The 57671-nt window shown below is 64.6% G+C and carries 50 protein-coding genes (1 of these 50 only partly in view); 28 read left to right on the top strand and 22 right to left on the bottom strand.

The window, feature by feature from the left end; all coding sequences use genetic code 11:
- Positions 1–625 carry the end of an ABC transporter ATP-binding protein gene (locus GRI47_RS09915; protein WP_160661075.1) on the top strand. The gene continues 1145 nt to the left of window position 1, outside the view, so only the last 625 of its 1770 coding nucleotides appear in the window; its start codon lies beyond the left edge, outside the window; it ends in the stop codon at positions 623–625.
- A gap of 18 nt (positions 626–643) precedes the next feature.
- On the opposite strand, the gene GRI47_RS09910 is transcribed toward GRI47_RS09915, so the two are convergent.
- The 3 genes from GRI47_RS09910 to GRI47_RS09900 form a co-directional block, all read right to left on the bottom strand.
- Positions 644–1879, bottom strand: a complete 1236-nt coding sequence (locus GRI47_RS09910) for a glycosyltransferase (protein ID WP_160661074.1) — start codon at positions 1877–1879, stop codon at positions 644–646.
- A 90-nt stretch (positions 1880–1969) separates the two neighbouring features.
- Entirely contained in the window at positions 1970–2488 is a 519-nt protein-coding gene (locus GRI47_RS09905; protein ID WP_337190674.1) for a polysaccharide biosynthesis/export family protein, read from the bottom strand.
- Positions 2489–2612: 124 nt separating this feature from the next.
- Entirely contained in the window at positions 2613–3599 is a 987-nt protein-coding gene (locus tag GRI47_RS09900; protein WP_160661072.1) for a glycosyltransferase family 2 protein, read from the bottom strand.
- 10 nt (positions 3600–3609) lie between these two features.
- Between GRI47_RS09900 and GRI47_RS09895 the strand changes: the two genes are divergently transcribed.
- Positions 3610–4371, top strand: coding sequence for a metallophosphoesterase family protein (locus GRI47_RS09895; protein ID WP_160661071.1), 762 nt, complete (start codon positions 3610–3612; stop codon positions 4369–4371).
- Positions 4372–4389: 18 nt separating this feature from the next.
- On the opposite strand, the gene GRI47_RS09890 is transcribed toward GRI47_RS09895, so the two are convergent.
- Positions 4390–5607 (bottom strand): cell wall hydrolase, encoded by a 1218-nt coding sequence (locus tag GRI47_RS09890; RefSeq protein WP_160661070.1) that lies wholly within the window; start codon positions 5605–5607, stop codon positions 4390–4392.
- A 65-nt stretch (positions 5608–5672) separates the two neighbouring features.
- On the opposite strand from GRI47_RS09890, the gene GRI47_RS09885 reads away from it, so the two are divergent.
- Together GRI47_RS09885 and GRI47_RS09880 are read left to right on the top strand one after the other, a co-directional pair.
- A complete protein-coding gene (locus GRI47_RS09885; protein ID WP_160661069.1) occupies positions 5673–5936 on the top strand; it encodes a spike base protein, RCAP_Rcc01079 family in 264 nt (87 codons plus the stop codon).
- Positions 5936–7474: an SGNH/GDSL hydrolase family protein gene (locus tag GRI47_RS09880; protein ID WP_160661068.1), complete on the top strand. Its 1539-nt coding sequence runs from the start codon at positions 5936–5938 to the stop codon at positions 7472–7474. The genes GRI47_RS09885 and GRI47_RS09880 overlap by 1 nt, the downstream gene beginning before the upstream one ends.
- Before the next feature lie 28 nt (positions 7475–7502).
- Here the strand turns inward: GRI47_RS09880 and GRI47_RS09875 are convergent, their stop codons facing one another.
- The 3 genes from GRI47_RS09875 to GRI47_RS09865 all read right to left on the bottom strand — a co-directional run bounded on the left by GRI47_RS09875 (position 7503) and on the right by GRI47_RS09865 (position 10578).
- Positions 7503–8381: a family 16 glycosylhydrolase gene (locus GRI47_RS09875; protein ID WP_160661067.1), complete on the bottom strand. Its 879-nt coding sequence runs from the start codon at positions 8379–8381 to the stop codon at positions 7503–7505.
- 98 nt (positions 8382–8479) lie between these two features.
- Complete coding sequence (locus tag GRI47_RS09870; RefSeq protein WP_160661066.1) at positions 8480–9472, bottom strand: glycosyltransferase family 2 protein; 993 nt, start codon at positions 9470–9472, stop codon at positions 8480–8482.
- Positions 9469–10578, bottom strand: coding sequence for a glycosyltransferase family protein (locus GRI47_RS09865; protein WP_160661065.1), 1110 nt, complete (start codon positions 10576–10578; stop codon positions 9469–9471). Before GRI47_RS09865 ends, GRI47_RS09870 begins: the two co-directional genes overlap by 4 nt.
- A 119-nt stretch (positions 10579–10697) precedes the next feature.
- Here GRI47_RS09865 and GRI47_RS09860 point away from each other — a divergent pair, with 119 nt between their 5' ends.
- Both GRI47_RS09860 and GRI47_RS09855 read left to right on the top strand, forming a co-directional pair.
- Complete coding sequence (locus tag GRI47_RS09860; RefSeq protein WP_160661064.1) at positions 10698–11030, top strand: hypothetical protein; 333 nt, start codon at positions 10698–10700, stop codon at positions 11028–11030.
- 49 nt (positions 11031–11079) lie between these two features.
- A complete protein-coding gene (locus GRI47_RS09855; protein WP_237452667.1) occupies positions 11080–11967 on the top strand; it encodes a glycosyltransferase in 888 nt (295 codons plus the stop codon).
- A gap of 114 nt (positions 11968–12081) precedes the next feature.
- Here GRI47_RS09855 and GRI47_RS09850 read toward each other — a convergent pair whose 3' ends face one another.
- Positions 12082–12921: a glycosyltransferase family 2 protein gene (locus GRI47_RS09850; protein WP_160661062.1), complete on the bottom strand. Its 840-nt coding sequence runs from the start codon at positions 12919–12921 to the stop codon at positions 12082–12084.
- Between the two features lie 20 nt (positions 12922–12941).
- Entirely contained in the window at positions 12942–13139 is a 198-nt protein-coding gene (locus tag GRI47_RS09845) for a hypothetical protein (protein ID WP_160661061.1), read from the bottom strand.
- Between the two features lie 138 nt (positions 13140–13277).
- Here GRI47_RS09845 and GRI47_RS09840 point away from each other — a divergent pair, with 138 nt between their 5' ends.
- The 7 genes from GRI47_RS09840 (at position 13278) to GRI47_RS14810 (ending at position 21220) form a co-directional block, all read left to right on the top strand.
- On the top strand, positions 13278–14816 hold the full coding sequence (locus GRI47_RS09840; RefSeq protein ID WP_160661060.1) for a lipopolysaccharide biosynthesis protein: 1539 nt from the start codon (positions 13278–13280) through the stop codon (positions 14814–14816).
- 28 nt (positions 14817–14844) lie between these two features.
- Complete coding sequence (locus GRI47_RS09835) at positions 14845–17010, top strand: GumC family protein (RefSeq protein WP_160661059.1); 2166 nt, start codon at positions 14845–14847, stop codon at positions 17008–17010.
- 111 nt (positions 17011–17121) lie between these two features.
- Positions 17122–18336 (top strand): outer membrane beta-barrel protein, encoded by a 1215-nt coding sequence (locus tag GRI47_RS09830; protein WP_160661058.1) that lies wholly within the window; start codon positions 17122–17124, stop codon positions 18334–18336.
- 41 nt (positions 18337–18377) lie between these two features.
- Positions 18378–18563 (top strand): hypothetical protein, encoded by a 186-nt coding sequence (locus GRI47_RS09825; RefSeq protein WP_160661057.1) that lies wholly within the window; start codon positions 18378–18380, stop codon positions 18561–18563.
- 121 nt (positions 18564–18684) lie between these two features.
- Positions 18685–19365 carry a sugar transferase gene (locus tag GRI47_RS09820; RefSeq protein ID WP_237452666.1) on the top strand — a complete coding sequence of 227 codons (681 nt, stop codon included), beginning with the start codon at positions 18685–18687 and terminating at the stop codon, positions 19363–19365.
- Positions 19366–19853: 488 nt separating this feature from the next.
- A complete protein-coding gene (locus GRI47_RS09815; protein ID WP_160661056.1) occupies positions 19854–21029 on the top strand; it encodes a glycosyltransferase family 87 protein in 1176 nt (391 codons plus the stop codon).
- 41 nt (positions 21030–21070) lie between these two features.
- Positions 21071–21220, top strand: a complete 150-nt coding sequence (locus GRI47_RS14810) for a hypothetical protein (RefSeq protein WP_202387228.1) — start codon at positions 21071–21073, stop codon at positions 21218–21220.
- 100 nt (positions 21221–21320) lie between these two features.
- Here GRI47_RS14810 and GRI47_RS09810 read toward each other — a convergent pair whose 3' ends face one another.
- Positions 21321–22838: an alanine/glycine:cation symporter family protein gene (locus tag GRI47_RS09810; RefSeq protein ID WP_237452665.1), complete on the bottom strand. Its 1518-nt coding sequence runs from the start codon at positions 22836–22838 to the stop codon at positions 21321–21323.
- Positions 22839–23172: 334 nt separating this feature from the next.
- On the opposite strand from GRI47_RS09810, the gene secE reads away from it, so the two are divergent.
- From secE to rplA, 4 genes are all read left to right on the top strand, one after another.
- On the top strand, positions 23173–23403 hold the full coding sequence (gene secE / locus GRI47_RS09805; RefSeq protein ID WP_160661054.1) for a preprotein translocase subunit SecE: 231 nt from the start codon (positions 23173–23175) through the stop codon (positions 23401–23403).
- 65 nt (positions 23404–23468) lie between these two features.
- Positions 23469–24005, top strand: a complete 537-nt coding sequence (gene nusG / locus GRI47_RS09800; RefSeq protein WP_160661053.1) for a transcription termination/antitermination protein NusG — start codon at positions 23469–23471, stop codon at positions 24003–24005.
- A gap of 190 nt (positions 24006–24195) precedes the next feature.
- Positions 24196–24627 carry a 50S ribosomal protein L11 gene (gene rplK, locus GRI47_RS09795; RefSeq protein ID WP_160661052.1) on the top strand — a complete coding sequence of 144 codons (432 nt, stop codon included), beginning with the start codon at positions 24196–24198 and terminating at the stop codon, positions 24625–24627.
- Positions 24628–24629: 2 nt separating this feature from the next.
- Positions 24630–25322: a 50S ribosomal protein L1 gene (gene rplA, locus GRI47_RS09790; protein WP_160661051.1), complete on the top strand. Its 693-nt coding sequence runs from the start codon at positions 24630–24632 to the stop codon at positions 25320–25322.
- A gap of 109 nt (positions 25323–25431) precedes the next feature.
- On the opposite strand, the gene GRI47_RS09785 is transcribed toward rplA, so the two are convergent.
- The 3 genes from GRI47_RS09785 to GRI47_RS09775 form a co-directional block, all read right to left on the bottom strand.
- Positions 25432–26358, bottom strand: coding sequence for a GNAT family N-acetyltransferase (locus GRI47_RS09785; protein ID WP_160661050.1), 927 nt, complete (start codon positions 26356–26358; stop codon positions 25432–25434).
- 19 nt (positions 26359–26377) lie between these two features.
- Positions 26378–27352, bottom strand: coding sequence for a polysaccharide deacetylase family protein (locus tag GRI47_RS09780; protein ID WP_160661049.1), 975 nt, complete (start codon positions 27350–27352; stop codon positions 26378–26380).
- Between the two features lie 79 nt (positions 27353–27431).
- Positions 27432–28205 carry a competence/damage-inducible protein A gene (locus GRI47_RS09775; RefSeq protein WP_160661048.1) on the bottom strand — a complete coding sequence of 258 codons (774 nt, stop codon included), beginning with the start codon at positions 28203–28205 and terminating at the stop codon, positions 27432–27434.
- 157 nt (positions 28206–28362) lie between these two features.
- On the opposite strand from GRI47_RS09775, the gene GRI47_RS09770 reads away from it, so the two are divergent.
- Positions 28363–28503, top strand: coding sequence for a hypothetical protein (locus GRI47_RS09770; protein WP_160661047.1), 141 nt, complete (start codon positions 28363–28365; stop codon positions 28501–28503).
- 25 nt (positions 28504–28528) lie between these two features.
- Here the strand turns inward: GRI47_RS09770 and GRI47_RS09765 are convergent, their stop codons facing one another.
- Positions 28529–30061: a flavin-containing monooxygenase gene (locus GRI47_RS09765; RefSeq protein WP_160661046.1), complete on the bottom strand. Its 1533-nt coding sequence runs from the start codon at positions 30059–30061 to the stop codon at positions 28529–28531.
- Between the two features lie 183 nt (positions 30062–30244).
- Here GRI47_RS09765 and paoA point away from each other — a divergent pair, with 183 nt between their 5' ends.
- From paoA to GRI47_RS09740, 5 genes are read left to right on the top strand one after another with little or no spacing between them, the layout of a single operon-like run.
- Positions 30245–30880: an aldehyde dehydrogenase iron-sulfur subunit PaoA gene (gene paoA / locus GRI47_RS09760; protein ID WP_160661045.1), complete on the top strand. Its 636-nt coding sequence runs from the start codon at positions 30245–30247 to the stop codon at positions 30878–30880.
- A gap of 4 nt (positions 30881–30884) precedes the next feature.
- Positions 30885–31835 carry an FAD binding domain-containing protein gene (locus GRI47_RS09755; protein ID WP_160661044.1) on the top strand — a complete coding sequence of 317 codons (951 nt, stop codon included), beginning with the start codon at positions 30885–30887 and terminating at the stop codon, positions 31833–31835.
- Between the two features lie 4 nt (positions 31836–31839).
- Positions 31840–34035: an aldehyde oxidoreductase molybdenum-binding subunit PaoC gene (gene paoC, locus GRI47_RS09750; RefSeq protein ID WP_160661043.1), complete on the top strand. Its 2196-nt coding sequence runs from the start codon at positions 31840–31842 to the stop codon at positions 34033–34035.
- Between the two features lie 5 nt (positions 34036–34040).
- The gene (locus GRI47_RS09745) at positions 34041–34994 is read left to right on the top strand and encodes an XdhC family protein (RefSeq protein ID WP_160661042.1); all 954 of its coding nucleotides are present in this window, start codon (positions 34041–34043) and stop codon (positions 34992–34994) included.
- Positions 34984–35583, top strand: coding sequence for an NTP transferase domain-containing protein (locus GRI47_RS09740; RefSeq protein ID WP_160661041.1), 600 nt, complete (start codon positions 34984–34986; stop codon positions 35581–35583). Before GRI47_RS09745 ends, GRI47_RS09740 begins: the two co-directional genes overlap by 11 nt.
- Here the strand turns inward: GRI47_RS09740 and GRI47_RS09735 are convergent.
- The 4 genes from GRI47_RS09735 to GRI47_RS09720 are packed head-to-tail and all read right to left on the bottom strand — an operon-like array spanning position 35580 to position 43357.
- Entirely contained in the window at positions 35580–38000 is a 2421-nt protein-coding gene (locus GRI47_RS09735; RefSeq protein WP_237452664.1) for a glycoside hydrolase family 3 protein, read from the bottom strand. The two genes, GRI47_RS09740 and GRI47_RS09735, sit on opposite strands and share 4 nt — an antisense overlap.
- A 28-nt stretch (positions 38001–38028) precedes the next feature.
- Positions 38029–39099, bottom strand: a complete 1071-nt coding sequence (locus GRI47_RS09730) for a LacI family DNA-binding transcriptional regulator (RefSeq protein ID WP_160661040.1) — start codon at positions 39097–39099, stop codon at positions 38029–38031.
- Positions 39100–39102: 3 nt separating this feature from the next.
- A complete protein-coding gene (locus GRI47_RS09725; protein ID WP_237452663.1) occupies positions 39103–40131 on the bottom strand; it encodes a glycoside hydrolase family 16 protein in 1029 nt (342 codons plus the stop codon).
- A 31-nt stretch (positions 40132–40162) separates the two neighbouring features.
- The gene (locus GRI47_RS09720) at positions 40163–43357 is read right to left on the bottom strand and encodes a TonB-dependent receptor (protein ID WP_160661039.1); all 3195 of its coding nucleotides are present in this window, start codon (positions 43355–43357) and stop codon (positions 40163–40165) included.
- Between the two features lie 184 nt (positions 43358–43541).
- Between GRI47_RS09720 and GRI47_RS09715 the strand changes: the two genes are divergently transcribed.
- The 3 genes from GRI47_RS09715 to GRI47_RS15265 all read left to right on the top strand — a co-directional run bounded on the left by GRI47_RS09715 (position 43542) and on the right by GRI47_RS15265 (position 47635).
- Positions 43542–45068 carry a tryptophan halogenase family protein gene (locus GRI47_RS09715; RefSeq protein ID WP_160661038.1) on the top strand — a complete coding sequence of 509 codons (1527 nt, stop codon included), beginning with the start codon at positions 43542–43544 and terminating at the stop codon, positions 45066–45068.
- 123 nt (positions 45069–45191) lie between these two features.
- The gene (locus GRI47_RS09710) at positions 45192–46484 is read left to right on the top strand and encodes a sugar MFS transporter (RefSeq protein WP_160661037.1); all 1293 of its coding nucleotides are present in this window, start codon (positions 45192–45194) and stop codon (positions 46482–46484) included.
- Positions 46485–46585: 101 nt separating this feature from the next.
- Positions 46586–47635 (top strand): PAS domain S-box protein, encoded by a 1050-nt coding sequence (locus GRI47_RS15265; RefSeq protein WP_160661036.1) that lies wholly within the window; start codon positions 46586–46588, stop codon positions 47633–47635.
- Positions 47636–47641: 6 nt separating this feature from the next.
- On the opposite strand, the gene GRI47_RS09700 is transcribed toward GRI47_RS15265, so the two are convergent.
- The gene (locus GRI47_RS09700) at positions 47642–49159 is read right to left on the bottom strand and encodes a SulP family inorganic anion transporter (protein WP_160661035.1); all 1518 of its coding nucleotides are present in this window, start codon (positions 49157–49159) and stop codon (positions 47642–47644) included.
- 247 nt (positions 49160–49406) lie between these two features.
- Here GRI47_RS09700 and GRI47_RS09695 point away from each other — a divergent pair, with 247 nt between their 5' ends.
- Positions 49407–52238 carry a M16 family metallopeptidase gene (locus tag GRI47_RS09695; protein WP_160661034.1) on the top strand — a complete coding sequence of 944 codons (2832 nt, stop codon included), beginning with the start codon at positions 49407–49409 and terminating at the stop codon, positions 52236–52238.
- A 22-nt stretch (positions 52239–52260) separates the two neighbouring features.
- Here the strand turns inward: GRI47_RS09695 and GRI47_RS09690 are convergent, their stop codons facing one another.
- Positions 52261–54066 (bottom strand): ABC transporter transmembrane domain-containing protein, encoded by a 1806-nt coding sequence (locus GRI47_RS09690; RefSeq protein WP_160661033.1) that lies wholly within the window; start codon positions 54064–54066, stop codon positions 52261–52263.
- Positions 54067–54214: 148 nt separating this feature from the next.
- Positions 54215–55258 (bottom strand): aspartyl protease family protein, encoded by a 1044-nt coding sequence (locus GRI47_RS09685; RefSeq protein WP_160661032.1) that lies wholly within the window; start codon positions 55256–55258, stop codon positions 54215–54217.
- Positions 55259–55390: 132 nt separating this feature from the next.
- Between GRI47_RS09685 and GRI47_RS09680 the strand changes: the two genes are divergently transcribed.
- Positions 55391–56227, top strand: coding sequence for a glycosyltransferase family A protein (locus GRI47_RS09680; protein ID WP_160661031.1), 837 nt, complete (start codon positions 55391–55393; stop codon positions 56225–56227).
- On the opposite strand, the gene GRI47_RS09675 is transcribed toward GRI47_RS09680, so the two are convergent.
- The gene (locus tag GRI47_RS09675; protein ID WP_337190673.1) at positions 56166–57629 is read right to left on the bottom strand and encodes a lipopolysaccharide biosynthesis protein; all 1464 of its coding nucleotides are present in this window, start codon (positions 57627–57629) and stop codon (positions 56166–56168) included. The two genes, GRI47_RS09680 and GRI47_RS09675, sit on opposite strands and share 62 nt — an antisense overlap.
- Positions 57630–57671 lie beyond the last annotated feature (42 nt).

The following is a 57671-nucleotide window of genomic DNA, read 5'->3' as shown; positions in this document are numbered from 1 at the left end:
GGCGATGATCGGCCCCTCCGGCAGCGGGAAGAGCACGCTGGCGGATATCATGGCGGGCCTGTTCGCGCCGACCGCAGGCATCATGACGATCGACGGGGTAGCGATCGATGCGGCCAACCGGCGCGCCTGGCGCTCGACGGTGGCGAGCGTCCCGCAGGAATCGCAATTGCTCCACACGACGCTGGCGAGCAATCTGCGGCTCGGCAATGCCCACGCGACGGATGCCGAGATATGGGACGCGCTCGAACGCGCCAATATCGCGGAACTGGTGCGCGCGCTGCCGGACGGGCTGGAAACCGTCGCCGGGGATCGCGGCACGCGCTTTTCGGGCGGGGAACGGCAGCGTTTCGCCCTCGCTCGCGCCCTGTTGCGCAAGCCGCAATTGCTGATCCTGGACGAGGCGACGAGCGCGCTCGACTGGGAAAACCAGCGCATGATCGTGGCGGCCATTACCGCGCTGCGCGGAGAGCTGACGATCCTGACGATCGCGCATCGCCCCTCGCTGGTTTCCTTCGCCGACCATGTCGTCGCGCTGGAGAACGGGCGCATCGTCGAACAGGGCAGCTACAGCGAGCTGGCGGCGCGCGACGAGAGTAAGATCGCGCGAATGATATCGGGTGGTTAGGTCGGACCGAAGCCCGGTCTAAGCCCGTGCTTTCTCGCACCAGTTCCGCAGATCGCGATGCGTCGTGTCGGGGGAGAAATTGCGTTGCGCACAGGTAAGGGCGCGCTGGGCGAGGTCTCTTCGAGAGTGTGAGGAGCCGGCGAGATCGACAAGGGCATCGGCGAAGATAGTGGCGTCGTCGGTCTGAATAACGGCATCACGGCAGATATCTTCGACGCCTTGCAATGTGACGGATGTGGCGATCACCGCCTTGCCGCGCGCCAATGCCTCCACGAGCTTGATTTTCAGGCCAGATCCGAAGGTCAGCGGAGAGATCACGACCCCGCATTCGGTGTACAACGCACCCAGATCGTCGACCAGGCCGAGAAAATCGACCCCGTCCCATGCTCGCCCTGCGAACGCACGATGGACCGTTCCCGCTATTTTCAACCGACAATCCGGCCTTTTCGTACGAACATGGGGCCACACCGAGTCGAGAAACCATTCCAGGCCAACGATGTTCGGCGCGGTGTCGCTGCCGACGAACAGCACGAGATCGTCGGATCCTTCCTGAACCCGTTCGACCGGCTCGGCGGGCATGGGTACGAGAACGGTTTCGGTATCCGGCACGGTCTCCCGGCAGAAGGCCGCCTCTGCTTCCTGGATGGCGAAAATCGCATCGGCTTCGGCCAGCAAGGCGATTTCCCGCTCGCGGGAGATGATGGCTACGGAATCCGCGCCGCCTCCGGCACGGCTGTGAAAAAGGTCGTGCATGACGGTCGCCCTGGAGACGTCTGGCGGACCAAATTCGAAGGCCGGAGCGCAGAAAATGTAATCCGCGACAATCAGGCGGGTTCGTGGGGATATCGCGGATGCAAGAAAGGCGATGTCTTCCGACGACCAGTCGCTCGCGACAGCATAGGGCGCCTTCCGGTCAGCTACCAGGCTCCCCCGAATGCCGATTTTTCTCAGCAGCAACCGTGCTGCACCCCCCATGAAGCCTGTCCAAACCTTCGGCGACAGGAAGAGCGCTCGTGAACCGGTCTTCACCGCGCCCCTGATCTTGTGTTCGGCAAAGACACGCATCTCGGGGAGAAACCGCATGAGAGGCGTTCGCCCCGCGATGGCGGGAGAGGGCTGGATCAGATGGATTTCATAGCCAGCCTGTTCGATCGAGCGCGCGATCGAAAGCAGATAGGTCGAACTGCCGTTGGTCGAGCCTAAAAGTCTTTGCTTCGACACGATCGTCGCGACAGGCCGCTCTGAAGACGTCATGGCATCAAACCAGCAGAGCTTTCTGACCGGAGAATGTCCGAAAAGGGCCGATCGCCGGAATCGCGGGATCGCATGGTCATTTTTGCGGGGCTAGAAATACCGCTCGCCGACCCGGATCGTGTCTCCGGGCGCCACATAGACCGGTCGGCCCGAATCGATATCGTAGCTTTCCTCCGCCGTCTGGCCCGGGCGCAGGATATACACGGTGTCCTTGTCGGCGCGGTAGGTGAACCCACCGGCCTGCGCGACCGCCTGGACGACGGTCAGCCCGTTCTTGAACGGATACTCACCCGCATTGTTGACTTCGCCGAGGATGTAGAAGGGCCGGTAATTGAGCACTTCGACCGTGACGCGCGGATCGTTCAGATATCCTTCGGCCAGGCGATCGCGCAGCAGCTGCTGCAAGTCGCCAACGGTCTGGTTCGCCACCGGAATATCGCCCAGCAGCGGGAAGGCGAGATCGCCCTGCGGCGTCACCGAATATTCGCGGCTCAGGTTCTCTTCGCCGAACACCGTGATCGACAATTGGTCGCCCGCGGCGAGGCGATAGACCGTCGGCTGGTAGGCCGCCGATCCCGGCGCGGCGTTGGTGCCGGCACATGCGCTCACGATGGTGAGCAGGAGCGTTGCGAAAAGGGCGCGAAAGACGCTTCTGTGGCCGGGCATGGGTCGTCCTGGATAGGAGTTGGGATGCCGGACCTGCATAAAGAACGGCGCCAATATCGACAACCTCCTATCGGGCCGCCAGCATCCTGCGCAACCGCGCCTTCAGCGGCAGGGAATAGAGCGTCAGCGCAGCGGGATGGCGGGCGATCTCGCAAGCCGCCGCCAGGGGCGCCCTGCGCTTGAGCGCCTCGATCGACCGGGTGAATGCCGCAGCACGGCGCAGGGCCGATCGGCGGCCGCGATAGGCGGGGGATGTGCGCACGTCGTCCGGGAGCAGGGTGGCGATGGTCTCTTCGGCGGCGATCATCCTGTTGAGATGGTCGAGCGACAGCCGGTGCGAAATCGAACTGGCGTGCTTGCGATAACGGTAGCCCGAATAATCGGCGACGGCGTAGCGAAGCCCGGCGATCAGGGCGCGGATCACCAGCTCGTCGTCCTCGCCGATCTGGAGTTCTTCGTTGTAGGACAGACCTGCGCGCAGCATCGCGTCGCGCCGGATCATCGGTTTCAGATATCCCGGACCGGGCCTGGGGCCGAACAGGCGGGAATCGAGGAAATAGCGGTCGAGATCGAGCAGCGCGTCGCCCTCTTTCGGGGCGAGGTCGAACATGGGGCTTTCCGAAATCCCCTCGCCGAACTCGGTCGGATTGTCGGCCACCATGTCGGCCGAGCGTTTCGCGGCGAGGTCCAGCAATTTCCGGCTGCGATCGGGCAGGAGGAGATCGTCCGCATCGAGGATCGCATACCATCGCCCGCGCATGGCCTTCAGCGCGACATTGCGGGCGCCTGCCGGGCCGCTATTGCGCGGCGTATTGAGGGCGATCACCCGCGAATCCTCCTCCGCCAGCCGCCGGGCGACCTCGCGGCTGCTATCGCTGCTGCCGTCATCGACGATCAGCACTTCGAGCGTGACGTCCTGCTGCGCGAGGGCGGAGCGGATCGCCGGTTCGAGATAGGCGCCCGCATTGTAGCAGGCGACGGCGAAGCTGACGTCGATCGGCTGGCCGGTCGGGCCTCCGGTCGCGGGCGGAGTGGGCGAGGTATCACCTGACATTGCACGAACCTTGGGCCATACTGGCGGGATGGTGTGGCATTTTCGCAAAGACGGCAGAACGGCCAGCACAGCTGCTGGGGAGCGCGTCTACGCTATCGGGGATATTCACGGACGTCACGATCTGTTTCAGAGCCTGGTAAGGAAAATCATCGCGCATTGGGAGAGCGGACCGCGCGAAGCCGAGGCGGTCCAGCTCGTCCTTCTCGGCGACATCATCGATCGCGGTGCCGACAGCGCGGCCTGCCTGAACTTGGCCAACAAGCTCGTGACCGAGTCCGGCGTGCGGCTTCTCAAGGGCAATCACGAGGATCTGCTGCTGAACACCATCGACGGCAGCGCCATCGCGCAGGATATCTGGCTCGACCATGGCGGCCTCGCCTTCCTCGAAAGCTTCGGGATCGCCCCGCCGCGCCCGGACGAGGACAGCTTCGATTTCGGCGAGCGGCTGGGCGGGGCTTTGCCGGGCCATCTGGTCGCCATGCTGCGCGCCGCGCCGCTGACCTTTCGCAGCGGGGACTATCTCTTCGTCCACGCCGGGGTGCGCCCCGGCATCGCCATCGACCGGCAGGACGAACAGGACCTCTTGTTCATCAGGGAGGATTTCACCCGGTCGGACCGCGACCATGGCGCGATGATCGTTCACGGCCACTCGATCGTGGAGGAGGTCGAGTTCCATCCCAACCGGATCGCCATCGACACCGGGGCCTTCGCGAGCGAGCGACTGTCCTGCGTCTGTTTCGACGGGACCGAGCGGGAAACGCTCCATACCTGATCCGCTCACTGCGTAACTTCACTCAGTCACCAGGGCCGCGGTCGCCTCCGCGCTGCCGAGGCAGCGGCTGGTCGAGGCGCGGGGCCAGCGCGAACAATTCCAATAGGCTTGCTGCGTCCGGTCGCGCGAGATCTGCACGAAGACGAGGTCCGGCGGCGAGTCCACGAGCGTCGCGCGGGTTATCGTCGCCGGAACGGCCGAAGGGTCGCTCCACCCGACGACCCGGCACACCGGCTGGCCCCTGCACACGGCCAGCGCATCGATCGCCCAGCGACCGGCGGCCATCCCGCTCGTCGGGGCCAGCTGGCGGACGACCGGCGGGGCGGCTGGGGGCTGGGCGGTGCGGGTGAGACCCTGGCCAGCCGATCGGGCGGTTGCGTCCGCGTCGGTGTCGCGCCCGTCATCCGCCGCTTCGGCCAGGGCCTCCTCCACCGCCTCGCTATCGACCAGCTGATGTGCGGGAAACAGGCCTGCCAGCGCGGGGACGATCGGTTCTTTCGTGGCGGGCGGTCGCCGGAAAGCCGGGCGCGTGCCCCAATAGCCCTTCCAGCGAAAGAACAAATGCGTGCGCACCTCGGTCAGCTTGTCGAGGCTCGCGCTCCAATACGGAACCACCCAATCGGTATGGAAATGGGTCGCGAGGCCGACTCGTTCGTCGACCGTATCGTCGAGCATCGCCATGGCCAGCCCCTGCGCGGATCGCCAGGCGGCGGCGCCGGGCTGCCTGCGCCGCATCGAGCCGTCGCAGGTGAAGGAGAACTGGCACCCGGTGCTGCGCTCCGACCCTTGGAAGACCACGCCGCAGATCGTGTTGGGAAAGGCCGGGTGCCGCACCCGGTTGAGGACGACCTGCATGACCGCGCTCTGATCGCCGCTGCGACCACCCGCCTCATAGAGCCCGGCCGTCGCCAGACAGGCGATCGCCCGCTCCCGGTCCGCCCCTTCGAGGCGGGAGCGAAAGGCGGACGCTGGGGGGAACTCGCCCGCGACGAAGGGGCGGCTCTTGTTGATTTCCTGCGCAGTCTGCGGCGTCACCTCCAGCAATTCGTCCTCCGGCGCGACGGCGCCGGGCAGGCCGATGGTGGGGAGGGCGGGCAAAGCCTTACGCGCGGCTGCGGCGCGCTGGGGCCGTTCGATGGGCTTCGACGCTTCGCGAACCGAATAGGTGAGAAGCGCCGCCGCCGACAGCGCGGCGAGCAGCGATAGCAGCAGCGCTATTTTAACCGATCTGGTCAAAAAATAACTTTCCTACACGCACCTGTAACCGCCATGGTTCGCTCATAGCAGAACTGGAGACACTCATGGACCGATTCGAGAATTTTGGCGATTGCGTTTCCGATCCGGCGCGCCGCGCCGCCCCCGTCATCCCCTCCGATGCTGAGCCTCTCGCCCAGATTCCGAAGGCGCTGTTCGTCGGTTCGGGAGGCGATATCCGGTTGCGATGCACGGATGATGACGCGCCCGTCCTGTTCCGCAACATTCCCTCGGGGTCCATCCTGCCGGTCCGCGCCGCCCATATCCTGTCGGACGGGACGAGCGCCACCGATCTGGTCGGGCTGTTCTGATGGAGTTCTCGCTCGGCCTTCACCTCGCGCACCGCCATGGCGCGGTCCTGCCGGTGCTGCCGCCCGTAGCCGTGGCCGCACCCACGGCGCCCGGCTATCTCGCCGACGCGATCGCGCCCTATGCCGCCTATGGCGCGCTGCGTGTCGTGTCGGGATATTCCGGCCCGCTGTTCACGCTCCGCCGCGCGGACGGTGCGACGATGGACGTGGCGCCGCAGGCAGGCGGCGACTACCCGGATTACGCCGCGATCGACGCATGGGCGGGGTCGGCCATCCCGACGATCGCCACGTTGCACGATCAGTCGGGCAAGGGGCGGCATTTGCTACAGGCGAATGTCGCCAACCAGCCCGGTTTCGACACCGGCCAGCGGTTCGGGAATGCCTGCCCGATCCTGTTCGACGGCTACAGCCGCAGCGCATCGCCCCAGAACCCGAATCGCGAGCGGTTTCTCGAAGCGAACGGGCTGTCCTTCAGCCGCGCGAACATGACGGCTTTCGTCGCGGCTCAATCGCAAGTCTCGTTCAATACCTCGACGCCGTTTGCCTTCGAGAACAACGCTGGTGGCGACAATGTGGGGCTGGACGCGCCGAGCGTTTCGGCAGTCAATACGCTCGGCTCCAACATCAACGGCCAGGCGAGAGGGGTGGATTCCAGCCCCGACACGATGGGCTTTGCGCTTTCGGCGTCCAACCGCCTGTATTTTTCGCAAGGCGCGGTGCTGAACCAGTCCGCCAGCAATGCCGCGACGACCGCCACGCGGTTGCGAGTTGGACGCAATGGGGCCGGTAAACCGGCCATGATGGCCCTGTTCGGCTTCGCCCTGTACGACACGGCCCTTTCCCAAACGACAGGCGCGACGGTCCGGGACAGCCTCAACACGGCGATCGGAAAGCCGAGCGCCTTCGATTACCATGTCCTCTTTATCGGCGACAGCATCACCGAGGGGACAGGATCGCGCAATTTGCTCAACACCGCCCGTTCCATGCGCCTCAACACCAGGGCCCTGATGACCAATGCGGGTATTCATGGGCAGGTGCTGGCAGACGATTACACCAATCGGGCGGGCCGTTTCAGCAGTCAATTTCGGGCGAATATTCCGAACGTCGCCTTTATCTCGGGCGGCACCAACGACCTCGCTGGCGGAACGGCGGGAGCGGCGCTTTACTCCAACACGACCTCGCCTCTCGTCGCCTACCTCAAGTCGCTCGGTTTCAAGGTCGTTGTCGCAACGATCCTGCCGCGCACAGGCGGAAGCTGGGATGCGGCAGCCGAAGCGCGGCGGGTGGAGTACAACGACGCGGTGCGCGGAAACGCGGCAATGGCGGATGCGGTTCTCGATCTGACCGCGAACCCGACGATGGGGAACGGCAATGAGAGCGACACGACGCTCTATCCCGATGGCCTGCATCCTTCGTCGCTCGGTTATGCGTATCTCGCCGGGGCGCCGGGCGGGATCTATGCCGACCCGCAGACCTATTACGCCAAGCTGCGCGATATTCTGGGAACGACGAGCCTTGGAGCCGCCTATAGCCCCTGAGCGCGGCGCGGGCGCGCTCGGTCCGAGTCTAAAGAGGCGTGTATCTGTAACCGTGCACCGTCATCGTGACCTCCTGGCCGGGCTCGAGGCCCATCCAGCGCCCGGTCCAGGCTTCCAGGCTGGCGTGCCCCGGCCGCGTCGCCCAGACCGAGAATATCGGCTTGAACTTGTCGGTCGCGAAATAGCCGAGATCCTCGCGCGTGAACCGGTGCACGATCTTGCCGTTGATCAGCATTTCCGTCCAACCCGCCTTCTGGTCCACTCGGATCCCGAAGCGGGCGCGGCGGCCCGCCCAGCCTTCGCCGGTAGAGACTCGTTTGGTGAACGTCTTGTGCTGGCCGCCCGGATAGGCGTGGATCGTCACATCCAGCCCGCGCGTTCCGGCGAATTCGAAATCGAATTCCTCGCGCGTGTTGTTATTGTAGAGCCAGAGCGGCGCGACCACCATGCCTTCGCGCAGTTCGGGAATGGTGACGTCGGCCTCCCACAAGCCGCTATCGTAAAACCCATTGGATTGCTGGCCGATAAGTTCGGGCGCAGCGATCGAATCGAGGACGAAATCGACATTGCCGTTCTTGCGCGGGCGCACATGATCGAACCGCCAGGGATGGGCACCGAAATCGTTGTTCCACTGTGAGGCGTGCCATTTGGCCGCATAATTCCACAGGCGCATCTCGGACAGGTCGAGCGGGGGGAGGCCCTGCTTGACCCCCGCCGTCGTCACGCTGTCCGGCGGCGTTGTCGCGGTCGGGGTGGGTGAGGGCGTCGGGGTCGGAGTGGGCGCCGGGGCGGGAGCGACGGCAACGGGCTGGGCCAAAGAGACTTGCGGCGCGGGTTTGGAACCGTCGGCCCCGCATCCTGACACTGTAACGGAAGCGGCCATGACAGCCACGAGGGAACGACGCATCGGGACCTCCACGCACAGGGATTCGGCTCAACCGAATCTGAGCGAACGATCCTAATTTCGAGTAAAGCCGGACGGTTAATTTCCGCCGAAAACGCGTGTCAGGGGGCGGCGGTGTTGGCCAGACCGTAACGCGGCGCGGCCGAGCGCGGATTGCCGATCCACTCGATCAGGAACCCGACCGCCCAACTCACTTGCATCGTCATCGCCGCCACCCCGGCGAGGAGCGCGAAGCCTCCTCCGGCCCGCAAACCGACGAGGAATCCGAAACCGAGGCACAGCACCGCCCAGGCCAGCGCAGGCAGGGCGAAGATCGGATGGATGAGCGCAAACGGCAGCAAAGCGAGCGCGGCGGGCACGGCGAGCGGCACGAGCTGGCGCAGGCGCGGCGTCATGCGGTGCCGCCGCAGATTGCGCGCGCGGCCCTGCCCGTACCGGCGATACTGCCTCCACAGGGCGGAAACGCTGTTCCGCGGGAAATAGGTGAGCGCCGCCGCTGGTTCGAGCCAGATGCGCCCGCCCGCCGCGATCTGGCGATGGTCGAGCTCGGCATCCTCGTTGCAGGGCATCGCCTCGCAATATCCGCCGATGCGCCGGAAGAGGTCGATCGTCATCAGCGCGTGATGGCCGTGTTCCACGAAACGCCCCGCGCCCAGATGCCGGTGCGCGGAGCCGCCCGTGCCGAGGACACTGTTCTGCGCGGCGGCGGCGGCTTTCTGAAACCCCTGCCGCCCGACCGTTTCCATCGGGACGACCACGGCGGAGGCATCATGCGCCCGCGCCGCATCGAGCAGCAGGGACGCGTAATCGTCCGGGTAGAGGCAATGCGCGTCGATCCGCAGCAGCCAGTCATGCCCTTCGCCATATTCGCGCACTGCCAGATTGACGCCCGCGCTCTGGATGCGGGCCGGATTGTCGAGCAGGACGACACGTCCGGTCTCTGTGTATTCGGACACGATCTGGCGGCTTCGATCCGTGCTGCCTCCATCCGCCACGACGAGCAGGTCGATGGCAGGATCGCCGAGCATCTGCGCGAGGAGCTGCGGCAGATGCGCCTCTTCGTTGAGGCAGGGGATGACAGCGAGCAGGCTCATGCGGGGACCAGTGCCTTGATAGTGTCCACGAGGTCGCGGCAGTCCCGATCGTCCGCCAGCACCGCGCGGCGGGGAATTGCGCGCACCCGCGCCTGGTGTGCGGCGATGTCCTGGGGGGTCAGGCTGGCGAGTCTTGCGGCGATCTCGTCCGGGTCGGCGATCACCATTCCGGCGTCGTGGCGGCGCAACCAGCGCCCGACAGCGATATCGGCCAGCGCGATCGGCACGCTGCCATGCGCGTGCGATTCGTAGATGCGATTGGGGAGCAGCCAGCTGCTGTTCAAACCTTCCTCGAACCAGTCGATCGTCCAGGCGAAATGGCAGCGGCCATAAAGGTCCGGCAGATCGCCATACCGATAGGGGCCGTGATAGGTGACGCCGTCCGCGCGGGCGACCTGCCCTTCGAAATCGGTGAACTCCGCCGGCGACGGTTTTCCGGCGATCAGCACTTCGAGCCGATCGGGCATGGCGGCGGCGAGGTCCGTCAGCACGGCGAGGGTCTTGCGGCATCGCAGCATTCCGAACCAACCGATGCAGATCCTGCCGTGGGGATCGGGCTGCGGGATGGCGGGAAAATCCTCCACGCTGTCGACCAGCAGCTTGTTCTCCACCAGTTCGATCGGGCAATCGAGCGCGGTGTGGGCGAAATGGTTGTCGACGAAGGCCGTCGAGGAGGTCCAGAGCAGGTCGACGCGGGGCAGGAGGCGAGCTTCGACGGCGCGCACCAGTTTCGCAAGCGGTCCGTGGCCCACCAGCGTGTAGTGGATGTCGAGGCATTCATAGACCAGCGGCCGATCGCCCACCACTGCGCGTGCCACACCCAATTGTTCGAGATTGCGGGCCACCAGAGCATCGCATTCGCCGAGATAGTGCGCGAGATCGCCATGGAACGCGGTCGCGCGCAGAGTGCCCAGAATACGCTGGACCATGGCGGAATCCTGCGTCCGGCCCAGCAGGAACGGGCGCCTCTGCGCGATCGCGTCGGACAATCGCGCATCCCGGCAGAATCCGGCCAGCTTCACCCTTGCGCCGCCACGCTCCAGCATGGCGCAGCGCCGTTCCACGGCAGGGTCGTTCAGATTGTGGACGAGATAGCCGATATGCATGTGTGTGCCGTGTTGCCGAAGGAAACAGATTCGGTAAAGAGAGGCGGATGGCGATCCTTCGCCGTTATTGGAGGAGTGTCGATGCGACAGCGCCGCCTTTCTCGTCCGAAGGATCGGACATGACCCCGGACCGGTCGTTGGTCGTGATAATCGCCGCCTGTCCGCAGTGGGTCATCCACCGAGTATTCCTTGAGCGGCACGATCCGGGCTGCACGCAAGATTGCAGACAAGCCAGAGCGTCCTTGCTGCGGTTCCATGTTCGGGAATTGCTTGAAGCGGGAAAAGATCGTGGCATTCTTGCTGGCCTGTGGTCGGGTCTTTTAACTTGTAAACCAGCAGCATTGATCGCCTTCACGAGGCGAAAACGGGTGGGATTTATCGGCAGTACGATCCCGGCCAGTTTCGCGCCATCACCTTTGTCAGCGGCTCTACAGCCGACGAAGCCGGAATGATCCATGCGGTGGGTTAGACCGTCCGGGATTGCGAATAACGGGGGGTATAATGTCTTCAGAGCCAGGCCTAGTAGTCATATTATCCACCTTCAATGGAGGTGAAGTGTTGCGACGAACGCTTGAAGCGTATCGTCACCTTGAGCCGCCGAAGCGTAAGTGGCGGATCGTTATAGCGAACAACAATAGTTTGGACGATACCGCCGAAATTCTCGAGTATTTCGAAGAGCATTTGCCCTTGACGACGATTTTTGTCGAGAAACCTGGCAAAAACGTCGCCCTGAACAGGGCGCTCGAAACCCTTCGTGACGAAGACGACTTCGTCATTCTGACCGATGATGATGCTATCCCGCAGTCTGATTTCATGCGCGCCTGGGAGGTCGTCAGCGAGACATATTTCGATGCGGCGTTGTTTGCCGGTAAGATAAAGCCTTATTTTCTTGAGGGAAAACCGGAATGGCTGGATGCGTTCGAGGATGAGTTCGACGTGCTTTACGCGATTAACGATCGCGAAGACGGGCTCATAGAGGCGTCGGACATCTTCGGTCCCAATATGGGCGTAAGGCGATCGGTCTTTGCCGCTGGTTTGCGCTTCAATGAGGGGATCGGACCGAGTTCGGACGATTCGAACTATCCCATGGGCAGCGAAACCGAATTTTGCGTCCGAGCCGAAAAAGAGTGCAATCTAATATCCCGGTTCAGCTCGGCGCCGATGGTCGAACACCAGATCCGCCCTCATCAGACCAAGATCGGCTTCGTCGCGGGGCGCGCGTTCCGGCATGGGCGCGGATACGCGCTGCGAAACAGTATAGCACTCGGTCGCTTCCCAAGGATACGATCAGCTTTGAAGTTGGGCCTTTTGAAACTGCGTATGCTCGCAGGTTCCAAGCGCGCTTTCTGGGGCTATCATTGGCACAGAGGGCTATATAGTCACCAGTGACGCATCGATAGGCAGGCGGTCGGCGCTCTGCGGCAAGCTTACCCGCCCGAGGCAATGCCCCGTGACCGCACTGTCCAAGATCGCACTATCGGAAGGTAATTAGATAGCGGGAAGCTATGGCACTGCTCCGAAATGCCGGTGCATTGCCGATATCTGCCGGTCGTTCCCTTCGCCAAGAGCGTTGTCGAAATAGAGGGCGGATGCCTGCGCGGTCGGCCATTCCAGGAGATCGGATCCGCTGCCTGCGAGTTCATGGCGGGTGCCTGCGAGCCGGGCCATCCAGTAGAACCAGATATCGTCTCCCTTTGGCGCGAGTTCGAGAAATAGCTCCTGATCGGTCACGCGTGCGTCGAATGCGTGGGGCGGATAAAGAACGCCGCCCATTCCCGTCGGAAAGAGTTTCGCGCGGCGATCGCCTGGCTGCGAAGGTAGGGAAGCCAGGGGCCAATCGCGATAGGGGGCGAATTCGTTCGTATCCGTGAGGTAAGCCAGCCGGGCACGCCAGGCCGTGATGGCACCAGGATGGTCCCTTGCGGCGTCGACAAGGCCCCGAAGCCAGTCGGGCGGATAGTAAATGTCGTCATCGGCCGTAACGTAGTAGCGGTTCATGTCCTCTGCCAAAGCGGGAACCAGCTTCTTGTATGAGCGCACGTCATCGCACGTCCTGATTTGAAGACCATGGGCCTCGAGCGCACGCACATCCTGCGGCAGCGAAGCGACATCCCCAAGGGCGAGCCATAGAACGACACCGTCAGTCTCCACAGTCTGGTCGAGCAGGCTGCGAAGTGTCTTGCCGAGATGGGAGAAGCGCGGCGGATAGGACGTCAGCGTGATAACCAGCGGTCTGTCGAGGCCGTGCGGACATTTCGCCGAAATTCGCGGGAACTGCCTCACGGCTTTCAAGGCTCGGGTCGTTCGAACCTTTCGCCGCAGCCCAGAGATCAGATTCTTCATCCGCCAGAGGCCAGGTATCCTCACGTGCCCAAGCCTTTCATTCCGATAGCACCAAGCGCACCGATTTCGCCGCGAATTAAGAGCCTTTTCAAGCCCCTGTCACGACGCGCTTGGTTGCCGAGTAACGCAGCGCGAGCCATGTCCCGACCGGACAATCGATCAAGCTGCTTGCGGCGAGCGAACTGACAATACTCAACGCGACCAAGTTTGATTTCCATGACGAATGCTCTCGCCGCCGCGGTGTTCTGGCCTTTTGCAGTACTGTCGCGCGCCTGCGGCACAGGGCAGCAATGCAAGAGGCTATGCAGAGCAGTTTCTAGAGCCTATCATTGTGCACTGCAATATGAAGCCATGCCATGAATAATCAGAGCGGCCGCAAGGTGCTGAAAGGCGCAGCCTGGATGGGGGCGGGGCGCATAGTCGTGAATTTAAGCGGCTTTATCAGCACGATCGTGCTGGCGCGCTTGCTTTCGCCCGATGATTTCGGCCTCGTCGCGATCGCCATGGCCGCTGCCGCCGTGGTGGGTTCCGTGTCGGAATTGTCGCTGACACAGGCGCTCGTCCAGTTCGACGATCCTGAAGATGACGATTATCATTCCGCCTGGACGCTCAATCTCCTGCGCGCCTGTGCGATTTCCGCGATCCTCATGGCCATTGCCTGGCCGATGGCCGCCGCCTATTCCGAGCCGCGCCTGATCCCCATATTCGCGGTGGTCGCCTTCACCGCCGCCGCGCGGGCGCTGGAAAACCCCCGAATCGTCGTCTTCCGGCGCGCGCTCGATTTTCGCCCCGATTTCGAATTCGACGTGGTGGAGAAGATCGTCTCGCTCGTCGTCGCGGTGGCCATCGCCTTCGTGCTGCGTTCCTACTGGGCGCTGATCTTCGGCGCTGCGGCGGCCACGCTGGCGCGAGTCGCGCTGACCTATATCAAGATGCCTTACCGGCCGCGCTTCCATCTGTCCCGCTGGCGCGCCCTGATGTCCTTTTCGATCTGGCTGACCTTCAGCGAAATCGTGAAGACGATCAGCCTGCGCGCGGTGCCGCTGGTCGTCGGCGCCTTCCTTCCGACCGTGGCGGTGGGTCAGTTTTCCGTCGGCGAGCGCGTCGCCTCCATGCCGGTGCGCGAATCGATCGGCGCCTTGCAGGCGACATTGTTCCCCGCCTTCAGCCGCATGGCGGACGATCTCGGACGGATGCGCGCAGCCTATGTAAGGGCGCAGGCGATGACCAGCCTCGCGGCGCTGCCCTTCGGCTTCGGCCTGGCCGCCGTGGCGCAGCCGGTCGTCCTGATCGTTCTCGGCGCGAAATGGCTGCCCGCCGTGCCGGTGTTGCAGGCGGTCGCGATCGCCAGTTCGGTCCAGGCGATCCAGAACGCCCTTCCGCTCGCAATGGCGACGGGGCGGACGAACGAGATCCTGTGGCGCAATGTCCGCTCCTTCCTGATCCAGATGCCGCTCCTCGTCCTCGGCCTCGCAGTCGGACGGGGAAGCGCCCTGGGCGGGCTGGAGGGATTGTCGATCGCCCTTGTGGCGTCCGCCATCGCCAATTCCGCGATCAACATGGCCATGGTCAGGAAGCTGGTCGCCAGTCCGTTCAGCGAACAGATCAGCCTTGCGGCGAGGCCGTTCCTGGCTTCGGTCGTGATGGCGGCGCTCGTGCTGCTGCTGGTCGGGATGTTTCCGGCGGCGGGGACGGATCTCCCCTCGATCTTGACACTGGCTGCGATCATCGCGGCAGGCATAGCGGCGTATGCCGCGTCACTTTTCGCCCTTCACGCCATGTTTGGCGGGCCTGCCAGTTCGGAACGGGAACTTGCGGGCCTCGCACTTGCGGGACTGGCGAGGGTGAAACCGCGAGCGAGGACGGGGACGAACCCAACTCGCCGGATCCGGTAGAGGACTTATCTCGGGAATACGCACACATATGGCTGGCACAGAACACCAAGATTTCGATCCCAACGATCCGGGCGATGCCGCGGCCGAGGCGCCTTCGTCCTCGTCAGGTGCGCCCCTGCTGCCCGATCCGGGGCTGATCTGGCAGGTTTTCCGCCGCAATTTCCTGCTGTTCTGCATTGTCGTCCTGGCGATCCTCGGCCTGACCGGGGCGATCATGGCGACGCTAACGCCGCAATATTTCGCTTCGGCAAGCGTCCTGATCGAGCCCACCTCCGAGCCCATTCGCACGACCGGCCCCAATTCGGACCCTAACATCGTCGGGGTCGACGAGGTGGATACCGAGATCGCGCTGATCTCGTCCCCCCTGGTGGCGAAGCGCGCGGCGGAGCTTTACGCCGATCGCTTCGCGTCTCCCGATGGCGATCCGTTCACCGCCGACGAGATCGAGGCGATCGGTATGCGGATCGGTGGGATCACCAATGTAACGCGGACCGGCGACGTGCGGGTGGTCGATATTTCCGCCGTCAGCGACGATGCGGCCTTCACCGCCGCAGCCGCGAACCTCGTCGCCGAAGCCTATCTCGTCAGCCAGGTCGAGGCGAAGACCGCGCGCAGCGATTCCTCTTCGGAATTCATCAATGCGCGCCTGTCCGAATTGCAGCGCAATGCGATTTCGACACAGGCCGCCGTCGACCAGTATCGCGCCTCGCGCGGGCTCTCCAGCAGCAATAGCGGCACGAATGCGGAACAGGAGGTCTCCAACCTCAACACCGAACTGGCGCAGGCACGCGCCGATCTGGCTGAAAAGCGGGGGCGCTACAATTCCGCGCGCGAACAGCTGACTCGTGGCAGCGGCGGGGCCGATGTCGGGGCGGCGCTGGGATCCGGGACGATCGCCAGCCTGCGCCAGCAGGAAGCGACGGCAAGCGCGCGGCTGGCAGTGCTGCGCGAGCGATACGGCGCACTCTATCCCGAACGGCGCCAGGTCGAGGAAGAGCTGCGCGATATCCGCGAGCGCATCCAGGACGAGATCGACCGGGTCCTCTCCAATCTCGAAGCCGAGGTGCAGACCGCGCAATCGCGCGTCGCTTCGCTCGAATCGAGCCGGGGCCGGGCGCTTGGCGTGGTGCGCGGCAACAGCGTCGCGCAGACGGGCCTCAGCGCCCTGGAGCAGAAGGCCGATGCCGCGCAGGCGATCTACGAATCCTTCCTCGAACGCTCGCAGGAATCGGGCGCCTTGCGCAACAGCGCCATGCCGGATGCGACCATCGCCTCGCGCGCGATCGTGCCGACCGCGCCGTCGAGCCCGAATTACGTGCTGATCGGCCTCGCGGGATTGGTGCTCGCGCTGAGCGCCGGCCTGTTCGCGATCCTGGTCGCGGAATATCTGCGCCGGGGCGTCCAGACCAAGCGCGATGTCGAGCGGCGCCTGAAGCTGCGCTATGCGGGCGCGATCCCGGCGCTTTCCTCGACCGTGAAGGGACGCAAGGCGCTGGAGCCGCCGCACGATTACGTCATCGCGCATTCCCATTCGCTGTTCGCCGAAGCGTTCCGATCGATCAGGACCTTCCTGACGCTGTCGCCAGGAGCCAGGCCGAGGACCATCGCGATCACCTCCGCCCTGCCGGGCGAGGGCAAGACCACCACCTCGGTCTGTATCGCACGGACCAGCGCCGCCGAGGGGTTGAGCGTCGTCCTCGTCGATGCCGATTTGCGCCGTCGCGGCGCAAGCGTGCTGATGGATTACGACAATGAGCGGGACCTGCGATCCTATCTGACCGGCGAAGCCTCGCTCGACGAGTGCCTCAAGATCGATCCCCTGTCCGGCCTTGCCGTCCTGGGGACGGGCGATGTGCCGAGTTCGGCCTACAACCCTCTCACCGAAGCGAAGGTGAGGGAGCTTTTCGACAATCTGCGCGAACGGTTCGACATCGTCATTGTCGATACCGCGCCGATCCTCGGCGTGGCGGAAGGGCGCATTCTGGCCAGTGCGGCGGATCGCGTCCTCGTCATCACCCGGTGGAAGAACACCTCCATGCGCGCGGTCGAGGCTGCGGTGATGATGCTGGTCGACGCCAAGGCCAAGATCACGGGCCTGGCGCTGTCGCAGGTCAATATCAGGAAATACGCCAGCACCGGTGACGGCGATGTTTACGCCTACACCAAGAAATTCCAGGGTTACTACCAGAACTGATCGCGATCCGATCGATTCACGGGCGAAAGTGAGGGCAGGATGGCTATGCTAATCGATCGCGCATTTCACCGCAGGCGGGCGCTTTGGGGAGCGGGCGTCTGCCTGTCCTGTGTGGCAGCCGGCGCGAGCGCGCAGGACTTCGATCCCCGGACGCGGATAGAGGACCGGGCGCGGCCCGAATTCGCCAGCCCGCCGATCACGATCGGGGCGTTCGAACTGGTGCCGCAGGTCGAAGCGGGAGTCGAATATGTCGACAATCTCTTCGCGTCCGATCTTCTCGATGTCGATGACGTGATCATCTCGGTGAAGCCCAGCGTTTCGGTCACCGATCGTCGCCCGGACCGCGAAATCCGGCTGAATCTCGCCACCGGATACCAGACCTTCCTCGACGGCAATGCCGACGATCGGTTCCAGCTTCTCGCGAGCACGCGCCTGCGGTTCGGCCTCGGCACGTCGACCCGGCCGTTTGCCGGGGCCGAGGTCAGGCTGAACGATTCCAGCCAGTCGCAGGTGACCGTGGGGGGCAATATCAACCAACCGCTGCGCGCCTTTACCTATGGCGCGAATGCGGGCGTGGCGCAGGACATCGGGTCCTTCACGCTCGAAGGCGAGGGGCGGATCGCGCGCAACCAGTATGACGGCGAATACATCTTCCGCGATCAGGTCTTCGATGTCGGTTTTCGCGACAACATGCTCTATCAAGGGCGCGGACGGGTGAGCTATTCTACCCGACCGGATCAGCGCCTCTATGTCGAGGGGCGGTATGGCCGTTTCGAGTATGACGGGACGCTGCCCGCTGCCGCGCTGACGCTTCCGGAGGTGTTTGCGGCGGACCGTTCGGGCGACAATCTCGCGGTGGTCGGGGGAATTCAGTTCCAGGCGACCGAATTGCTGTCCTTCGATGGGAATGTCGGGTTCAGCCGCCTGACTTATGACGATCCGTCGCAACCAGCGATCGAAGCCGTCTCGTTCGAAGCGAACGCCTATTACAGCCCCACGCGCCTGACCCGGTTCCAGCTTCAGGCGAGGCGGTCGGTCGACGAAACCATAAACCCGCTTTTCAGCAACCTCCTCAGCACCGGTGTGGCCTTGCGGGGCGAACACGAATTGCGGCGCAATCTGATCCTGCGCAGCGATCTCGAATATGTGGAATTTTCCGCCGGTGACCTCGGTAATATCGGTGACGAGTTTCGTGCAGTGATCGGCGCCATCTATTACGTGTCGCCGCGCGTTTCCCTGAATTTCCGTGGCGAGACGTTCCGGCGTCAGGGCCTTTCGGAAGGTAATCAGAAGCGCGCGATGGTGTCGGCCGCCTATACTTTCTGACCGGCAACACATTCTTCACCCGATCAAGCCTATAAAACGGCATGATCGACACCGGCCTCATCGCGTCCGATCGCGCCTCGATGCGCGGTTCGCCCCATCACCCCGAAATCGCGCGCGGGATGTACGATCGCGCGATCCTGCGGGACGGGACCTATGCCTTCGGGAAGCTCGGCCTGCCGACCATTCTCGGCCTTTGTGCGTGGAGCCTGATCCTGTCCTATCTTTAAGCAGCCGCGGGAGGTTGTCCCGATATGACGCACCGTAGGGTGCGCCGACAAAGACAGTTTACAAAGCCCTAACGCCGCCCTATGCGTATGCTGCACCGCACCATAGAAATAGGGGGCTGGTATGGAAATGACCGCAATCAAGCGCGAATATCGGGCTCCGCAGCTTGGTGCACCGCAAAAATTCGTCATTGCGCATCCCCGCCAGAAGCGCGTCGTCGACATGGCGGGCGCGCTTGTCCTGCTGGTGCTGTTCGCCCCCGTCATGCTGGTGGTGGCACTCGCGGTCTACATCGGCGATCCTGGGCCGGTCTTCTTCCGCCAGAAGCGTATCGGCTTCGACGGTCGCCTGTTCGATTGCTACAAGTTCCGCACCATGGCGACCGATGCCGAAGCGCGACTCGACGCGCTTCTCGCGAGCGATCCGGCGGCGCGTGCCGAATGGGACAAGGATCACAAGCTGCGCGACGACCCGCGCGTGACCGGGGTCGGAAGGTTCCTGCGCAAGAGCAGCCTCGACGAGCTTCCCCAACTCTGGAGCGTCCTCAAGGGCGATATGAGCCTGGTCGGGCCGCGCCCGATCGTGGAAAAGGAAGCGGCGCGCTACGGCCGTTATCTCCAGCATTACTGCGCCGTGCGCCCAGGCCTGACCGGCCTGTGGCAGATCAGTGGCCGCAACGATGTCAGCTATCGCCGCCGCGTTGCCTATGACGTGCTCTATGTCCGCACGTCGGGTGTGTATGACAATCTGCGCATCCTCGTCCTGACCGTCCCTTCGGTGCTGGCAAGTCGCGGCAGTTACTGATCGGACTGGATCGGTTTGGCGGTGATAAGGGCCTCTTCCAGTTGGGAAAGCCATCGCCGCCCTGAAATCGCCGACCCGAGAGGGCCGACACCGGCGCGCCGAGACCGGTCGTGCCGATAATCGATAGGCTGCCGATATCCCCCCAATGATCGGGCCGGATAGCGAATCGGTTTCGAGGAGCGCTCGAAGGGCTGCAACGCTCACCGCCATTCCAGGCTTTCGCAGGGAAAACACCCGCCTGCCTTCGCTCCAAGCTGCGACCGTCGGAGCGCGAAGCCCGATAGGAACAGCAGGGCTGGGATAGCGACGCCGTAACCGTCCTCCTCGTAAAGGCGCCGATCGGGGCGAGCGATCCGCGCAACAGCCTGCGACAGCGGAGGAATTGCCCCATGGATACGCATCGCGGGCGTCGCCACCCGTGCAGTCTTGTGCGAGTCCGGCGATCCTGGCCATTGGGGATGCCGCATCTTTTCGGCTAGAGGGCGTCCATGGGGCACGCTTTCCTCTCGTTTCTGCGCGACGCAGACTGGCTGACGGCGCGCCGGGTCAGGGCCTATGCCGCGATGCTGGGCCTCGCCTCGCTGGGCGTGCTGGCAATCGGTTTTTTCGAAGCGACCGGTGGGATCGGCAGCGATTTCCTCGCTTTCTGGGGGGCAGGGCAGGTGGCGGCGGGGGGCGATCCCGCTCTCGCATATGATCTGGCCGTGCAGGAACAGGTGCAGACGGGGGCGGGGAGCCGGGGCTGGTTCGCCTTCGTCAATCCGCCACCCTTCCTGTTCCTCGCTCTCCCGTTCGGCCTGCTACCCTATCCGCTCGCCTGGATCGCGTGGGTCGCAATTGGGTATACCCTGTTCGCCTGGGCGGGCATCCGGGCCTTCCCGCGCCTCTGGCCCGTCGTCCTGGCCTATCCCGGCGCCCTGATCGCAGCGACCCATGCGCAGACCGGCCTCTTCACCGGCGCGCTGCTGATCGCTGCGGTGACCGTGCTGGACAGATATCCGGCGCGGGCGGGCGCGATGGTGGGGGCGCTGATGGTCAAGCCGCATCTCGCTATCCTGTGGCCGTTCTGGCTCGCGGCAGGGCGGCGCTGGCGCGCCTTTGTCGCGGCGGCGCTCACCGTGCTCGTACTCGCGCTGCTCAGCTGGGCCGCGTTCGGCACGGCGACCTGGCTGGGCTATGGCGAGAGCTGGGATGCAAGCGCCAGCCTGATGCGGCGCGATGCGGCGGAATTCTACCTGCGCATGGTCAGCCTCTACGCGCAGGCGCGGCTCTATCTTGCGCATCCTATCGCGATCGCCCTGGCCGTTCTTCTGACGCTGGTGACGATCTGGCTAGCCGTGACATCGTGGCGGCGCTTCGCAGGCGATCTTCGGGCGAGCGCCGCGCTGATGCTGGCGGCGAGCGCGATCGCGACGCCCTATCTCTTTTCCTACGACCTGCCCTTCCTGCTGTTTCCCACGCTGTTTCTGGTCGAACGGGGATTGCAGCAGGGGTTTCGCCCGTTCGAGAAGCTTGCGCTCGTCGCCCTGTACCTCGCGCCCTACGGCCTGCGCGCCATGGCGCTGCCGCTGGGCCTCAATTTCATGCCGTTGGCCTCGATCGTCTTGGTCTGGCTGGTCTGGAGCCGGGGCGGGCGGGAACCGGATCGCGGCTCTGAAGGTTGAACTCTTCGGACGGAGGGCAGAACTTCAAGGGGAAATCCACCATGTCGAGTTTGTCCTTCCGCAGCAGCCGCCCCGATGGCTGGACCGTTCCGAAGACGGCGCATGATGCCGGATTGCGCCGCCAGGTGTATGGACGGATCCTGCCGATGGAGGAGCCCGGTTTCTGGGCTCGCCTGTTCGGACGCGGCTGAGGCGATTTAAACAGGAAAAAGGGGCCGGACGCGCGCTGCTTCCGGCCCCTTTTTCGTTTCGGGTCGGGCTTCTCGCCCGATTATTCAGGCAGGCCGGCGATCAGTATTCCTCCGGCTCTTCCGGCGTATCGGCATGATGGTCCTTGCCCGCCGTGCGATCGCCGCGCGCGAGTTTGAACACCACGCCGGACAGCAGCGCCAGCGCGAGCAGGTTGGGCAGCGCCATCGCGGCGTTCGAGATGTCGCCGAGGCGCCAGACCTCTTCCGAAGGGCGGCTCGCCCCGATGAAGATCACCACGCACCACAGCACCCGCCAGATGATGTGCAGCGCCTTTTCTCCGCGACGATTGGATCCCGGCACCCGGTCATACAGGAAGGTAATCGCGCGTTCCCCGTAATAGCTCCAGGTGAGCAGGGTGGTGAACACGAACAGGATCAGCGCAACGCTGGCGATCAGCGTGCCGATGGGGATCGACGCGATGTCGAGCGGAAAGGCCGCCGCGAAGGCGCCGCTGGTCATCGCGAAACCGGTGAGGTCGGATTGCCAGGCGTGAATGACAGGCTGGCCGGCTCCGGTGAAGTCGCCCTCGACGGTCAGGATCACCAGCGCGGTCATCGTGCAGATCACGATCGTGTCGATGAAGGTGCCCAGCATCGCCATGCGGCCCTGCACTTCGGGATCGTCGGTCTGCGCCACGGCGTGGGCAATCGGGGTGGAACCCTGGCCCGCCTCGTTCGAGAAGAGGCCGCGCGCCACACCCGCCCGGATCGCGATGATCAGCGCCGCGCCGACGAAGCCGCCGCTTGCTGCCTGCGGGTTGAAGGCGCCGTTGAAGATCAGGGCAAAGGTTTCGGGCAGGTCCTGCACGTCGAGGATCAGCGCGATCAGCGCCATCACGATATAGGTCGCCGCCATGAACGGAACGACCTTTTCCGCGACATTGCCGATGGACTTGATGCCGCCGAGGATCACGATCAGGACGAGCAGCGCGGTGATGAGGCCGCCGAGCCATTCCTCGATACCGAACAGTTCATTCATCCCGTCGGCCATCGCATTGGCCTGGATCGAGTTGCCGGTGACGAGCGCGGAGAATAGTGTGCCGAGGCAGAACACCACTGCCAGCCACGTCCATTTCGGGCCGAGGCCCATCATGATGTAGCTCATCGGACCGCCGCGATAGACTCCGTCCGAGGTCTTTTCGCGATAGCGGATGGCGAGCGAGCCTTCCGCGAAGGCGAGCGCCATCCCGATCAGCGCGGTGATCCACATCCAGAAGATCGCGCCTGGCCCACCCAGCGCCAGCGCGGTGGCGACGCCTGCCAGATTGCCGGTTCCGACCTGGCCCGAAAGGGCGGTCGACAGGGCGGCAAAGGGGCTGATTTCGCCCGATCCTTCGCCCTTGCGGCCCTTGAACAGGCCGGCAAAGGCGCTGCCCAGTTTGAGCAGCGGGTAGAACCGCAGACCGACCATGATCCACATACCGATGCCGAACAGGACGATCACCATGGGCGGGAAGGGCAGAACCTCTTCTCCGTTCCATAAGCCGGCCCAGATGAAGTCCGAAATATTGGTTACCCGGTCGAGAAACGTGACCGGTGCGATGTCGGTTGTAGTCAAGGCCGATGCCCCCTCATTCATGCGGATTTTCCGTCCCTAGGCGGACTGCCTATCGCGCGGGCGCCGCCAAGGCCAGCCCCAAGCGGGCAAGCTGTCCCCCATCGTCTGGTCGCCACCGCTCTCGGGCCGGCCGCAATCGAACGGTCGGCATGAGCGCTGGTCCCGCCTCTCGCATGGGTCTGCGTGCCCTTGCCTTTCCTCGCGTCTGCGCCTATCAGCGGGGCGTCTTCCGACATCGGCGGTATCATCCAGCCCCTCCCGATCTTGAATCGGGGCGGCGATGACCCCATCCCGGAAGCCACGACAATTCGATTCGAAAGCGAGTGAGTTCCCGATGGCCGATAACGCTCCCAAGGCTGCGTCCAAACCCGCGACCAAGACGTCGCCTGCGGAATTCGTCAATCAGGTCCGCGCCGAAACGCGCAAGGTCGTCTGGCCGACGCGCGAGGAGACGGTCCGCACCGCGATCTTCGTCTTCATCATGATGGTGATCCTCTCGCTGTTCTTCCTGGGCGTGGATTCGGCCTTCGGCGCGGTCGTGCGCTGGCTGCTCACGCTCGCCTGAGGCCGCAACCGAGGCCGCGTCTTTGGCCACCGACACAGATATTTTGACAGGGTAATTCGACGATCATGGCACGCTGGTACATCATCCACGCCTATTCCGGTTTCGAGAACAAGGTGCGCGATTCCATCATCGCCGAGGCCGAGCGGCTGGGCCTGTCCGAAGGGGTCGAGGAGGTCGAGGTGCCGACCGAGACCGTGACCGAGGTGAAGCGCGGCAAGAAGGTCCAGGTCGAACGCAAGTTCATGCCCGGCTACGTCCTCGCCAAGCTCAACATGACCGACGACGTCTATCACCTCGTCAAGAACACGCCCAAGGTGACCGGATTCCTCGGCACCAACAACAAGCCGCAGGCGATCAGCGAGAAAGAGGCCGCGCGCTATTTCGGCGGGGTCGAGGAAGCCAAGGCCGCGCCGAAGAAGCAGGTCGAGGTCGATTACGAGATCGGCGATTCGGTCAAGGTGCTGGACGGCCCCTTCGCGACCTTCAACGGGCTGGTCGAGGAACTCGATTTCGACAAGCAGAAGGTCAAGGTCTCGGTCTCGATCTTCGGGCGCGCCACCCCGGTCGAACTCGAATTCGAACAGGTCGAGCTGACCAAGTAAGCCGCTGCCTTTACATCTGATCTGAAAATCTTGCGTTTTGCGGAGTTTCCGCTAAACGCGCGCCCTTCCGGGCCTGCGGGTGTCGGATACCATCGCGGGAGAACGGCCTGAGATCGGGCCGTTCGTTCGACCGCTTACCATGAGCCGCCTTCGCCTATGCGGGCGGCGACAGTGAGAAAGGAGGCCCATCGTGGCCAAGAAGATCGAAGGTTACATCAACCTTCAGGTGCCTGCGGGCGCTGCCAACCCCTCCCCGCCGATCGGCCCTGCGCTGGGTCAGCGCGGCGTGAACATCATGGAATTCTGCAAGGCGTTCAACGCCGCCACGCAGGACCTTGAGAAGAACATGCCGATCCCGACCAAGATCACGGTCTATGCGGATCGCAGCTTCACCTTCATCACGAAGACGCCGCCGGCGAGCTTCCTGCTGAAGAAGGCCGCCAACCTCAAGTCGGGTTCGAAGGAGCCGGGCAAGGTTTCGGCCGGAACCATCAAGGCGAGCGCTGTGCGCGAAATCGCCGAAACCAAGATGGCGGACCTCAACGCCAACGACATCGATCAGGCGATGAAGATCATCGCCGGCAGCGCCCGTTCCATGGGCCTCGAAGTGGTGGAGGGCTGATCATGGCCAAGCAGACCAAGCGCCAGCAGACGCTCGCCAAGCTCGACAGCGAGAAGCTCTACACCGTCGATGAAGCGCTCGCCACTTTGCGCGAGCACAAGTCGAAGTTCGACGAGACGGTCGAAGTTGCGATGAATCTCGGCGTCGATCCGCGCCACGCCGACCAGATGGTCCGCGGCATGGTGTCGCTGCCCTCGGGCACCGGCAAGGACGTCCGCGTCGCCGTGTTCGCGCGTGGCGACAATGTCGACAAGGCGACTGCCGCCGGAGCCGACAAGGTCGGTGCCGAAGATCTCATGGAAGACATGCAGAACGGCAATCTCGACTATGACCGCGTGATCGCAACGCCCGACATGATGGGTGTCGTGGGCCGTCTGGGTAAGGTTCTGGGCCCCAAGGGCCTGATGCCGAACCCCAAGCTCGGCACCGTGACGCCGAACGTGGAACAGGCCGTGAAGGACGCCAAGGGCGGCCAGGTCGAATTCCGCGTCGAAAAGCAGGGCATCATCCATTCGGGCATCGGCAAGCTGTCGTTCAAGGACGAGGACCTGAAGACCAACTTCAAGGCGCTCACCGACGCGATCGTCAAGGCGAAGCCCTCGGGCGCCAAGGGTAAGTATGTCCGCAAGGTCACGCTGACCAGCTCGATGGGTCCGGGCCTCAAGGTCGACCTCAGCGAAGTCGCCGGCGCCTGATCCCCCATCCGCTTTCGGGCGGGTCGAATTTAGAAAGGGGCTCCTGCCGATCCGGCGGGGGCCCCTTTCCTGTGAGCCGCATAGCCATTACCGCGATGCGGGGGCGCGATCAGCGACCGATGGCGCGCCGCACTTTCTTGTCGACGCCCAGCCGCGCAAGCATCGCCTTCGCCTGAGCGATGCTGCGATCGAACAGGGTCTGCGCCGACAGCACGAATGCGTTGCGCCATTGCGGCTCAAGAAGAACGAAGGTGCAGCAGCTCAGGCTGTCGGTTCCGAACAGCTTCTTGTGCGGCCCGTCGCCCTCGGTGAAATCGAAATGGGTGAAGCGCTCCTCGGCGAACAGGCTTTCGAGAGCTGCCATTTGCAGAACCGTGCCGGGCGAGAGACCCGCATGAGCGGGATCGTAGCCGAGATAGGCGTAGATCAGCGTCGTCCCGTCGACCGGTAGATAGAGATAGGCGACCGGCTCTCCCTTCAGGAACAGCAGGAAGGCACGGACCTCGTCGCGCGTCGCTGCGTCCAGTATCGCGCGCCGGGATCGCGCATCGTCGGGCAGGGCGGCATCGAGCAGGCGCGCCTGATAGGTCCGGCGTACCAGGGGGCCTGCGAGGTCGAGAAAATGGGACATGGCCGCCTCGCCGCGATAGGCCCGCAGGTCCAGCCTGCCGCCATCGGCCTTTTCGAACCGCCTCCGCTTGCGCCGCAGGGTAGAGCGGGTCTTGCCCGAAAATCGCGCGAGATACGCGTCGAACCCGCCCTCCATCGCGATGAAATGGCGCTGGTAATACTGCACCGCGCCGAAGCGATGCCGGGGGAATTGCGCCCGCCAATAGGCTATGTCGGAAGGAGGGGCGGAGAGGATGCGCAGCCCGTCCTCGGTTTGCGCGCTAGTGATCTCGGCCGCAGGTCGCGGACGCTGGCCTTGCGTCAGATGGTCGAGTGAATAGGCGATATCTGTCAGATACCGATCGAAGCGGAGCAGGCTCCGCGAACCGATCGTAAAGGCGATTGGGACCGGATCGGAACGCTCCATCAAATCGCCCCAATCGGTCTCAGGCGCCGTAAAGCGCGTTCGATACCGCCTGTTCGGCATAGCGCATACCGGTCGAGAAGGGACCCGAAACGGGCGGCTCCGGCATGGCCTTGCGATCGAAGAGGCGGCTTGGCGGATCGTCGCGATAGGTCGCCGTCCGCACGCCGCGCAGGGCCTTGAGAGTGCGGCACAATCCCTCGAAGCGGTTGCGCACGATACGGTTGACCGAGAGGCGGCGTCGATTGACGAGTTCGAAACTGTGCGAGACGAAGGTGAAGTTCGGCAGGTCCGTCTCGCGCGCATGGACGATCGCGGTGGTCATTTCGCGTAGGGACAGCGCCGTGATCTGCGCATGGCGGAGCTTGCCGGTCGCGTCGCGGATGCAGCCGGTGGGCACTTCGATCACGCCTTCCATCAGAACCGGCTGCGTCGTCTGTTCGCATAGCGGGATGTCGCAATGGCCATCGGGAATGGCGGGGGTGAAGCTCGTATCGTAGGCGATATCGAGTTCGTCGAGGGCGCGCAGCGTGTCGCGATTGGCGCCGTAATTCCCGGCCCGGAACGCGCAGGGATTCGGGGCGCCCGCCGCCATCAGCGTGTCGCGCGCCCATTCCAGGATGCGGCATTGCTCCTCGAACGGGAAATCCTTGATGTTGCGGCCTGCAAGGCTCGAAAACGGGCTGTCGGGCCCGGCATGGGCGAGCCATTCGGTATGGCAGTGCAATTGGACGTCCTGCCCCGCCTCGAGAATGGGAGCGACCACATCCTCGATCGCGGCAGTGCCCCAGACAAGGGCGGGCATCGGATCAACGAAGAAGACCCCGCGCTGCCCGTATCGCTTCAGCAGCGCGAGCTTGTGCGGCAGGCCGAGCGGACCGGCTGGCGTGATACCGGCGATGGAGCGCGCGAAGTTCTCCGCCCGGTCGACCGGACAAGGCCGATGCGCGAGCGACGAGGAATACTCCGTGTCCACCGTGATATAGACGTCAGTCATGCCACCCCTGCCTAAAGAAAGAGGGTTGCGATTTATTTTACGCCCGCTTCTCTGACGGGCGCTGGAACCGGCGGCGCGGTCAGATGCCGCCCGGCGTGAAATCGTATCCCGCCGCGCTCAACGCATCGCAAAGCGCGTGGACGCAGGCCGCCAGTTCCGCCTCATCGGTCGAGCGGACAACGAAATTCGCACCCACGCGGCCTTCGCGGAAGAAGGGATAGCTGCCGATCTGGCAGTTTTCATGCGCCTTTTCAATTTCGCGCAAGATGTCGGCGACCTCGCTCTCCGCGGTCCAGCAGCCGATCGTCTCCGCCTTCAGGGGCGCGCCACCCTCCAGCGTGCCGGTCAGCGCGTCGAGCATTCCCGCCGTAATGTGGGGGACGCCCGCCATCAGGTGGATATTGCCGCGTTTGATCCCCGGCGCGCCCGACATGCGATTGGGAATGAGATCCGATCCTTCGGGAACGCGTGCCATGCGCAGGCGCGCTTCGGTCAGTCCGCCGGGCTTGTCGGCGTAATAGCGTTCGAGGATCGCGCGCGCTTCGGGATGGACGATGACGGGGACGCCCAGCGCCTCGGCCACGGCGTCCACCGTGATGTCGTCATGGGTGGGGCCGATCCCGCCAGTGGTGAAGAGGTAATCGTAGGTTTCGCGCAAGGCGTTCACCGCTTCGACGATCCGTTCCATAACATCGGCGACCACGCGCACTTCGGAAAGGCGAATGCCCTGCACCTGCAACCAGCTGGCGACCTGGGCGATGTTCTTGTCGTGCGTGCGCCCGGAAAGGATTTCGTCCCCGATCACGAGGAGGCCGGCGGTGTAGATGCGGTCGGTTTGCGGGTCTGAGGTCATGTCCGTGGGCGTAACCGAGCGGGTTTCGCTTCGCCAGTCCCTTGCGACAGCGGCGCCGCTCCTTTTGGCCCCCGAAACGGCGGTGTAACCGCTTGCCAAGCAATCGCGGTTTGCTATCGGAACTTCTTTTATCGGTTGTGACTACGGAATTGACGACATGGTACAAGGCGGGTCCAAGGAAGCGGCTCGGCGGCAGCGCGCGCGTCGCGAAAACCGCATCCGCAAGCTCGGCAAGCTTGCAGTGGCGGTGGGCGGTATCATCGTGGCCGGTTTCGCCGGTTTCCTGCTTATCGAGTGACTCTTGGCGCCCGACCTGGCCTGCGTCACGCAGGTTCGAGGTGGGCCGTTTCCTTTTCTGAAGCGCTCCCACTAGGCCGCCGCAGCTCCAATATCCCGTCCGCGATCGGGTCGTTCGCCATGCGCTTGCGATCGGTGACGTATTCCTGGTTGAGGCGCCACGGATAGGCGACCGCGTTGCGGGGCATGAGATGCTTCGAGCGCTGGATATAGCCGCTGGAGAAATCGAAGATATCGTCCTCCTCCAGATCGTGGTCGGCGGCGAGGACCGGCTCGGCGATCGTCGCGCCGCTCTGGCGCATGTGTTCGAGCACGCGGCAGATGAAGTCGGCATTGATGTCCGACCGCAACGTCCAGCTGGCATTGAGATAGCCGAAAACGACCGCCAGATTCGGCAGGTTCGAGAACATGCAGCCCTTGTAATAGAACCGCTCGGCCAGATCGACCGGCGTGCCGTCCTGGCTGATCGCGATCTTGCCCGCGACCGCGAGCTTGAGGCCGGTCGCGGTGACGACAATGTCGGCGGGCAGGTGCGAACCGTCCGTCAGGCGGACGCCGCCCTTCTCGAAGGCCGCGATATGGCCGGTGACGATTTCGGCCCGCCCCTGTTTCATCGCTTTGAACAGATCGTCGTCGGGGATCAGGCAAAGCCGCTGGTCCCACGGATCGTAGGGCGGGGTGAAGCTGGCGCGGTCGTAATCCGGCCCCAGCGCCTTCTCGATCCGCTTGTGGAGGAATTGCTTCATCTTTTCCGGCTTGGTGCGCGCGCGCTTGAAGCCGAGATGCTGGAGCGTGATGTTCTTCCAGCGGGTGATGCGATAGGCGAGCTTTTCGGGCAGGACCTTGCGCAGGATATTCGCGATCCGGTCCTTGGCGGGGCGGCTGAACATCCAGGTCGGCGTGCGTTGCAGCATGGTGACCTTGGCGGCGCGGGAGGCGCCCTTCGCCATCGAGGGGACCAATGTCACCGCCGTCGCGCCCGACCCGATCACCACCACCTGCTTGCCCGCGTAATCGAGATCGTCGGGCCAGAACTGGGGATGCACGACGCGCCCTTCGAAGGCGCCGAGATCGAAGCCCGGATCGTAGGGTTCGTCGTAATCGTAATAGCCCGATCCGAGATAGAGCCAGTTCGCGGTCAGATGCTTGCGCCCGCCCCCTCCTGACTCGCCGTCTCCCGTTTCGACCGAAACGTGCCAGCAGGCATCCGCCTCGCGCCAGTCGGCGGCGATGACGGTGTGGCCGGTGCGGATGTGCTGGCGGATGCCGCGTTCGTCCACGATGCGGTTGAGATAGTCGAGAATGGACGGCCCGTCGGCGATCGATTTCTCGTGCCGCCACGGTTCGAAATCGAAGCCGAGCGTATGCATATCGCTGTCCGAGCGGATACCGGGATAGCGGAACAGGTCCCAGGTCCCGCCCAGATTGGCGCGGCGTTCGAGAATGGCGTAACTGTGATGCGGCGCCTTTTCCTCCATGTGGGCGGCCATGCCGATGCCGGAAATCCCCGCCCCCACGATCAGGACATCGAAATCGGTCTGCGCTGTCGGGCCTGCCATGTCGTTCTCCCCCATTCTCCCCCCCAATTCTCAAAGACGGTTTACAGCCTTGCGGACGGCCTTGCTACCCCGTTGCCATCTGCAACCGATCATGATGCCCGGAAAGCTGCGCCGTTGCGCTCACCTGCTCGCTGCGCCAGAGAGAGGGAGAGAAGTCCCGGAAAAGATTGAGGCGAGGCGCAAATGGCGGACAATAATTTCATGAAGGTGTCGCGCCGCGGCGTGCTGGCGGGCGGGGTCGCCTCGGCGGCGGTCGGGCAGGCGTCGATCCTGCGGGCGCAGGAGTCCTCGACCGCCGCAGCGGCGAAACAGGCCAAGGTGCCCGTCAGGCTGACGGTCAACGGGACCCCGCAGGAACTCGAGCTCGACCCTCGCACCACGCTGCTCGACACCTTGCGCGAACATCTCAAGCTCACCGGGAGCAAGAAGGGCTGCGATCACGGCCAGTGCGGCGCCTGCACGGTCATGGTCAACGGCACGCGGATCAATTCCTGCCTCAGCCTCGCGGTCCAGCATCAGGGCGACGAGGTTACGACGATCGAAGGTCTCGGCAGCCCCGAGGATCTTCACCCCATGCAGGCCGCCTTCGTCGAACATGATGGGTATCAGTGCGGCTATTGCACGCCGGGCCAGATCTGTTCCGCCGTCGCGGTGCTGGAAGAGATCAGGAACGGGATTCCGAGCCATGTGACCGAGGACCTGACCGGCCGGATGCGCGCCACCGAGATGGAAATGCGCGAGCGGATGAGCGGCAATATCTGCCGCTGCGGCGCCTATTCGAACATCGCCGAGGCGATGGCCCAGGTCGCGAAAGGATAAGACGATGCGCAGTTTCACCTATGAACGCGCCGCCACCCCCGCCGAAGCGGCGCGGGCCGTGGCGACCACGCAGGGCGCGAAGTTCATCGCGGGCGGCACCAATCTGATCGACCTGATGAAGCTGGAGATCGAGACGCCGACGCATCTTGTCGACGTGCAGGATCTGGGGCTCGACCGGGTCGAGGAAACCGACGGGGGCGGCCTCAGGATCGGCACCTTCGTCTCGAACACCGCGCTGTCCGCCCACCCCCGTGTGCGCGAGGATTACGCGGTGCTGACCCGCGCGATCCAGGCGGGTGCTTCCGGCCAGCTCAGGAACAAGGCATCGACGGGCGGCAATCTGCTCCAGCGCACGCGTTGTGCCTATTTCTACGACACCAATATGCCGTGCAACAAACGGAAGCCCGGCGATGGCTGCGCCGCGATCGACGGTTTCTCGCGCCAATTGGGCGTGATCGGCACGTCAAACAGCTGCATCGCGACCTATCCGGGCGACATGGCGGTGGCGATGCGCGCGCTCGACGCGGTGGTGGAGACGGTGAAGCCCGATGGCACCGCCCGCGCGATCCCGGTGGCCGACTTCCATCGCCTGTGGGGTGATACGCCGCATATCGAAACCGCGCTCGAACCGGGCGAGATGATCACCCATGTGCGCCTGCCCGCACCGCTCGGCGGGCGGCATTTCTACCACAAGGTCCGCGACCGGCGCAGCTACGCCTATGCGCTGGTATCGGTCGCGGCGGTGATCCAGCCCGATGGGACGGGTAGAGTCGCCTTTGGCGGTGTCGCGCCCAAGCCCTGGCGCAGCGCGGCGGCGGACGCGCAATTGCCCAATGGGGCCACCGCCGTCGTTAAGACGGCCTTCGCCGATGCGCGCCCGACCGAACAGAACGCCTTCAAGATCCCGCTCGCGGAACGCACGCTGGCGGGCATTCTTGCCGAGATGAGGAGCTAAGCTCGTGGAATTCAACGCTCCCGCAGGTGAGAACCTGTTCGACCGCGCGAAGATCGTCGGCAAGTCGACGCCACGGATCGACGGCCCGCTCAAGGTTTCGGGCCGCGCGCCCTATGCCGCCGAACGGCACGATGTCGCCGCCAACCAGGCCTATGGCTGGATCGTCGGCGCTGGGATCGCCAAGGGCCGCATCCGCTCGATGGACCTCAGCGAGGCGCGCCGTGCCCCCGGTGTCCTCGCGATCGTCGCGGCGACGGAGCACGAGCCGGTCGGCAGCAGCGACTACAATTTCGCGCCTTTGTTCGGCGGGCGCGAAGTATCGCATTACCACCAGGCCATCGCGGTCGTCGTGGCCGAGACGTTCGAACAGGCGCGCGCCGCCGCCGGGTTGATCCGCACCAGCTATGCCAATGGCGAGGGCGCGTTCGACCTGAAGAAAGCCGCTCCCGGCGCGCCGCTGGCGAGCGATCGGCCTTCGGACAGCGCGAAGATCGGCGATTTCGACGCCGCCTTTGCCGCGGCGCCGGTCAAGCTGGACGAGCGCTACACCACGCCCGACGAGGCCCATGCGATGATGGAACCCTTCGCCACCATCGCGGCCTGGGATGGCCCCAAGCTGACCGTATGGACCTCCAATCAGATGATCGAATGGAGCCGCCAGGCTCTTGGCTCGATCCTGAAGATGGATGCCGACGATATCCGCGTCGATTCCCCCTATATTGGCGGCGGTTTCGGCGGGAAGCTGTTCGTGCGCTCGGATGCGGTGATGGCCGCGCTGGGGGCGAAGGCGGCGAAGCGCCCGGTCAAGATCGCGATGCAGCGGCCTCTGATGTTCAACAATGCGACCCACCGCCACGCCACCATGCAACGCCTGCGGATCGGGGCGGAGCGGGACGGACGCATCGTGGCGATCGGGCACGAGAACTGGTCGGGCAACATCACCGGGGAAGCGGGGGAGAATGCCACGCTCCAGACGCCGAAACTCTATAGCGGCGCCAACCGCCTGATCGCGAACCACATCGCGCAGCTCGACCTGCCCGAAGGCAACGCCATGCGTGCGCCGGGCGAATTGCCGGGGCATCTCGCGCTCGAAGTCGCGATGGACGAACTGGCCGAGAAGCTGGGCATGGACCCGGTCGAACTCAGGATCGTCAACGATGCGCAGGGCATGGTGCCGGGAGAGCCCGATACCAAGCTGTCCGACCGCAATCTGACCCGGTGCCTGCGCGAAGGGGCCGCAATGTTCGGCTGGTCGAAGCGGGAGGCGCGCCCCGGCCAGAGCCGCAAGGGTCGCTGGCTGACGGGGATGGGCGTGGCAGCGGGATACCGCGCGGCGCCGACGATGAAATCGGGCGCGCGGGTTCGCCTGACCGATCGCGGCCAGCTGGTGGTCGCAACCGACATGACCGATATCGGCACCGGCACCTACACCATTCTGGCCCAGACAGCGGCGGAGACCATGGGCCTGCCGCTCGATGCGGTGCGGGTCGAACTGGGCGATTCCGCCTTTCCCGTATCCGCAGGGTCGGGCGGCCAGTGGGGCGCGGCGAGTTCCACGGCGGGCGTCTATGCCGCCTGCGTCGCTTTGCGCCGGATGATCGGGGAAAAGCTCGGCTTCGATGCGGATGCGGCGACCTTCGATGGCGGGCGCGCGATGCTGGGCGGCGAAAGCTGGTCGATACGCGATGCCGGCGCGCTGACGGCGGAGGATTCGATGAGTTTCGGCGCGTTCAAGAAGGACTACGATGTCGGCACCTATGCAGGCCATTTCGCGGAAGTGAAGGTCGATGCCTATACCGGCGAAACCCACATCACCCGGATGCTGGCGGTGTGCGATGCCGGGCGTATCCTCAACCCGCTTTCGGCGCGCAGCCAGGTGATCGGCGGCATGGTGATGGCGGCGGGCGCGGCGCTGACCGAGGATCTCCATGTCGACAAGCGTTTCGGCTTCTTCGCCAATCACGACCTCGCCGGATACGAAGTGCCGGTCCATGCCGACATTCCGCATCAGGAATGCGTGTTCCTCGACACGCTCGATCCGGTCTCGACGCCTCTCAAGGCGAAGGGCGTCGGCGAACTCGGGATTTGCGGGCCGGGTGCGGCGGTGGCGAATGCGATCTACAACGCGACTGGCATTCGCGTGCGCGACTATCCGCTGACGCTCGACAAATATCTCGATCGCCTGCCCGCGATCGCCTGAGCGTGATGGACGAGCCGGACAAGGATGGGGCGGTCACCGGCCCCGGCTGGCTCGTGTCCGGGCTGGAGGACGACATCCGCCCGCATATGTTCGCCGCTGCCGAGCGGGGTGAGCCCTTCGCGCTGGCGACGATCGTCGCGGCGGATGGCGGGCCGCGGCCCGTGGGCGCGCAGATGGTGGTGACCGATAGCGAGAGCTGGGGTTTCCTGTCGGGCGGCTGCATCGAGGATGACGTGGCGCTCAACGCCCGGCAAGCCATTGCCGATGGAGCGGTGCGCCACCTCGTCTACGGCGAGGGCAGCCCGTTCGTCGATATCCGCCTGCCCTGCGGTGGCCGGATCGAAGTCATGATCGAGCGGGTCGGGGCGGGCGACAGGGCCGTCGCGGATTTGCAGCGTTTGACCGCGAAACGCGTGCCTGCCCTGTGGTCGAGCGATGGCGAGCAGCGAACCTGCCTGCCCGTCGAGCAGGCCAGTGCAATCGCTCCGATCCGCAAGCTCTACGAACCGGTCCAGCGCCTGATCGTGATCGGCTCCGATCCCTTTGCGCTCGCGATCGGTGGCATGGGGCAAACGCTCGGCTGGGATGTCACGCTGCTTAGCCCGTTCGGCCCCTCGGAAGCGGCTCCGTTCGGTCTGGACTGCGACCGCCGCGCGCTCGACGAGGCATGGGGCGACCTCGCCCTCGATCGCTGGAGTGCGGTCGCGGTGGCGACGCATGATCTCGATCTCGACGAGCGGGCGCTTGTCCCTGCCCTTAATTCGCAAGCGGGCTATGTCGGCGTGCTCGGCTCGCGGCGGAAATTGCCCGAGCGGATCGAACGCCTCGCAGCGGCGGGCCTGTCGCAGGCGCAGATCGACCGGCTGCGCGCACCCATCGGGCTCGCCATTCCGGCGCGCTCGCCATGGGAGGTGGCCGTGTCCGTCATCGCGGAAGTGATCGCGGCGCGTGACGACTGAGACGCTAGCGGGCTGCCATGCCCTCGTGCTGGCCGCAGGGGCGGGCACCCGCTTCGATGGGGCGAAATTGCTGGCGGCGTTTCGCGGCGAGGCCTTGGTGCGCCATGCGGTCCGCGCCATGCTCGCCAGCCGGGTCGAGCGCGTGACTGTCGTGGTCGGAGCGCGCGGCGTCGAGGTGGCCGCAGCGCTCGCCGATCTGGCGTCACCGCGTCTCGAAATCGTCGAGTGCCCGGACTGGCGGGAAGGCCTTTCGGCCTCGCTGCGATGCGGGATCGCGGCGCTTCCACCCGATTGCCGCGCCGTGGCGGTCGCTCTGGGCGATATGCCGCTGATCGATCCCGGCCTAGCCGACACCGCATTGGCCTACGTCCTGACCGGCGCTCCGGCGGTGCTGCCGCAATACAGGAATCGTCCCGCGCATCCGGTCGCGCTGTCGCCGCAAGTGTTCGACCGGCTGAAGCGCCTGTCGGGCGATCGCGGCGCGCGCGCGGCTTTGAAGCGGTTGCCGGGTATCGTGCATCTCGAAACCGACGATCCCGGATCGGCCCGCGATGTCGATACGCGGGCCGATCTGGCGCGGTTGGGCTAGAACGAGCAGGCGGTCCCTTCGGGAAGCGAAACCCGCTCCACGCTGGCGAGCGAGAAGGTCAGCGGCGCTTCGGTGCGGATCGTCAAAGAATCGCCTGCATCAGCGAGACAGGCGGGCGTCAGCAGCATTTCGCGCCAGCCCTTGCCCGCAGCCAGCGTCAGCCCGGTGGTGAGATCGGTCGTCGCCGTGCCGCTGGTGGCGCGCACCGGCCCGGACGGCGCGGCTTCCAGCGAATAGGAAAGGCGGAACGATCCGCTGCCCTCGCCGCGCAGGGCCAGCGACGATCCGGCGGCCATCGCGATGCGGCGGGCATCTTCCTGGCGATCCTTGTCGAGCCCGATCGCGGTCACCCCGCCGCCGGTTCCGCGCAGATTGGGCAGGTCGGTGCCCCCCGCCGTGGCGGTGATCCCATTGGCGAGGCGGCCATTGCCATACCATTCGGCCGCGGCGCCCCCGCCGAGGAAGGCGCAGGTCTCGTCGAGCTTGCCCATCGGCGCGGTGTCGGAAAGAGCGCGTCCGTAGCCGAAGGGGAAGAGCGCGCCCTGTGCCGAATTGAGCGGCGTGCCTTCGCAGGTCGCGGGCCAGCTGAAGGACAGCTTGCCCGTGGCGGGACGCGCGTCGAACAGGACATCGGCCACGCCCGCGCCCTCGCTGCCGGGCAGCCAGGAGGCGACGAAGGCGTCGGCGGCGTTCAGCTCGCGGTTCATCCATAGGGGGCGGCCCGAGAGAAACACCGCGACTGTCGGCACGCCTTCGCTCTCGAATTTGCGCAGCAGGTCCAGCCCTTCGTCATCGGGGAAGACCAGCGTCTTCCGGTCGCCCGCGAATTCGGCATAGGGTTCCTCGCCGAACACCACCACGGCGACGTCGGGCCTGACGGTGTAGCTGCCATCTTCCGAGAGCGTCGCGCTGCCGCCGGATGCGCGGGCGGCCTGTTCGATCCCGGCGAAGATCGAGGTCGCGCTGGGGAACATGTCGTTGTCGAGCTCGCGTCCGCCCTGCCAGGTCAGCGTCCAGCCGCCCGATGCCTGCGCGATGCTGTCCGCCGCCTGTCCCGCGACGAGGATGTTCGTGCCCGCGGCAAAGGGCAGCACGCCGTCATTCTTCAACAGAACCTGCGATTTCGCCACCGCCTCGCGCGCGATGGCGCGGTGTTCGGGCGAGCCGAGCTTGGTCAGGTCGCCCGCATTGGCACGCTCGGAGGGCTTCTGGGCATTCGGGGCCAGCAGCCCTGCCGCCTGCTTGACGCGCAGCACGCGCGTCACCGCCTCGTCCACCCGCGCCATCGGGATCGTCCCGTCGCGCACCTGAGACAACAGCGAGCTGTGCAGCGCCACCGCATCGTCGGGCACCATATAGATGTCGAGGCCCGCCATCAGCGATTGCGGACAATTGCTGACCGTGCAGCCCGCGACCTGGCCGTGGCCGTTCCAGTCGCCGACAACGAGGCCATCGAAGCCCATCTCGCCGCGCAGCACGCCGGTCAGAAGCGCCTCGTTGCCGTGCATCTTCTTCCCGTTGATCGAGTTGAAGCTGGCCATGATCGTCTCGACCCCGGCGGCGATGGCTGCCGGGTAAGGGACCGCGTGGATGCTCTTCAGCGCGTCGATGTCGCCATTGACGTCACCCTGGTCGACGCCCTGATCGGTGCCGCCATCGCCGAAGAAATGCTTGGCGGTGGCGATCACGCGCCCTTCACCGAGGAAATCGTCAGCACCCTTGCGGCCCTGCAAGCCTTCGACCAGCGCCGCGCCCATGGTGGCGACGAGGCGAGGGTCTTCGGAATAGCTTTCATAGGTGCGCCCCCAGCGATCGTCCTGCGCGACCGCGACGGTCGGGGAGAAGTTCCAGTCGATCCCGGTCACCTCGATCTCGACCGCGGTGGCGTGGCCGATGCGGCGTACAAGGTCCGCGTCGCGCGTCGCGCCGAGGCCGATATTGTGCGGGAAGATGGTCGCTCCGATGACGTTGGTGTGACCGTGGACGGCATCGGTGCCCCAGATCGTCGGGATCGCGGGCTCGCCATTGGGGAGGGGGGCGGTCGACGCGTTCCACATTTCGTCGGCGAGGCGCAGCCACTCGCCAGCGGGGGCGAATTCCTCGCCATAGGGGCCGCCATTCCCGCCGTTCAGATAGCTGCCCCAGCGATACTGGCGCATCTCCTCAGGCGTGACGGTGTTGATCTGCGGCTGGATGAGCTGGGCGATCTTGTGTTCCAGCGTCATGCGCGAAACGAGGTCCGCGATCTGCGCTTCGCCAGTCAGCCGGGCGGTCGCCACGGGAGCGACGGGCGCTTCGCTCGCGGCGGGGATGGTGGCGCAGCCTGCCAGCGTTGCCGCCCCCGGCATCGCCAATGCTGCTGCCAAGGCCAATTTCCCCGAACCTGCAAGACCGGTGAGCCTGTTGCGTTTCGCCATTTTCGTATCTCCCAAGATCGTAATCGTTTCAGGCGCGCTTGACGCCTGTCAGATGCGGCGCCGGTGCTGTCGAACCGCGTTCGACCACACTGCCTTCGACATCGATCACCGCGTCCGGTGCCGCATCGCGGCGCGCGCGGATGATCAGTTCGACGGCGCGCGAAATCGTTTCGGCGATCGGCTGGTCCACTGCCGTCAGGGGCGGATCGGTGAAGCGCACGATCGGCGTGTTGTCGAAGCTGATGACGGACAGGTCGCGCGGAACCGAAAGACCCAGTTCGCGCGCCACGTCCAGCGTCGCCAGGGCCATCTGGTCGCTGCTGGCGACGATGGCGGTGGGGGGATCATCCTGCGTCAGCAGAGCGCGGGCCGCTTCGTTTCCGCTTTCGAAGCCGAAATCGCCGGCGGCGCACAGGCCCTCATGCGGCAGGCCCGCTTCGCCGAGCGCCTGGCGCCATCCTTCGATCCTCCAACCGCTGAGGCTGTAGGCGTCGGGCCCGGCGATCATGCCGATCCGCTTATGGCCGAGCTCGATCAGGCGGCGCGTCGCGTCGAGGGCGTTTTTCGTGTCGCCCATGGTCAGGGCGAAGCCGGGACCGGGCGCGATCGATCCGATGCGCGCGAACGGGATACCGCGATCCGCCAGCAGCCCGGTGATGAGCGCGTTTTCGGAGTGCGGCGGAGTCAGCACCACGCCATCGGGCTGCAAGGCCATGAGCGCGGCGCTCAATTCCCGTTCGACATGATCGCTGTGGGTGTCGATCAGTTCGACAATCATGCGATAGCCATGCTCCGCGCAGGTCAGCATCCCGCCGAGCAGCATCTGGTCGACCCAGTCGGTCCCGCGCCGCTCGCGCCAGTCCGCAATCGTGCGTTCGCGATCGTTGAGCGCCATGATCAGATAGCTGCGCGAACCGCTCATCCGCTGCGCGGCGATGGAGGGCGTGTAGCCGAGCTTGTCGATCGACGCCTGGACCCGTTCCTTCATCGCCGGGCGCACGTTCGGCTCGTCATTGATGACGCGGCTGACCGTCTGGAGCGAAACGCCGGCATCGGCAGCGACATGCTTGATCGTTACGGATTGTCGGCGTCGCGCCATCTATTATCGAACCTTGTTGCAGGCGTTCGCGCTCGATCCGGCATCGGGGCATTGCCACACGCGAACCCAATCGACTTCCATCTGCTTGGGATAGCCGGTCTCGTCGACACCCTTCAAGCCGCGCTCTTCGGATAGCTTGCCGCCCACCGCGAGGTTTAAAAGCAGATGGAAGCGCCGGTCGAAAGGCGCATCGGGCGCGTCGGAGCCGCTCGACCACCATGCGTCGCTGGTCTGGCTGGCATAGACCTGCCCGTCATAGGTCCAGTCGATCCGGCCCGGCGCCCAGACGATCCCGAAGGTGTGAAACCCGTCGAGGACGCTGGCTGCGTGGGTTTCGGTGCTGGCGAGCGCGTTGTCCGGCCACTGACCGCCGAAATGCAGCGTGCCGAGGATCGTGTCCTCGCGCCCACCGGGACAGTCGGAGCACGCAACGCCGAGATTGACCGCTTCGAGAATGTCGATCTCGCCCGATGCCGCCCAGGTCCCGTAATCCTGATCTTCGGGCAGCATCCAGATCGCGGGCCAGGTTCCCTGACCCTGTGGCAGCTTGGCGCGCACCTCGATCCGGCCATAGGTCCACGCCGCCTTGCCGCGGGTGACCATCCGCGCCGAGGTGAAGGGCTTGGTCGCCCGCGCCTTCGGATCGCGATCCCCGTTGCGCATATGCGGGGGCCAGGCGGGGCCGGAATAGTCTTCCTTGCGCGCGGTGATGATCAGCCGCCCGTCCGCGACGCGGGCGTTTTCGGGCCGATCGGTGTAGCATTGCCGCTCGTCATTGCCGCCGCCCCAGCAATCGACGTCGAAATCCCATTTCGCGCTGTCGATCCGGGTTCCGTCGAATTCGTCCGACCAGACCAGTTGCCACCCGTCCTCGCGCCCCGGCATCCGCGCGGTGCCGGGGGCGGGAAGAGCGACCTTAGCGATCGAGATCCTTTCCCGTTCGATCGTGTCGATCGGTTCGGCGAGTGTGCTGCACCCGCTCGCGCCGATCAGGGCCGCTCCCAGAAGAGCGGCGCGCCAAGCAGACATCATCTCAGGTCTCCCGATCGTCCGGCGGCTCCGATCAGAAATCGAAGCGCGCCAGGAAGGTGAAGCGGCGATCGTTGCGGAAGGCGGACCGCGTGATGCGGTTGCCGTCGAAGTCGATCTGGGTGCTCGTCCGCGTGACCTCATCGAGCAGGTTCACGCCCTGCACGCCCAGCTTGATCTGCGGAGTCAGCGTGTAGAAGATCGACGCGTCGAGCTGCCCGGTCGCCTCGCCATAGACCGGCGAGAACGGGAAGATCACGTCGCGTGGGGTCTGCAGGAAGTCCGAGCGCCAGTTATAGGCAGCGCGGACCGACAGCGCGTCATCCTCGTAGAACACTGTCGCATTGACCGTATGCTTCGACACGCCCGGCTGCGGCAGGTCGCCGAAGACATCGCCCGAGCTGCTGAAGTCCTTCGAATCGATATAGGTGTAGGTCAACTGCGTCCCGAGATTGCCGAGCGGGCCGGGCAGGAATTCGAACACGTCCTGATAGGCGAGTTCGACACCCTGGAGCTTGGCCGAACCGAAATTGATCGGTCCGTTGACCTCGACATCGGTCGAGACACCGCTGGGCGAGGTGAAGTTCCGCACCGTCGGGCCGTTCCCGAACAGATTGTCGAAATCCTTGTAGAAGAAGGCCGCCGTGATCGAGCCGACATCGTCGAAGTAATATTCGATGCTGAGGTCGTAATTCCACGCCGTGATCGGGCCGAGCAGGCGGTTGCCGGTCTCGATCTGGAACAGCGGCCCCGTTTCCAGCGCGCCAGCCAGTTCCAGCGCGCGGGTGTTATCTCCGATCGCGCCCCCGGTGCGGAATGCCGCGAGGTCGGGACGCGAAATCGCCTTGGAGATCGCGGCGCGGGCCAGCAGGCCACCACCGAAATCGAGCTTGATGTTACCGGCAGGCAGCCAGTTGTCGAATTCGATATTGGCGTTGTCGCGGATCGTTTCCCCGGTGAAGACCGAGGCGAACTCGGCCTTGCGGGCAGGGGAGAGCTTGCAATAGCTCGGCGTGTCCTGGCCCTGCTGGACGTTGCCGCACGCTGCGTTGATCTCGCCCACGGTCACGCGGTTATCGCCGTTCGTGTCGAAGAAGTTGCCGAACGGGAAGTTGATTTCGCCCTGCGTGCGGACCGTGGTCTGAACGTAACGGGCACCGATATTGCCGGTCAGTTCCCAACCATTGCCGAACACCGTGCCGAAATCGAGACGCGCGTAATAGGCATCGGTCGATTCCTCGACGTCGGAAATCTCGCCGGGCAGGAACACCGTGCCGTCGACAAGGCCGGTGCGGTTGTAGATCGGGCCCCAGGCGTTCGGCGTCAGCGTGAAAGCAGTGATCGCGTTCGCGCGCGCTTCGGCGGTGCCGTTGAGATATTCGTTAACGAGATTGTCGCCGCCGAAGAAGAAGGCCGAACCATCGCCCAGCGGAGTGGGCGCGTTGCCGCGCTGGAAATTGTTGCCGAACGGATTGCGGACCTGCGAGCTTTCGGGGAAATCGAAAGCATAGGCGCCGCCGCAGCCGAAGCGCTGGAAATCGCCGCAGTTCCAATTGCCGCCACGACCCGTCCAGGGCGCGCCGAGATTGCCCCAGTTGGAGAAGTTGGCGCTGCGCGTCACGCGGTTGCGATCGGCGAAGCGCGCACCGAAACGAGCCGTCTTGAAGAAGCCTTCGTCGCTGATGTCGTATTCGGCATCGGCGCGCATGCTGGTGAGGTCGCCTTCGTTGCGGACCTGGTTGTCGAGCAGGAACCAGTAGAAGGTGGCCGCCGGATCGGTGAAGTATCCGGTCGAATCGCCCATCGTGCCCGGCTCGAAGAACTGGACCTGCGGCGTCTCGCCCGAATTGTCGATGAAGAGATCGGTATAGGTCTGCATCGCGGCGATGAAGCCGTTTTCGTTCCGATCCGACTTGATGTGCTGCAATTCGATGTTGAAGCGCAGGCGATCGCTCGGCTCCAGCTGGACGTCGATCGAGTAATCCTCGGTCTTGGCGTCGTCTTCGCGCTGGAAGCGCAGCAGCTCGGTCGGGATGCCGAATCCGCCATTGAAGGGCTGGGTCTGCGTCAGCGATCCGCTCTGGAAGATGCCGTCCCTAAAGGTCGGCGTGGTGCCGGGAACGGGGACCGGGAACAGCGCATCGTCGTTGACGAGCGCCAGCGCCGCGAATTCGTTCAGCGTACCTTCGGTTTCGGCGCGCAGATATTCGAGCGTGACGAGCGCACGGCCGTCATTGCTTTCCCACTGGGCGACGCCGGAATAGGCGTTGCGGTCGCGCGTCAGGTCCGTGGTGCGGACGCCCGCGCCCTTGGGCACGACGACCGAGCCGGGCGGCGGGAAGTTCGATGCGTTGAAGTTCGGATCGCCGAAATAGCCGCCCGACCCGACATTGACGACGCGCAGGCACGGCCCGTCGAGCGTGTCGGCACGATAGCAGGGATCGGTCAGCTGCGAGGCATCGGTGCGCGTGACCAGTTCCTGCTGCGCATAGCCGAACTGGAGGCCGAACGTGCCGACATTGGTTTCGAAGGTGTTGGAGATCAGGCCGGAGAAGCCGGGCGACCATTCCTCGGCGAGATCGCCGTAATTGACCTCGACCGTGCCGGCGAGGTTGAGGCCCGGATTGTCGAGCGGCTTGCGCGTGACGAGATTGACGAGGCCCGAGATATTGCCCTCGATCATGTCGGCGCTGACGTTCTTGTAGATCTCGACGCGGCCGAGCAGTTCGGGCGACACGTCGTTGAACGACAGGGTGCGGCCGCCATTGGCGGAGAAGATGTCGCGCCCGTTCAGGGTCGAAAGGACGTAGGGCAGGCCGCGAATGATGACGTTGGAGCCTTCGACCGAGAAACGGTCGGGATCGTCACGCTGTTCGAAGCGCGAGATGTTGACGCCCGGGACGCGCTGCAAGGCTTCGGCCACCGAACGGTCGGCCAAGGCGCCGATATCCTCGGCAGTGATCACGTCGACCACGGTGTCGGCGTTTTCCTTGAAATCCTGCGCCGATTCGAGCGACTGGCGATAGCCGCTGACGATGATCAGGTTTTCGGGATCGAGACCTTCGGGAATGCCCGCCTCGTTCTCGCGCGTCTCTTCCTCATTCGGGTCGGCAACCTGCGCATTGGCCGGCGATGCGGTCAGCGCGCCGATGGCCAGGCCCGAAGCGGTGGTGAGAGCGATCAGGCGCCGTGAAAGCGTGGCTTCGGCCTGAGTTGCGTTGCGCAGCATATATCCTCCTCCGATGATCGGGCATCCCGGTGCCAGATCTTTTTAGAACGTGTCGGATAGCTGCCATTGTTAGCGTTCACAAGACGCCAAAGTGAACGTTATCAATCTGCGTTGCATTTTCGCATCACCGGGTTCCGCCTTACGAAAAATCGTATACAACCAAGCGATGGGAGCGGATCGGGACATGCGGCACAGTATCGAAAGGATCGTCATCGTTGGTGGCGGAACCGCCGGCTGGATGGCGGCTGCCGCGCTGTCGCGTATCTCGGGGAAGAGCGGCGCGCAGGGGCCGGTCGCGATCAAGCTCGTCGAATCGGAAGCGATCGGCACGGTCGGCGTGGGCGAAGCGACGATCCCGCCCTTCGTGGATTTCAACAGGCTGCTCGACATCGACGAGCGCGCAATGCTGTCCGCCGTCCAGGGCACCTTCAAGCTCGGCATCCAGTTCGTGAATTGGGGCAACAAAGGCGACAGCTACATCCACCCCTTCGGGAATTACGGCTACGAAGTGGACGGAGTGTCCTTCCACCATTTGTGGCAGCGCAACCGCATGAAGGGGGACAAGCGCCCCATCCAGGTCTTCAACCTCGAAACGATGGCCGCCCATTTCGGCAAGTTCGCGCGCACCGAAGACTATAATCGCGACGACATGCCGCCGATGAATTACGCCTACCACATCGATGCGGGCGCCTATGCGCGTTTCCTGCGCGCCTATGCCGAAAAACGCGGCGTCGTGCGGCGCGAGGGGCGGGTGGCCGAGGTCCGCCGCGATGGCGAAAGCGGCGATGTCGCGGCGCTGGTCCTTGATGACGGCACCACGATCGCGGGCGACCTGTTTATCGATTGCAGCGGATTTCGCGGCGTCCTGATCGAACAGGCGCTGGAAACCGGATACGAGGAATGGACGCACTGGCTTCCTTGCGATCGGGCCGTGGCCTTGCCGTGCAAGCGCGACGACGGATCGCCCCCGCCGCCCTTCACCCGCGCGACCGCGCATCGGGCGGGCTGGCAATGGCAGGTGCCCTTGCAGCATCGCAACGGCAACGGCCACGTCTATGCGAGCGCGCATATGGAAGATGCCGAGGCGCATGATATCCTCGTCGCCAACATGGCGGGCAAGCCGACTGCCGAGCCGAATTTCCTGCGCTTCGTGACCGGGCGGCGCAGGAAGTTCTGGAACCACAATGTCGTCGCGCTGGGGCTTGCGGCGGGATTCATGGAGCCGCTCGAATCGACCTCGATCCATCTTATCAACACCGGGATCAACAAGCTGGTCGCGCTGCTCTCGCTAGACGGCATCACCGAGACGCAGCGCAGCGCCTTCAACCGGCTCACCAACAAGGAATATGAGCGGATCAGGGATTTCCTGATCCTGCACTACCACGCGACCGCGCGCGACGATTCCGAGTTCTGGAATTACTGCCGCACGATGAGCGTGCCCGACAGCCTGACCGAGAAGATGGAGCTGTTCCGCGCCAACGGGCAGATCTTCCGCGAGGATGACGAATTGTTCACCGAAACCAGCTGGGCGGCGGTGATGATGGGGCAGGGGATAAAGATGGGCGGCCACAATGTGATGGCCCACGGCATCGCGGATCAGGGCGTGGCGAAGGAAGTCGACGGGATCGAGCAATCGATCCGCTTTCTCGTCGAGCACATGCCCGGCCATGGCGACTATCTGCAACGCTATTGCCCGGCGCCGCCCGCGTGACGCCTGTTTCGCCGAACCTGTCACCGCGCGATTGCGATAGACTTGTCGGCAAGGCCGCAATATCAACAATGAAACCGGTTACGCAGGCGTAGAACCTGCGGCTATCAGAAGAGGACAAATGCGATGGCCCTTGCACCCGACATAGCGTCGAGCACCGACCCCCATAAGATCGATCCCGACACGCCGCCGGTAGAGGCGCCGGGCCTGCAATATTTCGTCTTCGGTCTGTTCTTCATCTTCGGCGGGATCACCTCGCTCAACGATGTCATCATTCCCAAGCTGAAGGAGCTGTTCACGCTCAACTACACCCAGGCGATGCTGGTGCAGTTCTGCTTCTTCACCGCCTATCTCCTGATCGGCATTCCGGGCGCGAAACTGGTCAAGCGCCTCGGCTATATGCGCGGCGCGGTGGCGGGCCTCGTCACCATGATGCTGGGCTGCCTCATGTTCATCCCCGCCAGCCAGACCGCGACCTATTGGGTGTTCCTGCTGGCGCTGTTCGTCCTCGCGAGCGGTGTCGTCATCGTGCAGGTGGTCGCCAATCCGCTGATCTCGCTGCTCGGCTCGCCGCGCACGGCGCATAGCCGCCTGACCTTCGCGCAGGCCTTCAATTCGCTCGGCACCACGATCTTCCCGCTCGTCGGGTCGGTCGTCATTCTCGGCAGCCTCGCCACCGTCAGCGCCGATCAATTGTCGGGCGCCGAACTTCAGGCCTATCGCCAGGCGGAGAGCGAGGCGATCTGGCAGGGCTATCTCGGCGTCGCCGCCCTCATCGGTCTGGTCGCCCTGGCGGTCTGGCTGTTCCGCAATCGCCTCCAGGGCGAAAAGCACGAAGCCTCCTCGGGCCTTGCCGGACTGGACCTCCTGAAGCGCAAGCGGTTCGGTTTCGGTGCGCTGTGCATTTTCCTCTATGTCGGGGCGGAAGTCTCGATCGGATCGATCATCATCAATTATCTGGCGCTGGAGCGCGTCCTCGGACAGCCGGAAAGCGTCATCGGCTGGATGATCGGCCTGTATTGGGGCGGCGCGATGGTGGGCCGGTTCATCGGCTCGGCAATCCTGCGCGTGTTCTCGCCCGGCAAGATTCTGGCCTTCAACGCCGCGGGAGCGATCCTGCTGATTGCGATCAGCGCCAGCACGAGCGGCACGCTCGCCGGGTACACGCTGCTCGCGGTGGGCCTGATGAATTCGATCATGTTCCCGACCATCTTCTCGCTCGCCTGCGAGAAACTGGGGCCGCGCGCGGCGGACGGGTCGGGCATCATCAACGTGGCGATCTTCGGCGGCGCGGTCGTGCCGCTGGCCTTCGGTGCGCTGGCGGATCTTTCGGGAAGCCTCGCCTTCGCGCTGATCCTGCCTGCGATCTGCTATGCGATCATCGCCAGCTTCGGCCTGTTCGCGCGGCGGCCTGCCTGATCGACCGAGTCCGGTCAGGTCCGGGCGGGTTCGCGTAAGTTACGCACCGCCCGGACCTGACCGTTACTTCGATTTAACTATTCCTCTTTAATTGCGGCCTGATGGAGGACGCCAATCTTGATCGCGCGACGAAGGTCGAGGCGGCGTGGGATGCGGTGAATCAGAGCAATCTGTGCGCCCACTTCGCGCTCGACGGCACGATCGTCTGGGCCAATCGCCTCTTTCTCGACGCGATGGGATACCAGCTCGAAGAAATCGCCGGGCGGCACCACAGCCTGTTCTGCACCAAGGATCCTTCCGGGTCTGAGAAATATCGCGCCTTCTGGCGGCGTCTCGCCGCAGGCCAGCCGGACCAGGGCACTTATCGCCGCATCGCCAAGGACGGTTCGATCGTTCGGCTGCGCGCCAATTACAGTCCGGTCCGCTCGGCCGATGGCGAGGTCGTCGGTGTCCTCAAGGTCGCTGCGGACGTGACCGAGGAGGTGCTGCGCCAATCGCGCTTCCAGGCCCTCTCGAATGCGGTCCGCCATTCCCATGCGGTCATCGAATTCGGCCTCGATGGCGAGATCCTCGACGCGAATCCCGTCTTCCTCGCCCTGTTCGGTTATGCGAGCGAGGACCTCTTCGGGAAGCACCATCGCGTTCTGTGCAAGACGGGCCACGCGCAAAGCGACGACTATCGCCAGTTCTGGGAACGGTTGCGGCGGGGAGAGCACGCATCGGGTCGGTACTGCCGGGTTGATCGCAAGGGCCAGGACGTCTGGATTCAGGCGACCTACAATCCGGTTATGGACCTCGAAGGCAAGCCGGTCAGGATCGTGAAACTCGCGACGGACATCACGCGCGAGGTCGAGCTGGAGACTTCGGTTCATTCCCAGCTTGCCGACAGCGAATCGCTGCGCGCCGAACTGGGTGGCCAGAAGGACGAGCTGGAGCGGATGCTGGGCGAGGTGCAGCGCATTGTGACGACGATTTCCGGCATCGCCACGCAGACGCAGATGCTCGCGCTCAACGCCACCATCGAAGCGGCGCGCGCGGGCGAGCACGGCTCGGGCTTCTCGGTCGTCGCGCGCGAGGTCAAGGAATTGGCGAACGCGGCACGCCGCTCGACCGATCAGGCCGAGCAGATGCTGAAAAACCGCGCCGCCTGAAGCGCGTTACGGGTGGGGCGCGAGCCCGATCTCCACCCCGGTCTTGTCGGTCAGTGCGAATTTGTCGACCAGATCGGCGCTCGCCCGGTTCAGGCCGATGACCTGCACGCTGCGCCCGTTGCGCCGCATCCGTTCGACCACCTTGTCGAGCGCGCCGACCGCGCTGATATCCCAGAAATGCGCTTTCGACACGTCGATCACGACGTGGTCGGCCGGATCGGGCTGGGTGCTTTCCGGGCCGAGCGCGGCTTCGAACCGTTCGACGCTGGCGTAGAAGATCTGGCCCTTGGCGGTGTAGGTCGCGATGTCGCCCTCCGGCCCGCTGGTGCGGGTGCGCACGACTTCGAACAGCGTCATCACCTTCTGCGTGAAGAAAGCGCCGGATAGCAGCACGCCTGCCGCCACGCCCAAAGCGAGGTTGTGCGTTGCCACCACCACGCCGACCGTCACCAGCATGACGGTGCTCGACTGCCAGGGATGCTTGGCGAGATTGGGGATCGAATTCCAGCTGAACGTACCGATCGAGACCATGATCATGATCGCGACGAGGGCAGGCATCGGCACCTGACCGACGAGGCCGCCGAGCAGGAACAGCATGATAAGAAGCGCAAGGCCGGCGACGAAGGTGGACAGGCGTCCGCGCCCGCCGCTCGTCACGTTGATGACCGACTGGCCGATCATCGCGCAGCCGCCCATCCCGCCGAAGAGGGCCGCGACGATGTTGGCGACGCCCTGACCTGCGCTTTCGCGGCGCTTGTTCGAGCCGGTGTGCGTCATGTCGTCGACGATCTGCGCCGTCAGCAGCGATTCCAACAGGCCGACCGCCGCCATCGTGAGAGAATAGGGCGCGATGATGCGCAAGGTTTCCCAGGTCAGCGGCACGTCGGGCAGGACGAAATAGGGCAGGCCTTCGGGCAGCTCGCCCATATCGGCCACCGTGTTGACCGGCGTCCCCAGCCAGATCGCGAGCGCGGTCAGCACCACGATCGCGACGAGCGGGCTGGGAATGGCAGTGGTGAGGCGCGGGAAGAGATAGATGATCGCCAGCGCAGCGGCGACCATGATCCAGGTTTCCATGCCGACACCCGGATTGCCGGGGAGGAGCTGCGGCAGCTGCGCCATGAAGATCAGGATCGCCAGCGCGTTGACGAAGCCGGTGATGACGCTGCGACTGACGAACTGCATCAGGAGGTCGAGCCGCAACAAAGCGGCGATGCCCTGGAACACGCCCATCAGGATGGTCGCGGCGAAGAGATATTCGACCCCGTATTCGCGCACCAAGGGGATCACCACCACGGCCACCGCAGCAGTCGCGGCGCTGATCATGCCGGGCCGCCCGCCGGTAAACGCGATCACCATCGCGATCGCGACGGAGGCATAGAGCCCGACGCGCGGATCGACCCCCGCGATGATGGAAAATCCGATCGCTTCGGGAATGAGCGCGAGCGCCACGACGATTCCGGCAAGGATGTCGGCGCGGATGTTCGAGAGCCAGTCGCGCTTGATTGCGCTGGTGTTGATCATGGTCTGTCCGTGGGTCTGTGCCGCGCAAGGGCCTCCTGACGAGGGACCGCGGCGAAAGAAGTGCCCCGCCTATGGCCCATGCTGCATTGCAACACAACCCGTGCCAATTGGCTCGGTTTCTCGCACCCCATGCCGTTCGCCGATCCCGGTCGCGCGCTCGCCGATGCCCTGGGGCGTGCGGTTGCCCTTCATGGGGGAGGCGTTAGGGTCAGCGTGTTGAATTCACTGGGGAAGGGGTTTCTCGATCATGTTTCGCACTATTCTCGCCAACGGCGCTGCCGCCATCGCGCTGACCACCGCGCTCGCCACCGCCGCGCCCGCTCCGCTTCTGGCACAGGACGCCGCCAGCCTCAGCGCGCCGCAGATCGAATTCACCGAATGGACGCTCGACAATGGCCTGCGCGTCATCGCGATCCCGGACGACAGCACCGGTCAGGTCACGACATCTTTGTGGTACGAGGTCGGATCGAAGCACGATCCGGAAGGCCGCAGCGGCTTCGCGCATCTTTTCGAACACATTCTCAGCCGCAAGACCGAGAACATGTTCTACAACCAGATCTACGGCCTGACCGCCGATGTCGGCGGCACGCGCAACGCCTCGACCGGGTCGGACCGCACGAATTACTACGAGACGGTCCCGGCGGCCTATCTCGAAACCATGCTGTGGACCCACCGCGAACGCATGTTCAAGCCGGTGGTCGATCAGGAGGTGTTCGACCGCGAGCGTGACGTGGTGAAGGAGGAATTGCGCCAGCGCGTCCTCGCACCGCCCTATGGCCGGTTCCAGCGTTTCGTCATCGCCGAGAATGCCTATGACGTGCTGCCCCAGCGTCGGCCGGGGATCGGGTCTATCGAGGATCTCGACAGCGCCACGCTCGACGATGCGCGCGCCTTCCACCAGGCCTATTACGGACCCGACACCGCGACGCTGATCGTGGCGGGGAATTTCGAGATGGCCAATCTGCGTGCCCTCGTGGACGAGTATTTCGCCGACATCCCGCGCCGCGCCAATCCGGTCGACCTGACGATCTCGGCGCGCGAGCCCGAGCGGACCGCGCCGCGCAGCTTCGTCGCCACCGCGCCCAACGTGCCGCTGCCGGTCGCGGGGACCTTGTGGAAGGGGCCGGGCGCGGGCGAGGCGGATGCCGCCGCGCTCGACGTGATGGCCGCCATCATGGCGCGAGGGCAAAACAGCCGCCTTTACGATGCGCTGGTGCGCAGCGGGCAGGCGGTCGATGCCTCGCTGTTCTATTCGGAAAGCGAGGAGGGCGGTTTCATCGCCAGTTTCGCGATCACCAATCCGCAGGCCGATGCCGACGCTGTCGAGGCTATGCTGAAAGCCGAACTCGATCGCATCCGCAGCGAGCCGGTGACCGCCGCCGAGCTGGCCGAAGCCAAGAGCGAGCTGTTCTCCGATTCGCTCCGCCGCCGCGAGACCGCACGGGGCCGCGCCTTCGAACTGGGCGAGGCGCTGGTATCGACGGGCAATCCCCGCGCCGCCGATGCGCGGCTGGAAGCGATCGGGCGAGTGACCGCCGCCGATGTCCAGCGCGTGGCGGCCAAATGGATGGACCCGCAGGCGCGCGTCGACATGCGCTATGTCGCGGGTGAGGAAAATCCGGCGGCCTATGCCAATCCGGTGCCCATGCCGACCTTCCGCAGCCTGCCCGCCGCAACGGGCGAGCCGCTTGCGGTCCTCCCCGAAGGCCAGCGGCAGGAGCCGCCCGGACCGGGCATGGTGCCCAGTGTCGAGCGTGCCGCTATCGTGGAACAGGACCTTGCGAACGGCGTCTCTGTCGTTGCGGCGCAGACCGGCGACGTGCCGATCGCGACCATGACCGTGCTGGTGCCCGGCGGCTCGATCAGCGATCCGCGCATGAAGGCGGGCCTTGCCAACATGGCCGCCAGCATCGCCGATCAGGGCACGGCGGATATGAGCGCTCAGGAGATCGCGCAGAAGCTCGAATCGCTCGGCGCCAGCTTCGGCGCGACGGCGGGATCGGAAGGCTCGTTCTTCAGCCTGACCGCGCCGGTCGCCAATATGGCGGCGGCGGGCGGGATTCTCGCCGCAGTCATCAAGGGCGCGACTTATCCCGAGGATGCGTTCGAGCGGGAGCGGAAGCGCGCCATCGACGGATTGGCGGTCAGCCTCAAGGACCCCGGCGCGCTTGCCGGCATGGTCGCACGGCCCGTCCTCTACGGCGATGCGCCCTATGGGACACTGCCCGGCGGAACGCAGGCTAGCCTTGCCTCGCTGACGCGCGAGGATCTGATCCAGCATCGCGAGACATACTGGCACCCCGCGCGCACCAAGGTCATCGTCAGCGGCGGCATCGCGCCCGATCAGGCCGTCGCGCTCACGAACGCGCTGTTCGGTGACTGGCAGGTGGCGAGCGCGCCGCCCGCCGACATCGCCCAGCCGACAGGTGCGGGCGAACCGGTCCGCACGGTCGTGATCGACATGCCCGATGCGGGGCAGGCCGCGGTCTATGCCGGCCTGCGCGCACCCTCGCGCACCGATGGCGATTATTACGCGATCGAGATCGCCAATGCGATCCTCGGCGGCGGATCGAGCGGGCGGTTGTTCGAAGAGGTGCGCACCAAGCGCTCGATCAGCTACGGGGCGGGAAGCGGGCTCATCACCGACCGCCTCGTCGCCTCCTCCCAGACGCAGAACGCGACCGCCGACGAGGTGGTTCAGGTGTTCCTCGACGAGTTCGACCGGCTGGGCAGCGAAGCGGTCGCCGACGATCTGCTGAACCGCCGCCGCCTCTATCTCGGCGGGAATTACGCGCGCAGCCTTGAAACCTCGGGCGGGTTCAACGCCATCGTCGCGAACCTCATCCTCGACGGGCTGGAGCCTGCCGAGGCGGCGCGCTACGCCGATCGCCTGCAGGCCGTGTCTCCCGAAGCGGCGGCCAAGGCGGCGGCGGATTACGTGACGGCGGACAAGGCCAGCATCATCGTGGTCGGCAATGCGGCCGAATTCCTCGACGATCTGCGCGCGATCCGGCCCGATGTCGAGGTGATCCCGGCGTCCTCGCTCGACCTGTCGAGCAAGGATCTGGGGCTGGACTGATTTTCCGGAGGAGGGAGGGGGCCTAGGCCTCCTCCCGCTCCACTGCCTGCCGCGCCCACATCTCGGCATAGAGCCCATCCGCGCACAACAGCTCGGCATGGGTGCCGCGTTCCGCGAGGCGGCCATGTTCGAGCACCAGGATCGCGTCGGCATCGGCGATGGTCGAGAGCCGGTGCGCGATCGCGAGCGTGGTGCGGTGTTCCGACACGCGATCGAGCGTGGCGAGAATGCCCTGTTCGGTCCTGGAATCGAGCGCGCTGGTCGCCTCGTCCAGCAGCAGGATCGGCGGGTCCTTGAGGAGCGCGCGCGCGATGGCGACCCGCTGCTTCTCGCCGCCCGATAATTTCAGGCCGCGCTCGCCCACTTCGGTCTCGAACCCATCGGGTAATGCCTCGATAAACGGCAGGATCGCCGCGTCGCGCGCTGCCCGCACGATCTCTTCCTCGCCCGCGCCCTCGCGGCCATAGGCGATGTTGTAGCCGATCGTGTCGTTGAACAGCACGCTGTCCTGCGGGACGATGCCTATCGCGGCGCGCAGGCTTTTCTGCTCGACCTGCGAAATATCCTGCCCGTCGATCAGGATGCGCCCGCTCCAGGGATCGTAGAAGCGGAACAGCAGCCGCGCGATCGTGCTCTTGCCCGCGCCGGATGGACCGACGATCGCGGTATGGCTCCCTGCCGGGACCTCGAAACTGAGATCATGCAGGATCGTGCGCTCGGCCTCGTATCCGAAGCGGACATTCTCGAAGGCGAGGGTCGGGCGGCGGACGATCAGCGCCGGGGCACCGGGCCTGTCCGCCACCTCGACCTCGGTATCCATCAGAGTGAACATCTGCGCCATGTCGACCATGCCCTGCCGGATCGTGCGATAGACGAAGCCGAGGAGGTCGAGCGGGCGGAAGAGCTGCATCAGATAGGTGTTCACGAAGACGAGATCGCCCACCGTCAGCTGGCCCCGGCTCCACCCCCACACCGTATAGGCCATCGCGCCCGCCATCAGCAGATTGGTGATGAGCGCCTGCGCGATATTGAGCATTCCGAGCGAGGCGTCGGATTTGATCGCGGCCTCGGAATAGGCGCGAGCGGAGTTGGCGTAGCGCTCTTCCTCGCGGTGTTCGGCGCCGAAATATTTGACCGTCTCGTAATTCAGCAGCGAATCGACCGCGCGCGACAGGGCGGTCCCGTCGAGATCGTTCATCTCGCGCCTGAGATGCGTGCGCCATTCGGTGATCCGCTGGGTCACGACGATATAGGCGACCACGGTGAAGGCGGTGGCGGCGACCAGGCCCCAGCCGAAATTGAGATAGAAGATCACTGCCACGGCGACGAGTTCGATAATGGTCGGCGCGATGTTGAAGAGCAGGAAATAGAGCATGGAATCGATGCTCTTGGTCCCGCGCTCGATGATCTTGGTCACCTCGCCCGTGCGGCGCGAGAGGTGGAAGCGCAGCGACAGGCGGTGGAGGCGGCGGAACACGTCTTCGGCCAGATGCCGCGTCGCTTCCTGGCCGACCCGTTCGAACACGATGTTCCGAAGATTGTCGAAGGCCGTCCCCGCGAACCGGCCCAGCCCGTAGGCAAGCACCAGCGCCATGGCGAGCATCGCGGCCTCGCCCACCTCGCCCGCCATCGCGTCTACTGCCTTCTTGTAGGCGAAGGGGAGCGCCAGCGTCACGGCCTTCGCCAGCAGCACCAGCATCAGCGCGATCACGATGCGGCGCCGCAACCCCGGATTGTCGCGCGGCCAGAGATAGGGGAGGAACCGCTTGAGGATCGCCCAGCTCTCGGCGTCGATCGGTTTGGTCTGGGTCTGGTTCTCGGGAGGCACGGTGCGAAGATGGGGACCCGAAGGCGATCCGGCAATGCGGGCACTATCTCGCCGAATAGAAGCCGAGGCGCCGCATGGATGAGCTACGCCGACAATAACCAGCCATAGGCCAATTCAGCGCATTAGCCTCCGCGAATATGCCGGTGGACTACGGCACGAATTCGAAGCTGGGGAGGGGCATGAGAGATTCTTCGCGCGGAAGGTCGAAAAGGATTTTTCCGGTGTTGAAGTCGATGGCCACGCGATCGAAACCTCGTAACCCTTCCATCCCGAGAAGCAATGCAGGCCGGTCTTCGAGGTCAAGTTGCGCGAATACCGGGCTTTGCGAATAGCCCACCGAGATCGGCGAAACAGCGACACTCGCGATGCGGAGAGTTCCGGCGAGCGTGAAAGAGCTGTTCAGGACAATGCCGTTGACGTCGGTGCTTTTGGCCATCGCGATATGGCGAGCTCTGAGCTTTCTGCGCAATGCATCGTTGCCGTAGGAAGTCTGGGCTCCTGTATCGATGATCAAAGCTGTCTTCACACCGTCAATGTCGGCATCGGTGACGATCATCCGACCAGATTTGCGTCGGCCACGGACGACGATCTCGTAACCCAGATTACTAGCCCGCTCCTGCGCAGGGGCGATCATGAGGCTGTCGTTGGTGAAGTCGAACAGCACCCGCAGATTTCCCAACACATCGAGACCGATGATCCCATCGGCTCCGACATGAAGACGTTCGAGCAATGGTACGGTCAGACTGTCGAACGCATGATCGGCGAATTCCAGGCCGTTAAGCTCCACCGTTTCTACCAAACGGCTGCCGCCCAAAGCCATGAGATTGGCTGACCCATTAGGCTCCAACGCGAGCCTGTCCGCCACCCCATGAGTGATTACCGTCGTCTGAGCGCCGGTATCTACCATGAAGTCGAATGGGCCGGCTCCATTGATAGTGACTGGAAGTGTCCAGCGGGCGAAATGATCGCGATCAAGCGATGATTTGTGGAGGGCGTCTTCCTCAGAGACGGCTGCAAGTTCTATGATCGGAGCGTCGGCAGAGAGGTCCATGGTGGTCGATTGCGAGACCTTCGCGAACGACGTTACTGGCAAACCAATCAGTACCACCGCGAGAAAAGCGTTTCGAAGTCCCCTCATCATGATCTCCAGAATAGGGCCAAGAGTGCCTTCATAAGCTTCTTCGCACTGCAATCTGCACAGCAAACCAGAATTGAAAGAGATGGGAAACCAAAAAAATCTCTGTCGGTTTCTCTCGGATCAGGTCGCTGGGGAGCAAACCCGGTCAGATCGATAGACCGTCAATTGCAGGCTCACTCGAGGTACATGGACAAACTCATCGCAATTCTGGCCCATAACGAAGAGCTGCGCATCGGCGCCTGCCTGGCGAGCCTTCCCTTGGACGATGCGGAAGTGTCTGCCACGGTGGTCGTCAACGGCAGCAGCGACCGCACGGCCGATATCGTCCGAGAGTTCGAGCCGCGCGGCGTCAGGCTCGTCGAATATACCGAACCCGGCAAGGCGCGAAGCTGGAACCGTTTCGTGCTCGACGAGGCGCCTGAGGCCGATGTTTTCGTTTTCGTCGATGGCGATGCCGTGCTGGCGCCGGGATCGGTCGGCGCGCTCGCCGATTGTCTTGCGCGCCACCCGGAGGCCAATGCCGCCGCCGCCTTGCCTTTGAACGGTCGGAGCATGGCGTTCTACCAGCGCTCGATGCTGAATAACCAAGGCTTCTTCGGCGATTGTTACGCGCTGAGCGGCGCCTTCGTGCGGGCGATGCGCGACAGCGGGGTGCGCCTGCCCGACGATCTCGTCGGAGACGACAGCCTCGTCAACGCGCTCGCCAACACCGATCTCGGCGCGGATCGCGATTTCCGCAAAGGCGCCGTGGTCCAATGCCTGGGGGCGGGCTTTTACTGCGAGCCCAATCCTATCACGCCCGCCGGGCTGCGGCGCCAGATGAAGCGCATGGAATCCTATGCCCTGCGCCATTTCCAGAATCGCATCTTGAGCGACATCATGCAGAACGAGGGCGCCCGGATGATCCCGACGCGGCTGGCGGATGTCTACGACCTTTACCTCGACCGTCTGCGCCCGCGGCTCAACCCGCTGTGGTTTGAATTCGATCGCCGGGCTCTGGCACGGATAAGGGCCGCCGCCTGATCAGGTTGAGGCTCTCATCCACCAGAGCGCGCCAACCGAACCACATCACCGCCGCATAGGTCAGCGCCCCGGTTATCGCGAGCGCCAGCAGGCGGAGCGGAGCGGGCCAGTCCGGCAGGACCATCCTTAGCGCGAAGACCGCGCAGGCCATGGCGAGGCAGCCGACCGCTGCGGGAAGGATTGCGCGCAGGAACTCCACCGCGCCCACCTGCACGATCGGCAATGTCAGGACGAGCGTCGCGATCAACAGGACCGGCGCGGCGATCCACCAGGCATGGACCAGGCCGAAGGGGCCGTTGGTGATCCCGACGAGAAAGCACAGGGGAAACAGCACCGCGCCGATGAGGCTGGTATAGACCGAGATCCGTGCATGGCCTGTCGCATTGGTCGCGGGTGCGCACACGATCTGGAGCGCCATGGCTGGCATGACGAGAGAGAGGCCTGCCACGATCGGTGCCATCGGCAGCCACTTGTCGCCGAAAATCGTTCCGATCGCTTCAGGCGCAGTCAGGGCAAGCCCGATATAGATGGGCGCCGTGATCAATGCGACCGCGCGGAGCGTGCGGATGAAATAGGGCCCAAGCGGGCGGCCCTGCTTGTGCATCTCGGCATAGGCGGGAAAGGCAACCTCGTTCAGCGGAGGCAGGAATCGCCCGGTGACGATCAGAGTCAGGAACAGGGCTTCGGAATAGAGGCCCAGTGCGTAAGGCTCGAACACGCGGCCCGCGATGAAGATGTCGCTCTGGCTCTGGATGATCCACAGCAGCTGGACCACCGTCATCGCGCCGCCATAGCTCACCATCGCGCCCGCGCCGCGGAAATCGAAGACCGGCCAGACCAGCAGGCGCGACGACACTGTCAGCACCAACGCCCGCGCGGAAAAGGCGAGCAGGGGTGCATAGACCAAAGCCCACACGCCGAAGTCGAACCATGCGAGCGTGAGCGCGCTGACCGCCCCGGTCACGGCGCCCGCCATATTGGCGACGCCTTGCGAACGGAAAGCGATCTCGCGCGAGAGAAGCGCGCTCGGCAGGGCGATGAAGGGGGTGGTCAGGAAGAGGACCGCCTGGACGCGCAGCATGTCGGCGATGATGGGCTCGCCATAATAGTCGGCCGCCAGAGGAGCGATCAGGAATTGCACGACGGCCAGCGTGCCGTTGAGCAGAAGGAGAAGCGCGAAGACCTGTCCGATCTTTCTGCGATCGATCTCGGCTTCCTGCACCAGTGAGTTCGCGAAACCCCATCCGTTCATGAAGGCGAGGGCGGCCAGCACCACCTGGCTCATCGCGAAAAGGCCGTAATCGCTGGGTTCGAGCAGGCGCACCACCATCAGGGTGGAACCCCAGGTGATGATCTGCGCCATGATCTGGCTGCCATATCGCCACGCGAGCGCATGGCGCACACGGCCCGCAAACCCTCCCGCATCCGAACCCTTATATAGACT

It is taken from the genome of Qipengyuania pelagi, from assembly GCF_009827295.1.
GTDB classification, from domain to species: domain Bacteria; phylum Pseudomonadota; class Alphaproteobacteria; order Sphingomonadales; family Sphingomonadaceae; genus Qipengyuania; species Qipengyuania pelagi.
This window is presented reverse-complemented; position numbering and strand designations above follow the sequence as displayed.

Bases quoted from the DNA above. Each gene is read 5' to 3' on its own strand.
- GRI47_RS09910 (WP_160661074.1), bottom strand. From the start codon at position 1,879: ATGACGTCTTCAGAGCGGCCTGTCGCGACGATCGTGTCGAAGCAAAGA.
- GRI47_RS09900 (WP_160661072.1), bottom strand. From the start codon at position 3,599: ATGTCAGGTGATACCTCGCCCACTCCGCCCGCGACCGGAGGCCCGACC.
- GRI47_RS09885 (WP_160661069.1), top strand. From the start codon at position 5,673: ATGGACCGATTCGAGAATTTTGGCGATTGCGTTTCCGATCCGGCGCGC.
- GRI47_RS09880 (WP_160661068.1), top strand. From the start codon at position 5,936: ATGGAGTTCTCGCTCGGCCTTCACCTCGCGCACCGCCATGGCGCGGTC.
- GRI47_RS09875 (WP_160661067.1), bottom strand. From the start codon at position 8,381: ATGCGTCGTTCCCTCGTGGCTGTCATGGCCGCTTCCGTTACAGTGTCA.
- GRI47_RS09870 (WP_160661066.1), bottom strand. From the start codon at position 9,472: ATGAGCCTGCTCGCTGTCATCCCCTGCCTCAACGAAGAGGCGCATCTG.
- GRI47_RS09865 (WP_160661065.1), bottom strand. From the start codon at position 10,578: ATGCATATCGGCTATCTCGTCCACAATCTGAACGACCCTGCCGTGGAA.
- GRI47_RS09860 (WP_160661064.1), top strand. From the start codon at position 10,698: ATGACCCCGGACCGGTCGTTGGTCGTGATAATCGCCGCCTGTCCGCAG.
- GRI47_RS09855 (WP_237452667.1), top strand. From the start codon at position 11,080: ATGTCTTCAGAGCCAGGCCTAGTAGTCATATTATCCACCTTCAATGGA.
- GRI47_RS09850 (WP_160661062.1), bottom strand. From the start codon at position 12,921: ATGAAGAATCTGATCTCTGGGCTGCGGCGAAAGGTTCGAACGACCCGA.
- GRI47_RS09845 (WP_160661061.1), bottom strand. From the start codon at position 13,139: ATGGAAATCAAACTTGGTCGCGTTGAGTATTGTCAGTTCGCTCGCCGC.
- GRI47_RS09840 (WP_160661060.1), top strand. From the start codon at position 13,278: ATGAATAATCAGAGCGGCCGCAAGGTGCTGAAAGGCGCAGCCTGGATG.
- GRI47_RS09835 (WP_160661059.1), top strand. From the start codon at position 14,845: ATGGCTGGCACAGAACACCAAGATTTCGATCCCAACGATCCGGGCGAT.
- GRI47_RS09825 (WP_160661057.1), top strand. From the start codon at position 18,378: ATGATCGACACCGGCCTCATCGCGTCCGATCGCGCCTCGATGCGCGGT.
- GRI47_RS09820 (WP_237452666.1), top strand. From the start codon at position 18,685: ATGGAAATGACCGCAATCAAGCGCGAATATCGGGCTCCGCAGCTTGGT.
- GRI47_RS09815 (WP_160661056.1), top strand. From the start codon at position 19,854: ATGGGGCACGCTTTCCTCTCGTTTCTGCGCGACGCAGACTGGCTGACG.
- GRI47_RS14810 (WP_202387228.1), top strand. From the start codon at position 21,071: ATGTCGAGTTTGTCCTTCCGCAGCAGCCGCCCCGATGGCTGGACCGTT.
- secE (WP_160661054.1), top strand. From the start codon at position 23,173: ATGGCCGATAACGCTCCCAAGGCTGCGTCCAAACCCGCGACCAAGACG.
- nusG (WP_160661053.1), top strand. From the start codon at position 23,469: ATGGCACGCTGGTACATCATCCACGCCTATTCCGGTTTCGAGAACAAG.
- rplA (WP_160661051.1), top strand. From the start codon at position 24,630: ATGGCCAAGCAGACCAAGCGCCAGCAGACGCTCGCCAAGCTCGACAGC.
- GRI47_RS09785 (WP_160661050.1), bottom strand. From the start codon at position 26,358: ATGGAGCGTTCCGATCCGGTCCCAATCGCCTTTACGATCGGTTCGCGG.
- GRI47_RS09780 (WP_160661049.1), bottom strand. From the start codon at position 27,352: ATGACTGACGTCTATATCACGGTGGACACGGAGTATTCCTCGTCGCTC.
- GRI47_RS09775 (WP_160661048.1), bottom strand. From the start codon at position 28,205: ATGACCTCAGACCCGCAAACCGACCGCATCTACACCGCCGGCCTCCTC.
- GRI47_RS09770 (WP_160661047.1), top strand. From the start codon at position 28,363: ATGGTACAAGGCGGGTCCAAGGAAGCGGCTCGGCGGCAGCGCGCGCGT.
- GRI47_RS09765 (WP_160661046.1), bottom strand. From the start codon at position 30,061: ATGGCAGGCCCGACAGCGCAGACCGATTTCGATGTCCTGATCGTGGGG.
- paoA (WP_160661045.1), top strand. From the start codon at position 30,245: ATGGCGGACAATAATTTCATGAAGGTGTCGCGCCGCGGCGTGCTGGCG.
- GRI47_RS09755 (WP_160661044.1), top strand. From the start codon at position 30,885: ATGCGCAGTTTCACCTATGAACGCGCCGCCACCCCCGCCGAAGCGGCG.
- GRI47_RS09745 (WP_160661042.1), top strand. From the start codon at position 34,041: ATGGACGAGCCGGACAAGGATGGGGCGGTCACCGGCCCCGGCTGGCTC.
- GRI47_RS09735 (WP_237452664.1), bottom strand. From the start codon at position 38,000: ATGGCGAAACGCAACAGGCTCACCGGTCTTGCAGGTTCGGGGAAATTG.
- GRI47_RS09730 (WP_160661040.1), bottom strand. From the start codon at position 39,099: ATGGCGCGACGCCGACAATCCGTAACGATCAAGCATGTCGCTGCCGAT.
- GRI47_RS09725 (WP_237452663.1), bottom strand. From the start codon at position 40,131: ATGATGTCTGCTTGGCGCGCCGCTCTTCTGGGAGCGGCCCTGATCGGC.
- GRI47_RS09720 (WP_160661039.1), bottom strand. From the start codon at position 43,357: ATGCTGCGCAACGCAACTCAGGCCGAAGCCACGCTTTCACGGCGCCTG.
- GRI47_RS09715 (WP_160661038.1), top strand. From the start codon at position 43,542: ATGCGGCACAGTATCGAAAGGATCGTCATCGTTGGTGGCGGAACCGCC.
- GRI47_RS09710 (WP_160661037.1), top strand. From the start codon at position 45,192: ATGGCCCTTGCACCCGACATAGCGTCGAGCACCGACCCCCATAAGATC.
- GRI47_RS15265 (WP_160661036.1), top strand. From the start codon at position 46,586: ATGGAGGACGCCAATCTTGATCGCGCGACGAAGGTCGAGGCGGCGTGG.
- GRI47_RS09700 (WP_160661035.1), bottom strand. From the start codon at position 49,159: ATGATCAACACCAGCGCAATCAAGCGCGACTGGCTCTCGAACATCCGC.
- GRI47_RS09695 (WP_160661034.1), top strand. From the start codon at position 49,407: ATGTTTCGCACTATTCTCGCCAACGGCGCTGCCGCCATCGCGCTGACC.
- GRI47_RS09680 (WP_160661031.1), top strand. From the start codon at position 55,391: ATGGACAAACTCATCGCAATTCTGGCCCATAACGAAGAGCTGCGCATC.